Raw genomic sequence first — 54,978 nt, 5'->3', positions numbered from 1 at the left:
CGGAAAAGCCGGCGCAGGCCGTCCAGCGTCCAGTCCGTCCGTCCGAGCAACCCCGTCCGCCCGCTCCGCCGCGCCCGCCCTTCGTGCCGGCACCTCCGCAGGAGCCGGCAGCCTGGTCGTTTGCGGATGTCGATCCGGCACCACCCACCCGGCCGATCGCGACGCTCCCGAAGTCGCTTTTCGAGAACCAGCCCGATGTTCGCAATCGGAACGGTGACGGGCACCCCGCCCCACCACCGGGACCCTCGAACTCCGCCGACGAGCCTTATGCCCCGGTGAGCGAGTCGGTCAACCGGGAGTACGCCCAGGAGATCGCTCGGAAGCGCGACGACCAGGGCCCCCGCGCGACCCCCGACGGACCGGCCCCCGCGCCGGATGACGCTTCCTGAGTTCCGTCGATCGGCCGACTTGTATCCCCGCGCTCCCGCTATATAGTGATAGAGGTCACTCCGGGGGTGTGGGTGACCTGCGCGCCGAGCATGTCGGCATCTAGACGAAGGACCGCATTGACTACCAGCATTGCCGGTACAACGCATGAGAAAGACGCGACACCGGGTAGTACCGCATGGATCAAGGCCCACCTCGCACGCATGGACGACATCCGTCCGGGTGATTCGACCGTCGACATCGACCGCGAAAGCGCGGAACATCAGCCGGTGTAGAACGCGCCCTAGCGGGCACCCGATTCCGACAGCGCCTGCTGCTGCCGGAAGGGGATCTGCGCACGCCACCGAAAGGAGTGCTGCATGAGGGAAGCTTTCAAAGGCGAACTGAACGAGCTGCTCGAGCGGCTCGGGGAACTCGCAGCCTTGGCCGCGGAAGGGCTCGAATTTGCGACCGAAGCCCTGTTCGGGGGTGATCTGCTCGCTGCGCAGAGCGCACTGGACCTCGACGCGCGTCTCGACGAGCTGACCGTGGACTCCGACCACCGCGCGATGAAGATCCTGGCGTTGCAGGCACCGGTCGCCACCGATCTCCGGCTGGTGTTCTCCGCGGTGAGGATCAGCGGTGACCTGAGCAGGATGGTGCAGCTGACCCTGCACATCGCTCGCGTGGCCAGGCGCCGCTTCCCCGACCTGCTCGTCCGCGGTGCATTGCACAACGACCTCGTCGTCATGGCGGATCTCGCGTCGCAGATCGCGGATGTGCTGCGCGATGCGTTCACCCATCTCGACCTCGATGCCATCCGGGGGGTGCGCACGCTCCAGCGCGACCTCGACGCGGTGCACTCGCGGGTACTCGCCACGGTCGAAGGTAAGGACTGGGACGGCGATGTCCCGACGGCAGTGGACACGGTCCTCGTGGCCCGCTTCTACGGGCGGTTCGGAGATCAGGCCGCTGACGTGGCAGATCGCCTCATTTTCTTCGTCACCGGTGAGCGGCCCGCCGAAGTCGCCTGACTTTTCGCCGCGCGGTTCAGCGTGAACCGTGTCATTCTCAGCTCAACTCGAACTCGAGGATGAACGGCGGTAGCGATGAACACCGACGAGTACCTCTATTTCGTCGATCGCGCATTCGACGGGATGCTCGCTGCGTTGACGCAGCTGGGTGACGACTGTGCGAACGCGGTCCCACCGGTGCCCGGCGCCAACTCGGCGTGGGCGATCACCTACCACTGCAGCGCGGTCGTCGAGTTCTGGGTGGGACACGTCGCTCTCGGTCGCCACAGCGACCGCGACCGCGAATCCGAGTTCGGCGCGTCGGGAACGGTGGCGGAGTTGGCGCGCCTCGTCGGCGAGCAGCGCCGGCAACTGAGACAGGATCTCGTCGGGCTGGACCCGGCCGCACCACCGGCGCATGCTGTACCCGAGAAGTATCGGGACAGCGTCGTTTCGGTCGGCGGTGTGCTTCTCCACGTCCTCGAGGAACTCGCCCAGCACCACGGGCAGGTCGAGATCACGCGCGATCTGTTGCTCTCCACACCCGAGGAGGCCCGATGAGCGGAACCTTTTTCCCGGGGTTCGACGACCTCGACGTTGCCGAACTGTCCTCGCGAGCGGGAGCGAAGTGGGCACGCGCCGTCGACGAAGGACTGCTGCCGGCGTGGGTCGCCGACATGGACTTCCCTGTCGCACCCGTGATCCGAAGTGCGCTGCACGAACAGATCGAGAGCGATCTCGGCTATCCGGATTGGGTGCACGGCACGCCGCTGCGGGCCGAGTTCTCTGCCCGGATGCGGAACCGCTACGGATGGGAACCCGATCCGGAGTCGGTACGCGAGCAGACGGACCTCATCCAGGCCCTGCAGCTGATACTCCACCTGAGCACCCGGCGCGGCGACTCGGTGGTCGTGCAGACACCCAACTACCCCCCGTTCCTCGCGTCGATCCGCCGGATGGGATTGCAGCAACTCGACTTCCCGTTCGTCGATCGGGGTGACGGGTGGGTCCTCGACATGGAGGCGTTCGAGCAGCGGGTCGCGCGGCACCGGCCTCGCGTGCTGGTGCTCGTCAACCCGCACAATCCCACCGGGCGCGTTCACACCCGCGAGGAACTCGAGCAAATTGCGGACATCGCAGAACGTTTCGATCTGCTCGTCGTCAGCGACGAGATCCACGCCGAGATCGTCTACGAACCTCATGTGCACATTCCGTTCGCGTCGCTCGGTCCCGACGCGGCGGCACGCACCGTCACGATCACGTCCGCCGGAAAGTCGTTCAATCTGGCCGGGTTACGCTGCGCGGTCGTGCATTACGGGCCGGAGCGGTTGCTGAGGCGACGTGACGCCGAGCCGTTCGACCTGTACGGCGCGGTATCGGTGCCGGGCGTGGTCGCCACACTCACGGCGTGGCGGCACGGTGATGCCTGGCAGCGCGATCTCATGCAGGTCCTCGACCGGAATCGGCGACACGTCGACGCCGTGCTCCGCGATCGGATCCCCGCTGCGCGACACCATCTTCCGGAAGGCACCTATCTGACGTGGATCGATGCCGGTCCCCTCGGGATCGACGATCCGGTGGAGCAGGTCAGGGAGCGAGGCGGAATCCTCGTCGAGGGAGGGTTGCGGTTCGGTAGCGGATGCCGCAATCAGCTTCGTATCAACTTCGCGACCTCTGCCGGCCTCCTCGACATGATCCTCGACGGTGTCACCTCTGCGCTCGACTGCGGCGTCGTTCCGCCGCGGACGCCGGTGGCGGTACCCCGGTCTCGGTAGGGCGATCCGCCAGCCCTCGGTGCCGCGAGCGGTAACGCTGTGCTGTCCGCCTACGATCTTTCTCGGGTGGTGCAAAGGGCGTGCCGCTCCGCGAGCAGGGCACGCGGCTTGCCTCACGTCGAGAAGGAGTTGGGTACATGGGTGGCCGGGACGCGGAGCACGACCGGCTGTCCGAAACGGAGCGCGGGCGGCGTCCGGCGAGCGGCAGTTGCCGCAGCAGCCGGTGAGTTTCGCGGTCGTCGACGGGCGCACGGTCGACGCTCTCGTGCCGGAGTGGTCGGATCTGGTACGCCGCATGGGAGCACGGGTGGCGGCGCGGCCGTCGTACGCGCTGAACTGGTACCGAGCCCTGGGCAGGGGACGCCTCGCGGTGTGTACCGTCCGCCGCGACGGACGGCTGGTTGCGGTTGCTCCACTGCACCGACGCAATCGTATGGGGGTGCAGACGCTCCGGTTCCCGGGCCACGGACTCGGCACGATCGGAACGTTCGCGGCAACCGACCGGGATGCGCTCCGGGAGTTGGTGGACGGTATCGCGACATCCGGGATGTCGCTGCAGTTGACCCATGTCGATGTGGCGGATCCTCTGGTCGAAGCGCTGCACACGTCGCCGTTGTGGAATGTCGATCTGGAGGTCGACGAGCAAGGTCTGACCATCGATCTGGCGGCCGGTGCAGGTGCGGCGTCGCTGCGCGGTAGCCGCACCCTCAAGACGCTTCGTCGCCTCGAGCGGGGACTCGTCAACGCCGGTACGCCCGTCGAGGTCGAGGTGATCCGAGATCCCGAACACTTCGAGCGCCGTTGGCCCGACATCGTCGCGGTTGCTGCGGCCGCCGACGAGCACACAGACCGGGACAACTTCTGCGGACCGCCGTTCGCGTCGTTCACGAAACCGCTACTCGAGACGGAAGCCCGGGCGGGCAATCTCCTCGTGGTGGGCCTGGTCGTCGGAAACCGGTGGCGCGCACACGAAATCATGTTCCACACGGATGACGTTGCCGAGATGTGGATGGCCCGCTTCCATCCCGACGTTCGCCGTCATCAGCCCGGCCAACTACTCCACCGCTGGCTCACCGATCATCACGACGAACTCGGGATCGCCCGATTCGACTTCATGGTCGGCACTTCGGAATTCAAGTCTCACTGGGCCAACGGTGGATACCGGATCGGCACCGTCGTCGCGACGCCCACCCGGCGTCGGTGCGCCCGAGAAATGATCGAACTCGCCGAACGCGGCAGCGACTGGGTGCGGCCGGCGCGGCAACGGGTCCTCGACGCGCTCCGGCCGGCGGGCAGAACAGTCTGATTCGGTCAGAGGCATCCGGGAGTGGTTGCGGCGGTGCGCATCACCTGCCACGCCGGTTTCGGATCGAGAGTGTGGTCGATGATGCCGAAGTTCTGTTCGCGATCCGACTCGTCGGTGCCGCGATCGACCAGGCTGTAGACGAACAGTCTGTCGACGAAGTCGAAGCGGCGCTGCTCGGTGATGCCGTCACGCAGGATGTCCGCTTGCCGGTCGGCATCCACCGCGTCGATACCGGTCCCGGTGGGGGACCCGAATTCGGTAGCCCACACGGGCGTGCCGTCGTCACCGTGGCCGATCATGATGTCGCGCATGTCGCGCATCCGGTAGAAGGAGTTCCAATCCTTTGTCGAGACATCCGACGGCAGAGCGGGATAACTGTAGGGATGCATCCCCACCACGTCGAAACTCGCCGCTCCACCGAGTTCGTACAGTTCGGAGAGAAAGGTCGTCGGGGCGATATCCGTCCCGTTGTCGGTTGCGGGTGACAGTCCGCCGCTGACGATCACGGCACCGGGCACCACCTCGCGGATGCGATTCGACGCCGACTCCAGGAGCGCTGCGTACGCCACCGGGTCCGGTTGTGGCCCGAAGAAGACCGCGAGATTCGGTTCGTTCCAGATCTCCCAGTGGGAGATCCGGTCGCGATACCGCTGGGCGGCGTCACCGGTGAATCTCCCGAACTCGGCGGGGTCGGCGGGCCGGCCGTGCGAGTCGGAAGCATCGGCGGCGCGGGCCCACTCGGGGGTGTGGGTGAGCAGTCCGAGGATCTCGAGTCCGTGGGCGTGCGCCGCGTCGACGACACGGTCGGTGCCGGACCAGTCGAACTCCCCGCGGACAGGTTCGATGATCGACCAGTCGAAGTCGAATCGCACCCAGGTTGCGCCGCTCTCGGCCGTGGTAGCGAAATAGCGGTCGAGATCGGCGTCGGAGAGGGTGTCGAGCCCCGACCCTGTGGCCACGCCGAGGCTGTCGGCCGTCAGATCGGTGCGGCACATCGCAGGCTCGGTGCTCCCGCACGCGACGGTACCCATCACGACCAGCATCGCTGCCAGGCCCCTGAGTTCTCTGCGCACCACTGTTCTCCGTACTGCCGTTCTCCGCACCGGGCTCACCGCGATTTCACGAGACCGACGAGACCGAGTCCGCCGGTGATGGGAAGGAAATGGACCCCCGCGAACACGCACAGGGGAGCGACGACCGCGGTGATCGGCCACGGGACGTCGAATCGGTCGGCCAGCAACGACGCCCATACGGTCACCGCGAGACCCAGCATGGCGATGGCCGATGCCTGCGCGAAGGGGAAGAGTCGCGCGACCGCCACCGTGCGCGCCACCACCACCCAGATCGCGACCACCATGACCGCTTCGGTGAGGACGGTCGCGAGTGCGGCGCCCTCGAACGACATGCGTGGAATGAGCACCAGGTTCATGGCGACGTTCGCGGCAAGCGCCGCCAGGGCAACCCAGGGATAGACGCGGTGGCGCCCGGTCGCGATCAGCACCATCAGGCCCAGTTCGGTGAGCATCGACAGCGCGCTACCTGCGACCAGCATCCGGGATGCATCGGCACCCTCGGCGAACCGCTCGCCGTACAGCAGCGTCAGGACACCGTCCGCGGTCGGCCAGAAGGCGGCGGTTGCCGCCGCGCCGAGCACGGCGAGGAGCATCGCCGCTTCCCGAGTGCGCTGCCGGAACTGCTCGCTCTGCGCCGGCCACGTCGCGACGAGCAGCGTGGTGACCGGGCCGACGACGGTGGAGGCGACCATCGACAACAGGTCGGCGAATTTGTATCCCACGGTGTAGAGACCCACCGAATCGAAACTGTCCATCCGGCCGAGCATCAGAACGTCGACCTTCGACAGGACGGTGAGCAACGCGAACCCGATGGACAGTGGCACCGCCTCGATGAGCATCTCCCGCCAGCGCCACAACTGGGCACGCGCGGCCGGCAGCGGCCCGGCTTTCCCGGCGCGGACCCCACGCACCTTCAGTGCCGCCGCGACAACCTCGTTGATCACCGCGGGCGCGACGACCACGAGAAGCATCGGGTGCCAGAGGACCGCCCCGATCGTGCAGATCAACTGGGCGAGCTGGCCGAGTGTCTCGGCGGCGGCGACCGACGCCATCCGCAGGCGGCTCTGGTACATCACCGAGAGTGCGTTGCTGGGTGTCGCCACCACCACGACCAGCCCGGCCACGACCGTCGCCCACACCACGTCCGACGAATAACCCAGCAGCACCACGTATCCCACTGCGAGCGCGTAACCGAGCAAGCCCAGTAACCCGCGCAGCGCGATGAATGCCGTCGTGACGTACGAGACTTCCCACGGATTGCATTCGACGAGCTTGGCGAGCACGACTCGGCCCACGCCCAGATCCGTCACCACCGACAGCAGACCGAGCAACCCGAAGACGAACGAGAACTTGCCGAAGTCGTCCGGGGCGAGGACGCGCGCCAGGATCATCGATCCGGCCCAGCCCATCGATGCGATCGCCAGACGGCTCGCGAGCATCGCCACGGTGTTGCGACGCGCTGTGCGTCCGTCCAGTTCGGGTGTGCTCGGTTCGTGCAGGGTGCCGTCGCGGTCCTCGTGGACCTTCGCGACGATCCGTTCCATCAGGACGGTTTCCGCGACGAGGTCGATGTGCAACTGGCCGGTGTTGGTCATCGACGGGTGCGCGTACCCCGCCAGCGACGGCGAATCCCAGATCTTGGCGTGGCGGCCCGACGGTCCGATGTCGGAGGGGAAGTCGACGAACTCGCCGTCGTCGACCTCGTCCGGACGCGAATGCCTACCCACCGGGCGCCGTCCTCACAGTCGCAGGCCCGCTCTGCGGTAGACGCCGACCGTCAATTCCGCGGTACGCGCCCAGGTGAGGGTCGAAGCGACCTCGGGGCCGCGTCGCCGCAACGCCCGTTCGGTGTCCACGTCGAGGAGAGTGGCGCGCAATGCCGCCGTCCACGCCGGAACAGTGTGGGCAGTGACGAGCAGTGCCCCGTCGTCGGCGAAGTCCGGCAACGCGCCGACGGCACTAGAGACCACCGCGCCGCCACACGCCATCGCCTCGAGGGGAGGAAGACCGAACCCCTCGTACCGCGAGGCGTACGCGACGACGCTCGCCGCCGCGTAGAGCGCCGGGAGATCCGACGTCGCGACATAACCGAGTCCGAGGGCACTCGACGGCGCATCGCGTCCCGTCGAACCGGCACCGGCGAGGACGAACGGCACGTCGAGGTTCCGGCAGGCTTCGGCCACCAGGGCCACGGACTTGCGCGGTTCGACGGTTCCGACCTGCAGCACGAACCGGTCGGGGAGCGCGAAGCGGGCACGCACTTCGGCAATGTGTTCGGGCGTCGGGGGCGTGGCCCACGGTGCGGGAGCAAGTGGGGTGACCACGGATTCCCGGCCCGACAGCGCATGAATGCGTTCGGCGGTGAATTCGGAGACGGCAACGAGTACGTCGGCGCGGCGCAACGCGTCGCGGAGCAAGCGGCGCTCGCCTGTGGCCCGGAAGCGGCTGAACGCCCAGGGGGTGTCGAAGACCGACAGGTCGTGGAATGTCGACACGGTCGGGCCGCGTTGTCCGACAGGAAGATCGACGTCGAGGCTGTGGAACAGATCGACGGAGGGCAGCGGCACCGCATTCCACAGGACGCGGAGCACACCGTCGGATACGGGGCGTCGCGAGGCAGCCACCTGTGACGGCAACTCTCCCACCGCGTCGCGTTGTACCGTTGCCCGCAGTTCGGCACCGGGGAGAAACGCAGGCAGTGCCCTCAGCAGTTCACGGGCGTAGGTTTGGACTCCGCTGCCGGAGGGCCGGAGCGACATGGCTCCGAACCCGATTCGGTGCCTGGACTGAGAATCTTCGAACGATCCTGTGTGAGCGCACATCCCACGATTCCTAAGAGTAACCAGAAGTAGACGTCGAGCGGGAAGATCTCCAGGTAGGTCGAGACGGTGGACGCGACGGCCACCGCGATCACCGACGCACTCACCCCGAGTGCCAGCGCAGCATCCTGGCCGCGCATGATCCGCGCGGCGCGAAGGGTCGACACTGCCGCGCAGACCAGAACGAGGACGAACAACCACACGCCGACCGGCCCGAGTTCGACAGCGAGTTTGATGTAGTAGTTGTCGGGTTGGTAGGGCATGAACCCGAACGTCACCGCCGCCTGCAACGACATTTCCGACAGCATCGGGTTGCTTCCGGACGCGGCTTTGGCAGCGGCGGAACCGGTGGCACCCAGACCCTGCCCGAACGGATGCACCCACAACGACGAGAGGGTCTCTGCCCAGCCGTCGCCGCGTTCACCGAGACTCGACGACGAGAACAGCGGCGCGAGCAACGAACCCGGCACCACGAAGAGAGCGATGGGTGCGGCGAGCACGGCGGCGCCGAAACCGAGAAGGAGCGCGCGGTGGCGGTGGATCGCGAGCCACAACAGAGCAACCGCGAGGCCGATGTAACTCGCCCGAACGATCGTCACGCCCATGCCGAGCAGCATGATCGGTGTCGCGCAGAGAAACAACTTGTTGCGCAGTCTGCCCGGGTCGGCAAGGGCGATCGCGCCACCCACGACGAGACTGATCATCACGAACAACCCGAACGCGAACGGGGTCGTGAAAGTGCTGAAGCTGCGCAGGATCCCGCCGGTGGTGCGGAGATGGTCGTCCCACCGGTACCCGAGCGCGGCGAGACGCTCACCGCCGATCACCTGCTGGGCCAATCCGACGACCGACGTGAACACACCCATCCCCATCAGGATGGTGACGAAGTGGTCGCGGTCGCGGGCGTCGAACGGTGCGCGCCAGAGGATCACGGGAATGATCAGGTAGAAGAAGGTGATCTTGAGTGGGGTGACGGCTCCCGCTCCCGACGCGAGGACTGCGGACACGATCCCCAACGCCACCCATGCGGCGACCGCCGGCCACCACGGGAAGGACGGGGCGGGTGTGCGTTTGCGATAGGGGCTGACGAACGTCGCAGCGAGCGTCAGCAGCAGGACTCCCTCCTTCCAGGGAGACAACGCCGAACCACCGGGCACGATCACGAGCAGTCCGTGCAGAGGAGTCAGAGCCGCGATGAGAAGCAGTCCGTGTTGCGGCCTCCGATAGAGAACGACACAGAGGGCAGCGACGAACGGCAGAGCGAGGACGAGCATCGTCGTCATGACACGTCCGCATCGGCGACGGTTTCCCGTTCCGTGCCCGTCCGGCCGAACGACGAGAGCACGGCGGCAGTGATCTCGGTGCGGAGGAACTCGCGACCGTCGCGCTGGTAGGCGCCGTGATCCCCGGTCGCTCCGGTCCGGATCCGTCCGGTGAAGCCTCGCCGCCGTACTCGCCGCAACCCTTCCTCGCCCCGCTGGTAACGGAAGGATCGGTGGTCCTGCGCCGAGAGCACCACCGTGACATCGGCACCCGCACGACGCAAAGCTTCGAGGATCACCTCGGGCACCTGGGTGATGCCGAGCCGGCCCAGCAGCAGCCATGCGGGGTACGGCAGGTGTTTCTGCGCGAGCGGTTTGATGCGCGCACGAAGCGGTGGCGGGGCGGACGGCGTCGCGGACTCTCCGCCACCGGGCGCATCCGGGACCGGCGGCCGCAGTTGTTCACGCAGAGAACGACGTCGGTGGGTGGACCACAAGATCATGTTCACCAGCACCACCGCCCGGGCCTGCAACGCGAGAGCGACGTACGACGAGTACCACGCCCCCGAGCACAGCCCCGTCACGACGACGTCCTGCGGATCGACCCCCAGCGCCCGGGCGGCGTCGAGCGCATCGCGGTCGGACACCTCCGAGTAGAGCGACACCGGTTGCCCGTCGTCCACGGTGCCGGTGTCGCCGACTCCGGTGCGGTCGAAACGAACAGAGGAGATGCCGTGTGCGGCGAGGCTGCGGGCGAGTTCGACCCAGAGTCGGCTCGGGCCGATCCGGTGTTCGTAGGCGGTACCAAAGAACAGCACCGTGGGGTGACGGCCGTCGGTGCGGGCGGCATCCACCGCGTGGGTGCGCACCGCGAACAACGCATTCGGACCGAGCGCCTCCACCGATTCGTACACGGGAGAACCGTCGGCAGTGGTGGCCACCGCCGCACGATGCCGAAGCGACAGAACCACCTCGCGGGAATCCGCGGACGCTCCGTCCGAGATCCATTCGGCGATCCGCCGGACAGTGGAGAAGGGAATCTCGGCGTAGAGGGCGGAGGGGGTGACGAATGCTTCCTGCTCGGTGAGGATCGACTCGTCGCCACCCAGCGCGTCGGCGAGTGCAGACACCGCGGGAGTGTCGCGCGCTGCAGGGCGCACCGCGAGCAGAGTCCGTGTTCCCGCGAAGGCACTGGCCTCGATCTTCAGTGCGCCGAGATCCGCGGCCGCTTCCGGCGCCAGAACACCACCGATGATCGAGATCCGGAGATCGTCAGGATCGTCGGCGCCTTGCGTGACCCGGTACAGCGCGCGTTGTTCCCGCAGGGCACTGCGGCCGGAGAGAACGGGATCCCACAGGACCACCGCGTCGACGGGGCCGCACTCGGGAAGTGCGGTCGCCGCGAGGAGCGCTCCGGCGCGCAGACCCACCACGGTGATGTGCGCGCCGCCGGTCGCGCGCGCGAGGTCGATCGCCGCGACGACGCTGTGCCGCCATGCCCGGACCGCGTCGGGGGAATCCTGATCCCTCGACGAGTCGCCGACGCCGGCGTAGTCGAACCGCACCGACGTCAGGCCTCGATCGGCGAGGTGTTCGGCGAGTGCCTTCATGCCGCGGTAGGTGTCGAGGTGTTCCTTGCCCAGGGGTGGGCAAAGCACCACGGCGCCGCGGGAACGGCCGTCGTCGGGGATGTGGATGTGCGCGAGTATCAGCGCGTCGGCGGGGCCGAACCACGACGAGTGCTGCACGCCCACGTTCGAACCTCCAGATCCTGGGTGGGTGATCCAAGGAGGCAGTCGGCGCCAGGCGCCCCTCTTGAATCCGGTTGTTGCTACGACACATTCGAATCGGGCCGTCGACACCCGGCGTCACCGGTGCGCAACCTGTGCCATAAACTACCGTGCCTGCTTGCTCGGGCGTTCGGAGGGATGGTCATGCCGGGAGTGCTCGTGCACGAGTGGATTGCACGTGACGGCGGTTCGGAGAAGGTGCTCGACGAGTTCGTGCGGTGTTTTCCCGACGCCGACGTCCTGTGTCTGTGGAACGACGCGGAGCGGTACCCCACGCAGACCGTGCGGGAGAGTGGACTTGCGCGCACCCCCCTGCGTCGCCACAAGGCGCTCGCCCTCGCCGCGATGCCGTACGTCTGGCGCCGGCGTCCCGGCCGCTACGACTTCGCGTTGGTCAGTTCCCATTGCTTTGCCCACCACGTGTCGTTCCGCGGCGCGGACCGCGACTTCCGCAAGTTCGTCTACGTGCACACCCCCGCCCGCTACCTGTGGAATCCCGAACTCGACGATCGTGGCGCGTCGGCTGCGGTGAAGCTCGCATCGCCTCCGCTCCGTCGTCTGGATCGCCGGCGCGCGGCGGAAGGAGCCCAGTTCGCGGCGAACAGCGACTTCGTCCGGCGCCGGGTGGAGACGGCATGGGGTGTGGAAGCCCGCGTGATCTTTCCTCCCGTCGACACGACGCGAATTTCGTCGGTGCCGGATTGGAGCACCGAACTGTCCGGGCCGGAATCGGCGGTCCTCGAGAGCCTTCCGGATACCTTCGTCCTCGGAGCGTCGAGGTTCGTTCCGTACAAGCGGCTGGACTGGGTGATTCGTGCCGCCGACCGCGCCGGAATCCCCGCCGTCGTCGCAGGCTCGGGGCCCGAGGAAGGACGCTTGCGGAAGCTCGCCGACGAGGCCGGTGTGCCGGTGCGAGTGCTGTCGCGCCCGTCGGACGCCCTGCTCTACGCGCTGTATCAGCGTGCGCACGTCTACGTCTTCCCGGCGATCGAAGACTTCGGGATCATGCCGGTCGAAGCGCGCGCTGCCGGTGCCCGCGTAATCGTCAACGAAATCGGCGGAGCGGCGGAAACGGTGGTGGAAGGAGTGGACGGCCTGCACTTCCGTGACGACTCGGTGGAGTCGCTCGCCGAGTGCATCGCGGCAGTCGACGCGGTCCCGCGTCCGGGCTCGGGGTCGGTCACGAACCTGTCGTCGGAGCGGTTTCGCGAGGACATCCGGAACTGGGTCTGCGTGTGATCACCACCGTCCTTCGGCGGTGAGTTGTCCGGTCGGATCGGTCTTGTCTCGGTGTTCACCCTGCGGTAGGTTCCACGCGGGTCGGGAGCCCGGTGGAGCGGGGGACAAGTGAGGTTCGTGCGTGAACGGTGGTGCAACGGTTGACCTTCTTGTGGGCCCGCTCCGAGCGTTCTCGCCGCCAGGCATCTCCGCGCCGCTGACGCCGGTCGCTGGGGCGTAACCGGGTCGAGGGTTGTGCCGGTCGTTCTCCGCCCGCAGTGCGTGAAGACTTCAGCATCCCCGTCGAAATATGTTGTGCCCGTGCACTTCAGCGGCGCATCGTGCGGACGTTGTTCGGCCGGGTGCCGGAGACACCGCGCGGGAGCGATTTCCTCCGGTGTGACCTATTGCACTGAAACATTATTTGTTCGGTAAACGGTAAAGGTGCATAACAGGCAATCAGGACGGATCGGATCCGGCCCTGTCAACATCCAGTCGGGGGCGGGGGTAAGTCGAAGCATGGGGCGGAAATGAGCATCGAAGCCGGACGGACGCCGACGGTGAGCGCCCTCCCCGTCCCGAGCCTGGACACGAGGCGAGATTCCGCCGAACGTCGGGGGACCCGTCGACAGTGGCAGACGATCCACACCAGGTGGTTGTGCCTGACCGACGTTGCGGTCGTGTGCGCCGTTCTCGCGCTCGCACAATGGGTTCGGATCGCATTCGGCGAGGTACCGGAAGCGGGCATCCCGGGTTCGATACTGCTGGGGGCCGCCGTCGCCGGATCCTGGCTGTTCGCGCTGTCGATCGCCGGTACCCGCAAGCCCACGGTGATCGGCAGGGGCGAAGAGGAATACCGCCTCGTCACGAGGGCGACGCTCCAATGCTTCGGCTTCATCGCGATTCTGTCGTTCCTCCTCGAATCGTTCGTGATCGACCTCGACGCGGTACGCGTCTACCTCGGTGTCGCATTGCCGCTCGGGCTGGCGGGACTGCTTCTCGGACGCCATCGGTGGCGGCGGGCGATCGGCAGACGGCGTGAACGCGGTGAATTCCGCACCTCGGTGCTCGTGATCGGCGGCGACCAAGCGGTCGAAGCGATGGTCGAATCCTTCACCCGCGACGCGGATTCCGGCTACCGGGTCGTCGGGGTGTGTACTCCCGGCTACAGCGGTGACCAGGCCCGAGCCCTGACCGTCGGCGGTCTCGATATCCCGGTTCTCGGTGGGGAATCCGATGTGCTGCGCGCCGTCGAACTCACCGGCGCGGACACCGTCGCGGTGGCCGCGAACGCGCAATGGGGCAACTCGGATCTCGCAGACCTCGCATGGGATCTCGAACCGTATCGGGTGGATCTGGTGGTTGCTCCGGGCGTCACCGATATCGCCTCTCCGCGGTTGTCGATGTACCCGGTGGGTGGTCTTCCCCTCGTTCACGTCGAGGAGCCTCAATACCGGGGGTCGAATCGGATGGCCAAGACGGTCTTCGATCTCGTGAGCGCGACTGTCGCCCTGCTCGCTTTCGCACCCGTCATGCTGGTGGTGGCGGCCCTGATCAAGATTCAGGATCGTGGGCCGGTCTTCTATCGTCAGGAACGGGTCGGGCTCAACGGCGCGACTTTCCGAATGTGGAAGTTCCGCTCGATGGTCACCGACGCCGACAAGATGGTCGACGTGATGCGCGACGAAGCCGACAGCGAGCGTGCGGTTTTCTACAAGTCGACATCCGATCCGCGGATCACGCCGGTCGGCCGGTTCATCCGGCGAACCAGCATCGACGAACTGCCGCAGTTGTTCAACGTGCTGAGCCGGGACATGAGTCTCGTCGGTCCGCGTCCCCTCACCGTGGGGGAAGGACGGGAGATCCCTCGGTTCGTCGACCGCCGAATGCTGGTGCGCCCGGGGATGACCGGGCTGTGGCAGGTATCCGGGCGGTCGAATCTTTCCGAAGCCGACCGTGTCCGGCTCGACCTGTTCTACGTGGCGAACTGGTCGATGGTGCAGGATCTGCTGATCGTCGCGAAAACAGTTCGCGCTGTGCTCGCGAGCGACGGAGCCTACTGACCCGGTGCGGGCAGCGGGACCGAGGCGTTGCGTACCGCTTCCGCGAACGCCGTCATCAGTTCGGGGCTCTTGATACCGCGACCGGACTCGATACCGCTGGAGACGTCGACGCCCCACGCCCCCGAGGTGGCGACTGCTCGCGCTACGTTCTCCGGGGTCAGCCCGCCCGCGAGAATCCATCGTCCCGGGGGTACGGCGCTGCGGTCCTGCCAGTCCCAGGTCACCCCGGCACCCGCGACCGCGCCGTCGACCAGGAGCAGATCGGCCCCGAGGTCCTGCGACACCGACGCGCCGGCGCCGTTGTTCACAGCGCGGATGACGGCCAGTCCCGCGTCGTGGAGAACGCGCACGTCGTCTGCCGAACGCAGGTCGTGGACCTGCACATGATCGAGATCGGCGGCGCGGGCTGTGGCGACGATGTCGTCCAGCGACATCTTCACGTAGACACCCACCGCGAGGATTCCGGCCGGCACCCGTGAGCGCAGTTTCGCCGCTTGCTCTGCGGAAACCCGGCGCGGACTGTCGGCGAAGACGAAACCGACTGCGTCGACGCCGAGGTCTACCGCCAGATCCACCGTGGTCTCGTCGCGCAGCCCGCACATCTTGATGAACGTCATCGCCTGCCTTCCGTCCTCATTCCCTTAGAGGATATGGGTACGGAGGAGGCGGATCGGAGCGGCTATGCCGCGAGAGCGACCGCCGAGCCGAGCGAGATGGCGACGCTGGCGCAACCGGGGCACAGGGGAGCCGGTTCGACGATCCAGCCGTTGGAGCGGGCAGCCGACGCGGCGGCGGTGTAGGTGTGCGCGACAGTCCGGTAGGAGTGGTCACAGCGGTCGCAGCGAAACGCCCAGCGCTGGGCACCGAGGTGCTCGGCGCGGTGCATCGCGTTCCCCTGCGTCGGGGTGACCATCCGGAGTTCCGTCTGCTGGCGCACAGGTCGGCACCTTTCTTCCTCTGCGCGCCTCGCGCGGTGCGGGCGCAACTTCTCCACCGCTGGATACCCGTTTCGGCGTCGACGAAATGAGGTCTGCGTCACATTTCGGACGGGTCTTCTGCGGGAGAGGCCTTATGTCCTGTACGACGAGGCAGGTCGATCGCCGTGTCGGGGCGTTCGCCTGCGTCGTCTGTCGCGGGGTTCTGGCGCATCTGGGTGAGCGCTACCAGGAATCCGAACGCGATCGTCACGTACACGCTGCCGGTCACGTGTTGCAGCAGCGCCCAGTCGAGTTCGCGACCGTCACCCGCCGGCAGCAGGTGGTGCGGTCCGATCAGGAAGATCGCGCCGACGCCGACGGCCACGGCGATACGTCGCCTGGTGGGGGCCCGCAGCACCTCGAACGCCAGGACCAGCAATGCGGGAGCGACCCAGACCCAATGGTGGGACCACGACACCGGGGACGCCAGCAGCACGGCGGCCGCGTTCGCCAGCAGTGCGAGCGCCAGTGCCCCGCGTGCGAGGGCGAGCCGGATGGCGACGATCGCCACCACCAGCATGATCGCGACGGCGCCGAGCCACAGTGCCGTCTCGAGCGGGTCGGGTGGAGCGAACCGTGCGACGACAGCCTTGAACGATTGGTTCCCGGCGTAGTACGCCGATCCGATTCGTCCCGTGTCCGGGAGGGTGTGCAGCCAGTATTTGGTGGACGCCTCGGGCATGAGGAGGTAGGCCGCCGCGGAAAAACCTGCTGCCGAGACAACGATGCGGACGCTGGTCCGCCAGTCGCGTGCGAGCAGGAACAACAGCAGGAATCCTGCGGGCGTCAGCTTGATGGCGGCGGCGAGCCCGATGAGTAGCCCTCGCGGCCACTTCGGCTTCACCGCCAGCACGTCGACGGCCACCAGCGCCATCAGGACCATATTGATCTGGCCGAAGCTGATGGTCTCCCGAACGGGCTCGAGTTGCAGGGCCACGGCCACGGCGACTGCGGTCACCATCCAGGAGGTGCCGGTGGAGAGACCGGGACGCACCCGGGCGAGCACCAGGCGCAGGGTCACCACGAGCGCTGCGACGGACACGGCGCCGAACACGAATTTGGCGAGCGTGACGGGGAGCACTGCGAGCGGTACGAACAGGACCGCGGAGAGCGGCGGGTAGGTGAACGGCAATCCGAAGTCGTCGACCACCGGCGGGATCGCGCCGTAGATGTCTCCGCCGTCGAGGAGCACCCGCGCTCCCATGCGGTAGACGAGCAGGTCGATGTAGTCGTTACCGACGAGGAATGCGATGGTCGAAGCGATCGAGAGAGCGAAGATCACCACCAGCGCGGTGGTGTGTGCGCGAAGGTCGAAGGAGAGTTCGGTGGGCGGGCGGTCGTCGTCTCGCTTCAGCCGTAAATATCGCACTCGATGACTTTACTGACCTTTGGTCGATCTTCGGGGAGCCTCAGTCGTCGATTCGGATGCCGAGGTGGGCGGCGAACAGACTCGACAGCGACACGGCCTGGTGTCCGGTCATCGTCGACCCCCGCAAACCGTCGAGATTCCGGATGATTCCGATCTCCAGTCCACGGAAATCGACGTGAGCGAGTGTGGCGCGATTGACGTCGAGTTCGCCGACCCGGCAGTCCTCGAAGGCCACCCGCGTCAGGTTCGCTTCGGCCAGGTCGAGTTCGTCGATGATGCAGCCGCGGAACAGCACGTCGCGCAGGTTCCCCGCGCGCAGGTTGATCAGGCTGATCTTGGAGTCGGTCACCATCACCGAGCGCAGCCCGGAGTCGTACAGGTCCATCGCTCCGATGCGGCTGCTGTCGATCTGCACGTTGTGCAGCGTGCTCCGTGACGCGGAGAACCTCGGGGCGTGCACATGCTCGATGCGGGTGTCGACCATTCGTGCGCTGGTGAAGTCGGCGTCGTCGATGGACACTCCGCTGAGTTCGCATTCGGACAACGTCACGCCGGCGAGGTTGCGTCCGGACAGGTCGGCGTCCGAGTAGCGCATGCGCTCGAAGGTGGTGTGTGCCGCCAGCGTGTCGGCGTCGCCCTCTTCGAGTTCGACGGCTCTGCGGCGGTCGATCTTGGGAGGTGTCGTCGTGTTCCTGGAGGCGCGCGTGCTCATGTCACCAGTGTCGCCGGTGCGCGACGCGCACCTTCCCGTACCCACCCGGTGACCGCTCGGGGGCCGTCTGATCTTTTCCGGCCCGTGGTCGAACCGGCCGACCGTTCGAACATATGATCGAACGGTGAGGTTGTATCGAATCCCGGCGGGTTGGGCTGAGCCCGCGCCCGCGCGCTGTCCCAACGGGCATCGGCTCGGCCCGAACCGGACCTTGGTCGGGTCGCAGGTGTGCGACTGCGGGGTGATGCACCGGACGCACGCATGCAGGGTGTGCAATGCCGTGGTCTACACGCCGCCGCTCGGGGATCGCTGTCGCGCGCGTGCATTCGACGAGCGGTGATCAGTGAATCCTTACACAACCCTGGACAAACGGATTTATCGTGGTCGCGGGAGGAAAGATGACGGCACTCGTAAGGCGAGGGGTGATCGCAACCGCGGGAGCGGGTGCGGTTCTGTTGCTGTTCACGCCGGTCGCCGCTGCGGCGGAACCCGGAGGAACGGCCGGCTCGAGTGCTATCGGAGTGGTCGAGATCGTGAGCTGGGCGATCGCGTTCCTGGCGAGCGCTCTCGGCATCGTGTGAGCAGGGAAGCCCCGCCAGCGAGAGAGGGGAGGAGCCGGCGGGGCCCTGCGCTGTATCTCCATGTGTGTCGGGGAGGACTTCTGGAGACACGGCCACTTGAATGTGGCCGTCGCGGAGTTTATGTCAGTTCTGCATACCCGGTCCAGTATCGAGATGAAACCGATACCCAAATCGGTTGCGGGCACATCGGATCGCGCTTTCGGGGGTGTTTCCGGGGGCAGTCGGCTAGCGGTGATTCCGCAGCGCCCGTGTCGGCACACTCACGTCTTCCTGCTGTGAGGGCAGGATCTGCTGCGGCATGGCGCGTGTCTCGTCGGGGTGGAGGTTGCGAGGTGCCGGTCGTGCCCGGCTCGCGCGTCGGCGACGGGTGCGCACTGTCGTCCGGAAACCCCACATCGAGATGACCACTGCCACCGCGGACAGGAGGTCGGCCTCGGTGAGTCCGTGGTCGGGGGTGACCGAGTACAGCACCCGTCCTTCGAGCATTCCGTTCATGAAGAACCAGAGCACGGCGGCAACGGCGGCGGCAAGACTCGACAGCATGTGGGGCCGCGCGAGGCACCACGTCGATGCCGCGAACAACGAGCACATGGCAACGAGCGAATAAAACAGGGCGTGCTGCACGGGGCCTCCCCCTCTCGTTGCCGACGGCAGTCTCCCACTGTACTGGGCAGCGTCCTCTCGGACTTCGCGTGGAGGTCCCCGGAAGCGGCCCGCGGCCCGATCGGGGAAGTGCTGCCGCGCAATTCGGCAGGTCCAGGACATCCGAAGGGTGTGGTGCAAGTCGCAGTTGCAGTCCGGTTACGGAACGGCGGGTGTGTCGGCGCTGTGCCGGTTCTGTCGGCGGCGGTGGCTGATGTTCGTGTGCGGCGGTGGGTGCGACCGTCGGTACGAGTCACCGGACCGAAGGCTCGGCCGGACGCCCGGTGCCGGAGCGTCTCGGTGGTGGCGAATACCGCAGCGCCACAGGAGAACCCGATACGACGACCGCATTTCCGGCAATTGCGCGAGCACGAGAAAGTTGCGTCACACGAGCGCGGAAGAGTTGTGCGAGAAGAAAGTACGGTGCCTCGACGTGAGGGGAATCCCGGAACCCGGGTGATGCGTTGCCCGACAGTGTTTCCGCATTTGGAGCATCACCCGGGCGCGGTGTTATCCTGTCTCGGTGTCGCGGCCGGCGTGCCGACGGGCCGCCCCGACGACCTCCTTGGGGGCGATGAAAATCCCCTCGGCTTCGACGCATATCCCGTCGGGTCCCGAAATGTGTCCGGTGACGAACGCCTTCCGGCCTTCCACCCGGTCCAGTTTCGCTTCACCGTGCAGGTCGCCGAGCGGGGCGAGGTTGCGGTACCGGAGTGTGAGCGTGCCCGTCATGCCGGGTGCACCGCCCACTCGTGCCGCGTCACCGAGCAGTTGGTCCAGGATGAGCGCGGACACTCCACCGTGGGTGTGTCCGGCCGGACCCTCGTAGCCGGCGTGCAGGTGGAAATCGGCCCACACGCGGCCGTCGGGATCCTTGTTGGTGCGGGGCAGTGGTGCGATCGCGTTGCGCAATCCGATCACGGCGTTGCCCCACACCCGGACGTTTCCGGTGTCGTTGAAGCGGGTCCCGAAGGCGTGGTCCTCTTTGCTGCGTCCGAGCAGTTCCAGCGCCGCGGCCAGGTGGTCGCGGGCCTGCCGGACTTCCTCGTCGCCGGCCTTCGTCTGTATGGCGAGCGGAATCAGTGCGCGCAGATCGTCGGCGAGAGGGCCGTACAACGCGGCCTGGCGTTCGATCTCGTCGTCGGAGAGTCCGTCGTTGACGTAGAGCCGGGCGGCAGCGTCGAATGCATCGGTCATCGTGGATCTCCGGGTTCGTGAGAGTCGGTCGCGGGTAGTCGACCGTGTTCCTGTCACGGGGTCAACCGGCGGTGCCGGTGTACGGGAACTTCGCGCATCCCGAGAGTGCCCGGAGAGGGAGGAACCCCGTCGGCGAACTCGAGGGGAGGGTGCCGACGGGGTCCGGCCGCCGCGCCAGAGGGGAGGAGGCGCGTGCAGCGTGTTGCGGGAAGGCAACTGCTCAACACGCTATACGCCGCCCGGTCCCGCTGCCAGGAAATGCAGGATGAGCGGCGGGGTGAATTCCGGGCTCCGGGAGGCGAAACCGGGTCTGCGTCGAAAGGAACTTGCGGGACCCGTAGACCCCACGGGGAGACAGGCGTGCCGTCGAGGGTGCACGATATAGCGATACCATCCGCCGTCCTCACGGGAGCAGGAATGCCGGCGAAGTCGTCCACCGATTCCCGCGACCGTAACGGTCTCGGAAGCATCGCGCTGGTGGCAGGCATCGTCGCTGCGCTCACCGCGTTCGTTCCGATCGTCGGCGACTTCGTTTCCATTCCCGCGGGCCTGCTCGCGGTGGTGTGCGGCTGGATCGGCCTCCTGCGGATCGAGAAGGGCCTGGCGACGAACTACGTCGAGACCGTGGTGGGCACAGTGCTCGGTACAGGTGCGTTGTTCGTGGTGTTCATCATCTACGCGGCCACCCACAGTTCGGGATGACCGCTCGGCGGTAAGTGCTCTTATCTGCGCGCGAAGTGGAGATGTGCTCCCGAAACAGCGCGCGCAGATCCCGATTCAGCGCGCAGATCCCGAGACCGGTCGACGTTGCAGGGTCACCGTCGTCAGCGCCAGCAGCTGGTCGTCGGCGCCGGCGTCGACGAGGCGCACGCTGATCACCGAGTGGTCTGCGCTGTCGCGGATCACCGTTCCGTACGACCGGGCGGGGCCCTGCCGCACCTGCGACAGGAAATGCATCTGGATGTCCGTCGCCACCAGATCGGGTCGCATCGCTTGGGCGGCGGATTCTGCGAGGAGCGCTTGGGCACCTCCCTGGATCGTGCCGATCATGTTGGCCACGAACGGGGTTCGGTCGAGTTCCAGGACACCTTCGGCCGCGTCGAGTGTGCGCATACCGAGGCGTTCGTAGATCGTGCCGTCGACGGGCTCGGCCGGGTACTCGCGGTCGATCCCCACCCATTCGCCGGGCGTGTAGTAGTCGGCGTCGGGCGCGGCCGTGCGCGGAAGCCGGGCGAAAGTGACCAATGCGCGGGCTGCGAGCACGGGGCCGTCCGGTCCGCCTTCGTCGAGCGCGGCGACGAGTGCGTCGAGGTCGGTCGTGCCCCGTGCGTCGTACACGTCCGCCGACACGTGGATCATCTTCTTGCCGATGCGGACGAGCTGGGCGTCGATGACGATCGGACCTTCGGTCAACCATCCGGTGGCGTGCAGGGTGAGGTCCTGGGTTGCGACCCAGTCCTGCCCGCAGGCCGCGAGCGCCGGACTCGACGTGACGATGTCGACGAGGGTGGTGAGTAGTCCCAGCGAGGCCGAGCCCGCTCCGGAGCAGAGTTTGTCGTCGAGCACGGAGCGCATGACCGCGCGTTCCTTCGTGACGAGGCGGGAGAGCAGACCGAAGTCGGACGAGAAGGTGAGCCGACTCATCACCAACAGGGACGAACCATCGCTAGAAACCTCATTCTCGTTCATGAGAATCATATTGCCATCAAAGGCGGGTCCGGCGCTATTGCGTCATCCTGCCACGGGCGTACTCTGCAATTCTGCATCGGCGCATGCACACATGACGGGAGCCGGAGTGGCCGAAAGCCTGCGCGCTCGGCCGGGTCGTTCGGGACAACCACACGAGCGACGGGCCTACACCTTGGTAGGTACCGTGCGCGTCCCCCACGTCTTCATCAGCCCGACCCGCCAGATCGTTCGACGGCTCGGGTACGCGACCATCGTGCTCGCCGTGGCGGTCGTGGTGGTGTATCTCGGGCGGAGCGGGTTCCGCGACGTCCAGGGCAACCCGATGTCCTTCTTGGACTGCGTCTACTACGCGAGTGTGTCGCTCTCGACCACGGGCTACGGTGACATCACGCCCTTCACTCCCGGTGCCCGGGCACTCAACGCGTTGGTCATCACCCCGCTGCGCATCCTCTTCCTGATCATTCTGGTCGGCACCACGTTGGCCGCCCTGACGGAGAATTCGCGGCAGGCCTATCGCATTCAGCGGTGGCGCCGACGCGTGCGCAACCACTACGTCGTGGTCGGTTACGGCACCAAGGGACGGACAGCCGTCGACGCGATGATCAGCGACGGGATCGCGCAGTCGGAGATCGTCGTGGTGGACACCGATCGGTCGGTCCTCGAGGTTGCCGGCCGCCAGGGCCTGGTGACCGTCCAGGGCACCGCGAGCCGCTCGGACGTGCTGCGTCTGGCCGGAGTACCACGCGCCACGGCGATCATCATCGCGGCCGACCGCGACGACACCGCCGTCCTGATCACCCTCACCGCCCGCGAGTTGTCCGACACCGCCCGCATCGTCGTCTCCGCGCGCGAGGTGGAGAACACGCATCTGTTGCGACAGTCCGGCGCCGACACCGTGGTCGTCTCGGCCGAAACCGCGGGACGGTTGCTCGGCGTCGCCAGAACCACCCCCAACGTCGTGGAAATGATCGACGACCTACTCACCCCCGAAGCAGGATTCGCAATGGCCGAACGGAGTATCGAACCCGAGGAGGCAGGATTGTCGCCTCGGCGTCTGCACGACCTCGTGGTGGGCATCGAGCGCGACGGGCGGCTTCTGCGCGTCGGTACGGCCGATGTCGACGTCCTGCGCGGCGGCGACCGCCTGTTGTATCTGCGTCATGTCACCGGCTGACAACGCCCGCAGCGTGACGAACCTCCACAACGCACCGTCCGGCGCCGCGAAGCGGGTCCTGCTGGGCCGGCCGCTGCGCAGCGACACGCTCGGCCACACGTTGTTGCCCAAACGAATTGCGTTGCCGGTCTTCGCCTCCGACGCGCTGTCTTCGGTCGCGTATGCGCCGGAGGAGATCTTCCTCGTCCTGTCCATCGCCGGCCTGTCGGCGTACGCGTTCTCGTCGTGGATCGGCATCGCCGTCGCGCTGGTGATGGTCGTGGTGGTCATGAGTTACCGGCAGAACGTGCACGCCTACCCGTCCGGGGGCGGTGATTACGAGGTTGCGACGAAGAACCTCGGGGTCGCGGCCGGGCTGACGGTGGGGAGCGCGCTGATCGTCGACTACGTGCTGACGGTCGCGGTGTCGATTTCCTCTGCCGCGCAGAACATCGGTTCGGCCATTCCGTTCATCGACCACCACAAGGTGCTCTTCGCGATGGCCGCGATCGTGATCCTGACCGCGATCAACCTGCGGGGTCTGCGCGAAGCCGGGGTGGCGTTCGCGATTCCCGCGTACGCCTTCATCTTCTGCCTCGGCGGGATGGTGGTGTGGGGGCTGATCCGGATCTTCGTCCTCCGCGACGACCTGCGCGCGCCGTCGGCGGGTTTCGAACTGCGAGCGGAACAGTCGCATCTCGCGGGGCTGGCTTTCGTATTCCTGATCGCGCGGGCGTTCTCGTCCGGGTGTGCCGCGCTGACCGGTGTGGAAGCGATCAGCAACGGCGTCCCGGCGTTCCGGAAACCGAAATCGCGCAACGCCGCGACCACACTGCTCATGCTGGGCGCCATCGCGATCACCCTGTTCATGGGCATCATCGTCCTCGCCGAGCGGCTGGGCGTGGTGATCGCGGAGAACCCCGCGACGCAACTCGTCGGCGCACCCGAGGGCTACCGGCAGAAGACGATGGTCGCGCAGATCGCCGAGACGGTGTTCGCGGGGTTCCCGGTGGGCTTCTATCTCGTCACCGGGGTGACCGCATTGATCCTGGTGCTCGCCGCCAATACCGCCTTCAACGGGTTTCCGGTGCTGGCGTCGGTACTCGCACAGGACCGGCATCTCCCGAGCCAACTGCGCACCCGCGGCGACCGGCTGGCGTTCAGCAACGGAATCGTCCTGCTCGCCGGCGCGGCCATCGCCCTCGTGTGGGCATTCGACGCAGAGGTCACCCGCCTCGTCCAGCTCTACATCGTCGGGGTGTTCGTCTCGTTCACGCTCAGCCAGACAGGGATGATCAAACACTGGACGCGGAATCTGGCGACGGAAACCGATCCCCAGGAGCGACGACGGATGCAGCGCTCCCGGATCGTGAACTCGGTCGGCCTCGCGATGACCGCGACGGTCCTCGTGATCGTGTTGATCACCAAGTTCGCTGCGGGAGCCTGGATTGCGATCGTCGCGATGGTGGTCGTCTTCGTGGTGATGCGGGCGATCCACCGCCACTACGCGCAGGTTGCGGTGGAACTCGAGCGCGGCCAGTGGGACGGGGTACTGCCGAGCCGTACACATTCGATCGTGCTGGTGTCGAAGCTGCACCGGCCGACACTGCGCGCTCTCGCCTACGCCCGCGCGACCCATCCCGACACCCTCGAGGCAGTCACCGTCAACGTCGACGACGAGGAGACGCGGCAACTCGTCCGGGAATGGGAAGCGAGCGACGTCGATGTGCCGCTCAAGGTCATCGAGTCGCCGTACCGGGAGATCACCCGGCCCGTACTCGACTACGTCAAGCGGCGGCGAGGCGCGTCACCCCGGGAAGTGGTCACCGTGTTCGTACCCGAGTACGTCACCGGATACTGGTGGGAAGAGTTGCTGCACAACCAGAGTGCGCTGCGCATCAAGAGCCGGCTGTTGTTCCAGCCCGGTGTCATGGTCACGAGTGTGCCGTGGCAGTTGCGGTCGTCGAGGCGGGTACCCCACGACCGCAACTGACCGACGCCCTCACACGCGCGCAGGTTGCAGTGTCTCTCTCAGTACGGCGGCGAATCCCTCGGGTTCGCCGGGCATTCCGTACTCGTCACCGAGGAAGCCGCCGTGGCCTCCGGGGAACCACGTCACGTCCTTTCCGAGCCGTGCCGCGAGCGCTGCGCCGCCCCGCGCTGCCATCTCTTCCGCGGAGCCGCGACCGGCTGCCGGGACGATCCGGGTGGACGCGGCGGCCAGAGCACTGAAATCCGGTTCGTACCCGGTGCACGACAATATGTTCTGGCCCACCACCGGGTCTTCGCGCGCGCCGTCGTCTTCGGTGGGCAGGCCGAAGGCCGCGGGATCGGGCGCGGGTGCGTCGAAGTACGCGTCGGACAGTTCGCCCTTCCATCCGACGAGGGTGATGAACTTCGCCATTGCCGGGCCCTGCCCGCTCCGCAAGTAGGTGTCGTGGATGTCGGTGCATGCCGCCAGCATCATGTCGCGGTCCGGGAGGATCTTCGCGATGGGCGGTTCGTGGGCGACGAGGGTGCGTACGCGCTCGGGATTGCCCGACACAAGTTCCAGGGCGTTCACGGCGCCGCCGCTGGTCGCGAACAGGTCGACCGGACCGGTGCCGAGCGTGCCGATCAGCGTCACCAGGTCGTCGGCGTGCAGGCGCGGCGTCGATTCGATCGTGGTGTCGGTGCGCACGCCACGGCCGGTGCCGCGCGGATCGTAGGTCACCACCGTCCGGTCGGTGAAGTACGACGCCAGAGTGCCGAATGCGTCGGCGGTCATCGGGGAGGCCGCGAGTATCAGCGTCGGGTACTGCCGGTCGCCGGAGGGCTCGCGCACGTCGTAGACGAGCGATGCTCCGGGGACCTCGAGCGTGCGGGTGTCGGGCTGGGACATGGTGGCTCCTTCGATCCGGATGTACCCGTATCGACTCGGGCCCGCCCGGAAACTCATCGAGGTGTTCGGTTCCTCTATGCCGTGCGTTCGCCTGCCGGGGAAGCCGCTGCCGTGGCGAGGATATGCGCAAGATCGCCGGGGCGGCTCCACATGGGCCAATGCCCGGTCGGGAGGTCGACGAGGTCGACACGTTCGAGTTTCGACACCTCGGCGAACATGGGATTGCCCGCCCGAGCCAACTCCATGACCTGCGCGCTCGGGATCGAAGAGCACACCAGAGTGGTCGGGACCGCCAGACGCGCATCGTTGGTGAGCGTCACCTGCCCGCGCAACACGAGACCTGGCTCCGGAACGGCCCTGGCTCGAAAGCGTTCGAGAGCCTCGGTGCTCAGACCCTCGAGGCTGGCCTGCTGCCCGAGCGCCTCGAAGGGCGGCAGGGGAAACTCGTTCAGATCCTCGGGCGCATCCGGGGCGAAGACACTGCCGGACGCGACGGGCCCACTGTCGACCCACACCACTCGGCGGACGAGCTCAGGATGCCGATCGAGCACCAGGCTTACCGGCGCGTTGGCTCCGCTGTGCGCCACGATCACTACCGGCTGGACCTCGGAAGCCCCAGCCCGGATCATGGTCTGTTCGATCGCGGCCGCCTGGTCGTCGAGCGTCCTGGACGCCCGCTCGGCGTCCCGCTCATCGAGGCCGGGAAGCGTCATCGGGATGGTTCGCCGGCCGTCGGCGCTCAGGTGTTCCAGCACCTCGTCCCAGGCCCATGCCCCCAGCCAATGGCCTGCGATCAAGATGATGGTCGGGCTACTCGCATTGTTCGTCACACCACGATGCTCTCGCGCCTCCACGACAACGGTATGTCACCATTTTTGACATGAATTTCGGCAGGGTCGGAAGATGAAGAGAGCGGAGCGGCTCCACGCCCTGTCCGAGATGCTGCGACGCAGCGGACCGCGTGGATGCACTGCCGACCGACTGGCACAGGAGTTCGGCGTGTCCGTGCGGACGGTGAAGCGAGATCTCACGGCGCTCGAAAACAGTGGCGCGCCGATCTGGTCTCGCCCGGGTCCCGGTGGTGGCTACGGGCTGGTCGCCCGAGGCACACTGCCGCCGGTCAGCTTGACGCCGGTGCAGGCGGTGGCGCTGCTCGCGGCAGTCTCTGCTGCACCCGATGCCCCCTACGCCGACCTCGCCTTGGCGGGCGTTCGGAAGATTATGGACGTACTCGATCCGCAGACCCGGATGAAGGCCGACGAGTTGTCCGGTCGCGTCTGGGTCGACGCACCGCATCCTCCTCCTCGCGCGATCAAGTCGGCGCTCGAGGAGGGGATGGCCGAGCAACGGGTGGTGCGTATCCGCTACACCTCGGGTGACGGCACCACGACCACCCGGGACGTCGAACCGGCGATGTTCGCATCCAGGAACGGTCAGTGGTACCTGATCGGGTGGTGCAGGCTGCGCAGCAGTATGCGGTGGTTCCTCGTGTCCCGCATCGAGCGCGCCAGTGCAACCAAGATTGCCTGCACCGGACACGGCATCGACGAGATCGGAATACCCCCTGCGACAGCAAGTCCCGTGAACGGCCGAGGTGAGTGAGGCGGGAGCGGCGCCCGTTCGGTACAGCTAGGACCGGGGAGCGTTCTGCGCGCGTCCCCGTCCGATGACACCGTCACGGCGCTCGGCGACACGTTCCGGCGTGAAGGTCTCCCTCCACTGCCGCGACGTCTCGTTCTCCGCCTGAAGCGCGGGCACCACCACATGCTCCTCAGCGCTGCGATAGGACGCGAGCAAGGTGCGGACACCGGACCGGTCGTTGCCGGCGACAGTCGTCGCGAGGGCGAGTGCGGCGTCGAGCAGCGTGTCGTGTTCCACGACTTCGGTCACCAACCCGACGCGCAGTGCGGTTTCGGCGTCGACGAAATTGCCGGACAGACTCATTCGGCGTGCGAACGCTCCGCCGACCGCCGCGGGCAGTCGCGCCGTCAGGCCCCAACCCGGCAGGACGCCGACGCGCGCGTGGGTGTCCGCGAAGCGTGCCCGTTCGGAGGCGATGAGGAAGTCGCAGGCAAGGGCCATCTCGAGGCCGCCCGTGATAGCGGCTCCGTTGATCGCGCCGATGACCGGTTTCGTGAGTGGACGCCACGGATGCCCGAGGGGAATCCCCTCGCCGCTGAGTCGTCCGAGGTTGCCGCCGGACGCCCCGAGTTCCTGTAGGTCCAGTCCCGCACAGAATGCCGGGTCCGTGCCGGTGAGGATCACGACGTCGGTCTCTTCGTCGGCGTCCGCCGCGGCGAGTTCGGCACGCAGCATGTCGATCAGGGCCGAACTCAGGGCATTGCGCTGCTGTGGACGGTTGAAGGTGAGTACCCGGACGGGTCCGTGTTGCTCGGTGAGCAGGATGGGCTCGGTCATGGCGTTCCTCTGTCGGGACGGGTTCTGCAGACCCTGCGGAGTGTAATGACAGCCGACCGTGCATTCGGTCGCTCCGGCCGGCCGTTCCACTGGGCTGAATCGTTGTGGCCGCCGCCACAGTGCGGTTCCTATTGTCGGGGCCATCCGAGGAAGGGAAACGTCCCCATGCAGTCGCTCGCCTGTCGCACCTGCGACGCCCGCGTGCACGTCGCCAAGTACAGCCCCGCTCACACGAGCATCGAGTGGACCGACTCCGCCCGCGAGGCATGCCGTGAGCTCGCCGCTGCGCGCGCACTCGACCCTGCGGCGTATGTGATGCGTTGTGCCGCACTCGATCGCACGATCGACGAGGCGGTGTCGGAAGGCAGGATTGCGGCGACGACCAGGGTTGAGCCGACCGTCCGGCCCCTCGCTTCCGAGGACACCGTCACCGCAGGCCGGTGACCGTGCGCGTCAGGTCCCGTTCGCTTCGCCCGTAGAACTCTGGGAGACAAGTATGACCGTCCAGCAGGATCACATCGAGATCCGCAACATCGACACCGGCACAAATCCCACCCGCTTCGCCCGTGGGTGGCACTGCATCGGCCTCGCGAAGTCGTTCCGCGACGGAAAGCCGCACCAGGTCAAGGTGTTCGGCACCGACCTGGTCGTGTTCGCCGACACCTCCGGAACCCTGCACGTGCTCGACTCGTACTGCCGGCACATGGGTGGCAATCTCGCTCGTGGCGAGATCAAGGGCGACACCATCTCGTGCCCGTTCCACGACTGGCGCTGGAACGGTCAGGGCCGGTGTGTGGAAGTGCCCTACGCTCGCCGTACCCCGAAGGTCGCCCGCACCAAGAAGTGGACGACGATGGAGCGTAACGGCGTCCTGTTCGTGTGGAACTGCCCGCAGGGCACGGAACCGACCCCGGAACTCGCGATCCCCGAGATCGAGGGGTACGAGGACGGTCAGTGGTCCGAGTGGACGTGGACGACCATCCACGTGGAAGGTTCGCACTGCCGTGAGATCGTCGACAACGTGGTCGACATGGCCCACTTTTTCTACGTGCACTTCCAGATGCCCGAATACTTCAAGAACGTCTTCGACGGCCATATCGCCGGCCAGCACATGCGTTCGTACGGGCGCGACGACATCAAGACCGGCGTCCAGATGGATCTTCCCGAGGCGCAGACGATCTCGGACGCGTTCTACTACGGTCCGTCCTTCATGCTCGACACGATCTACACCGTGTCCGAAGGCAAGACCATCGAGTCCAAGCTCATCAACTGCCACTACCCTGTGACGTCGAACTCGTTCGTGCTCCAGTTCGGCACGATCGTCAAGAAGATCGACGGCATGACCGACGAGCAGATGTCCGAGATGGCGACGCTCTTCACCGACGGTCTCGAGGAGCAGTTCCAGCAGGACATCGAGATCTGGAAGCACAAGACGCGCATCGAGAACCCGCTCCTCACCGAGGAAGACGGCCCGGTCTACCAGCTTCGCCGCTGGTACAGCCAGTTCTACGTCGACGTCGAAGATGTCACTCCGGACATGACCCAGCGCTTCGAGTTCGAGGTGGACACCAGTCGTGCGCTCGAGTCGTGGCACAAGGAGGTCGAGGAAAACCTCGCTTCGACCGGCGAGTGAATCGACGAGCCGTCCCACCTCACGAGGGTGGGGCGGCTCAGTCGTCCCGGCGGCGTAGTCCGTCGACGAACACCGATATCACGGTGCGGGCGAGATCTGCCGTCGTCTGCTCGGGTCCGGGCCGGAACCAGCGGGACGCGTGCCAGACGGCGTCGTAGAGCAGTTCCCGGAACGTCTCGGGATCGATATCGGTACGAAAGATGCCGTCGGCGATGCCCTCCGCGATCGTGTCCCGCCATGCCACCTGCATGGAATCCGCCGTCTCGACCATGTCGGCTTCGACCACTCGTTCGCGCATGTATTCACCTTCACGCCGCCAGATCGACGTGGCGCCGTGATAGTCCTCGCTGGTCGACAAGGCTATCTCGGCGAGTGCCTCGAGCCGTTCGACGGGCGCCAGCGACCGTGCCATCACCTCGGTGCACCGCGCGGTGAGGTCGTCGAGGTATTCGCGGATCAACTCGGTGACGATCGCTTCCTTGGACGGGAAGTAGTGGTAGAGCGCTCCCGAGTACACGCCGACGGCTTCGGCGATGTCGCGAATTGTGGTCGCGGTGACGCCTTTTCGCGCGAAGATTTCGGCAGATCGGTCGAGGATCTGCCGTTTACGTTCCTGTGGATCCACTGCGAGCCTCCTGGCGTCCGGCACCGGTGTACCTCGGGAGGCATTGTTCCACAGCCATTGATCGTTCGATCAATGGACTCGCTCTCATCCCCACGCACCAGGAGTATGTATGAACACCTCGCTCATGGGCGTGCCGGTCCCGAACTCCACGCTGGAAGGCGGCACCGCAATTGTCACGGGCGCCGGCCAGGGGATCGGCCGAGGTATCGCTCTCGCCCTCGCGGCGGCCGGTGCGCATGTTGCCGTGGTGGGCCGTTCGGCCGGCCCGATCCAGGCGGTCGCCGACGAGATCACCCGGCGCGGTGGCGTCGCGCGTCCCTACGTATGCGATGTGACGGATCCTGTTGCGGTGGAGCGTCTCGTTCCCGCCGTCGCCGAACAGTTCGGCGCAATCACCGTGCTCGTCAACAATGCGCAGACGGCCGCGCCCGGATCGCTGCTCGAACTCGACGAAGCGACCTACCGTGAAGCTTTGGAGTCGGGGCCGACCGCGACGTGGCGACTCATGCGCGTGTGCCATCCGTATCTGCGTGGCCACGGGGCCATCGTCAATCTGGGGTCCGCCGCGGGCATCCGGTGGAACCCGTCTGGCACTGGTGGCTATGCCGCCGCCAAGGAGGCGATCCGCGTCCTGACCCGTACCGCAGCGTGTGAATGGGCAGGGGACGGAATCCGCGTCAACGCTATTCTGCCCCTCGCTGATTCGAAGCCGATGCAGGAGTGGGCCCGCGCCGATCCAGACGCCGCCGCCGGGTATCTGGACACCGTGCCCCTCGGCAGGCTCGGCGGCCCGGAAACCGATATCGGCCCCGCGGTGGTGTTCCTGTGCAGCGACGCCGCGCGGTACATCACCGGTCACACGATGCCGGTCGACGGAGGCCAAGCGCTGGTTCGATGACGGCGCGCACCATTCGGCGGCGGTGTCATCCCACCCGTCGCTGCGGAGAATTACGGGAGACGCTGCGCCAGATGGTGCGCGCCGCCACGCGGACCGGAGTCGCGAGGTGGACGGCATCGACCTTGTCGGCCGCGCCGGTGACGGACAATGCGCCGACGTAGGTGCGGCCGTCGCCGATCGGTGCTGCGACACAGGCGATGCCGGGAATCGACTCTCCGCGTTCGTGTGCCACGTGCCGCTCCCGGATGCAGGCGATCTCGTTGCGCAGTCGGGCGGCATCGACTCCCGTCGGAGCATCGCCGAGTCCAGGTGTCGGGGTTCCGGCGGGGTCGAACCGTGTGTGGGCGATGAGGGCTTTGCCCAGCGCGGTGCGCAGAGCAGGTTGGCGTCCGCCGATGCGGGAGGGGATGGGAACCGGTTCGCGACCGACCTTGTCGAGGTATCGCACCTCGTTGCCGTCCAGAACGGCCAGGTGGACGACGAGGCCGGTGACGGAATGCAGTTCCTGGAGAACAGGATGGGCGGCCCGATGCAATCCGTCGTGGTGCTGGGCCAGGGCGCCCCACTCGAAGATGGTGCGGCCCAGCGTATACGAGTGACCTTCCCTTCGGATCCAGCCGAATGCCATCAGCTGCGTGAGCAGCCGATGCGTGGAGGACCTGGGAAGCCCTGTCCGTGAGGACAACTCGGAAAGGGTGAGCTTGTCGCTGTGTCGGAACGCGTCGAGTAGACCGGCGACACGGTCGACGACAGCCGCGGGAGAGTCGTCACGGTTCCTCACGAGGCCTCCATCTTGGATCGACCGGGGATTGCTCACCGAGGAGCCTTGTTGATCGGTCGATCAATCAATGTTTACGTGACTGTAGCAGTGCGGGGCCTTCACGGGAAGAAGAGTGTTCCGGTTGTTCGCTGTGCCCGCCGCTGGTCACGCGAGCCGGGCCGACACCGCGTCTGCGGCATGGCGGACGAGACGGCCGACTCCTTCGGGAAGCCGGCCCTGGGGTCCTGTCAGCGCGATCGCCCCGATGTCCCCGTTCCCCGCCTCGAATGCCGCCGCCACGGACCTGACGGGATTGCCGCCCCGGACCACACCCCCGGACACGAGAAAGGCGTCCGCCTCCGTCGCGGGCGCGTAGGAGCCGTCGCGGCGGTGCAGCATCGCGATCCCGGCTGCCGTCGTGTGGGCGGGGCGGCGCTCGCCCACGTGGGAAGGTGTTTCCGACGTCCAGCGACCGCCGATCTTCTCGAGGTAGAGCAGATCCTCGCCGTCCAGAACGGCGAGGTGAACGACGAGCCCCGTCTCGGTCTGCAAGTCGTACAACGTCGGCAGGGCGGCCCTGTGGATCCGGTCGTGAATCCGGGCCAGGGCCCCGAGTTCGATCATCTTGGGGCCGAGCCGGTAGGTGGTGCCGGAACGGCTGATCCACCCCACCTTGACGAGCTGGAGCAGCATCCGGTGGGTCGACGAGCGCGGGAACCCGGTGCGCTGGGCCAACTCGGTGAGCGTGAGCCCTTCCGCGGTGCGAAACGGCTCGAGCAGAAGGGTGACTCGTCCCAGCACGGACTGGGGGCTTTCGGATACGCCGGACACGGCGTCCTCCTCGAAGTAGTTTTCGAGCATTGATCGTTCGATCAATCAATCGTTCGAACTCTAACGCGAGAACGCCAGAATGCAAGAAGCGGGGGGGGGGGGGGGGGGGGGGGGGGGGGGGGGGGTGTGGGGGGGGGGGGGGGGGGGGGGGGGGGGGGGGTGGGGGGGGGGGGGGGGGGGGGGGGGGGGGGGGGGGGGGGGGGGGGGGGCGCCCCCCCCCCCCCCCCCCCCCCCCGCCCCCCCCCCCCCCCCCCCCCCCCCCCCCGCCGGGGGGGGGCGCCCCCCCCCCCCCCCCCCCCCCCCCCCGGCCCCTATTCGTATGCGCGATGGTGCCGAATCGATCTCGCCGCCCCCGGGTCGGACACGGTATTGCGGAGAACGATGTCCGGCGCCGATTCCGTTGTTCACCTCGCCTGGGGGTTCCAGCCCTCGCACAAACGGGAGTATCTGCGGCGCACCGCGATCGGCGGAACCCGTGCCGTGTACACAGCGGCCGCGGACGCCGGCGTGCCGCATGTCGTGCACATGTCCTCCGGAGCCGCGTACGCACCGGGATCGTATGGCACACCGGTCGACGAAACATGGCCCCGGACCGGCATTTCCGGCAGTACATACAGTTAGGACAAGGTAGCCGCCGAACTGTTGCTCGACGAGTTGTCCCGCGCCCCGGGCGCACCTGCGCTGCTGCGAGTGCGACCCGGATTCATCGGCCAATACGCAGACGGCTCGGGGCTTGCGCGTTATGTACTTCCCGACGCAGTGCCCACGGCGATCACCCGGCACATTCCGCTGTTCCCGATCGACCGGAGGCTCACGGTTCCTGCCGTACACGCCGACGATGTGGCTGCGGCAATCGAATCGGCGCTCGAACTGCGTGCCGAGGGCGCGGTCAATCTTGCCTCGCCGGTCCCCATCTGTGCCGATGACTTCGCTGCGCCGTTCGGCTGCGCGACAGTGCACGTTCCCGCGCGTCTGCTCTCTACTATGGCCGACGCCGCGTGGCGCGCTCGGCTTCAGCCGGTGCAGGGCGGATGGATCGATCTTGCATATGCCACTCCCATGCTGCGATGCGACCGGGCCGCCGAGCTTCTGGGCTGGACGCCGAGGCACACCGGGCCGGCGGTGTGGGCCGACACGATTGCCGGAATGCGTGAAGGTGCCGGGACCGACAGCCCGGTGCTGCGGGCTCGCACAGCCCGCCAACTCCTCTCGGTCCTGATCTCCAGGGGTGCGATCGGAGCCCGAATCCCTCCATGATCCGGATCACGCTGCAGTGGAGGGCGATTCCGATCGCCCGGGTTTTGTCGGTCCGTCCGAAAGGGTACAAACCACTATGACCAACACATCGAGGCACGAGCGACCGACCACGGGCTCCCGGGTAGCAGGTTGGATCGGCTACGCGTGCGTTCTTGCAAGCATTGCTGTCGTTGCTATGGCGCTCTTCGCTGCCGGAGACGGGTTCGCCGGCTGGACGGTGGTTGCGGTCGTGATCGCCGCAGCGCTCCTGTCGACCGGAGTTGCCCTGATCACGATCAACTTCCGCCACCGCCGGCTGACCGGCTCGGGGGGAACCCCGACCCACGAGCCGGGCGTCCTCGACTGACCCGGCTCGCCGGTCGCGCTCGTCCCGTCGCTCCGGTGGACATCAGCCCACAGGCTGGTCCACCGGAGCGTTCTCGTCGAGGGATGCGAGCAGCGAGGTGGTACCTGCGGACCAGTTGTTCAGCAGGTGCTGTGCCAGACGTCCCTCGAGGAACTCCGCAGCCTCCGCACCGAACACGATGTCGGAAGCGCACTTCGGGTCCGCGGCGATCATGTCGCCCACGACGTCGTGCCGCAGCACCAGTTCGTGGACGGCGTCCGCCTCGATGTGCTCCGTGTAGAACAGGATGCATGCGGGGTCGGCGCCGAGACGCTCGAGTGCCGTGGCCATTCTCCGAGCGCTCGGAGCGGTGGTGATCTCCGCGGCCGTGAACATCCCCACCAGCATCGGCAGGTGCGCGCGGTGCAGTCCGCACAGGGACATGAAGTTGACGGTCGCAAGCGTGACGGCCGGAACGACGTCGAGGTAGCCGAGGTACGCGTCGTCGAGATCGGCCGCCTTCAGCAGGTCGGCGTACAGGCGGGAATGCATCTTGTCCGCGCGACCGCCGCCGTACTCGTCGAACTCCACCGCGACCAGTGCCGCCTTCGCGCGTCCGCGCAGGCGGGGGATGGCGAAGGCGTGCGGGTCGGCCTCCTTGAGGTGGTAGATGGACCGATGCACGAAGAACTCACGGATCTGTGCCCACGTTCCACGCTCGGCCAACTCGTGCGATACACCCCATGCGTCCTCGGGCTCGCGGCAGAGCGCGTCGAACGTCGCGTCGGTGTCGTCGGTGACCGGGACGTCGGCGCGCAGCCGGGCGAGGAAGACGCGCTCGAGTTCGGCGCGCACTCCCAAGGGGCCGGCCATCCACTCCCAGGACGCGTCGACGCCGTCGAAGCCGCGGTAGTGCAATTCGTACAACACCGTCAAAGCGAGCTGAACATCGTCGCCGTACGGATCGGCGTCCCCGACCGAGATCTGCCAGGGAGCCGGGTCGGCGGGCCCGGAAAGCCGTTCGACGACGGCAGCGGAAATCGGCCCCCGCGGAGTCGGGAGTGCGGAGGCGGACAAGTCGCAGGGCCGAATAGCGTCAGACATGACCCACGGTTACCCCCGGAGGACCCGCGAGAAACGGGGGAATGTGGTGCCCGCCCACGGGGTAATCGCCCGACTATGAGCGATGACAAGGAACGGAAACCCCACACCATCGAGTATCCGGGCGATACGGCAGACATGGCCGAGCGTCCCCGCGACGAGATGCGCGACTACCGCGGCAGAGAGTTGCTCGCCGGCCGCAAGGCCTTGATCACCGGCGGTGACTCGGGCATCGGCAGGGCGGTTGCGGTGGCATTCGCCAAGGAGGGTGCGGACGTGGCGATCGCGTACCTCGACGAGCAACAGGACGCCGAGCACACCGCTTCCCTCGTGGAGGCCGAGGGGCGCGCGTGCCACCTGTACCCCGGTGATCTCGCGGAACCCGAACACTGCCGGACGGTGGTCGCCGAGGCGGCAGCCGCGATGGGTGGCCTGGATATCGTGGTCAACAACGTCGGGACCCAGCAACCGGTCGACGACTTCGCGGATCTCGACGACGAGCAGTGGCGACGGACCTTCGCCGTGAATATCGACAGCTTCTTCCACGTCACCAAGGCGGCGCTTCCCCACCTGCCCCGAGGTGCCGCTGTCATCAACACGGCGTCGATCAACGGGTTGCGTGGCAACAAGACGCTCATCGACTACTCGGCCACCAAGGGCGCCGTCATCGCCCTGACGTATTCCCTGGCGCAGGCGCTCAGGGACAGGGAGATCCGCGTCAATTGTGTGGCTCCGGGACCGGTGTGGACACCGCTCATCCCCGCAACGATGGACGCGGAAAAGGTGTCCGAGTTCGGTCAGCAGGCTCCGTACGGCCGGGCGGCGCAGCCGGACGAGATCGCGCCCTCCTACGTGTTCTTCGCGTCGGAGACGATGTCCTCGTACTACAGCGGAGAAGTGCTCGCCCCGATCGGTGGAGAAACGCTGCCCGGCTGAGTTGAAACCGGGCCGGGCTGAAACAGGGCAAGAACGGTCGAGCGGTACCGCGGGGTGGACGTCATCATTGGTCCATGTCCACACCCCGGCGCGATCGGTTGCGGGAACTCCTCGATGCGGTGCTCGACGAGAACAACGCCGACCTCGAACAGATGGCGCAGGGCGCGTACGCGTCGCCCTGGCACTTCACCCGCCAGTTCGGCCTCGGCACAGGTGAACCCCCGGTCGCGTTGCGTCGGAGAGTGATGCTCGAACGTGCTGCATGGCAACTGAGCAACGGTACGAGAGTCACGGATGCGGCCTTCGACGCCGGCTACAACAGCGTCGAAGGCTTCGGCCGCGCGTTCTCGCGGGCCTACGGATATCCGCCCGGTGCAACCGCGCGCACCGAACAGGAATGGAACCGCCGGACACACTGGCTGCCGGCGCCCAACGGAGTGCACTTCCATCCGCCCATGAACCTCTGGGTCGAAGACGGGAAAGCCACCGCTCCCGGAGGACAGTCCGCGTCGGAGGTCGTCGCCCGCCTCGTGCATCACGACCTCGACGACACGCGCGCTCTACTCCACCTCGTCCAGGACCTCGACGAGGTGGAGTACGAGTGCATCAGGTTTCCCGGACTCGTGGTGCTCGAATGGGACGGCCCGGAGGAATCGATCGCCCAGGTTCTCGCGAATCTGGTGTGGACCAAGGAGATCTGGCTGTCGTCGATGGCGGGAGCGGATCAGCCGACTCGAGGTGGGCACGACCGGGAGGCACTGATGACCCGGTTCGACGAGGTCGCTCCGCGATGGGCCGACGCCGTCCGCGACATCGATCGGCGCGGCGCCTGGGGAGACCGGGTGATCGACGCGCTGTGCGATCCCCCGGAGAGCTTCGTACTCGGCGGCGTGATCTCCCATGTCCTCACATTTTCGGCGCATCGACGGCAACTCGTACGGCACATGCTCCGGGCTGCCGGCCGCACCGTCGACCACGGGGATCCTCTCGAATGGCCGATCCCTCTTCGCCCGTAACCACACCCGAAAGGACTGCCCGATGACCCGCATGACCTATTTCACCGCCAGCACACTCGACGGTTTCCTCGCGACACCCGACGAGTCGCTCGACTGGCTTCTCACCCGGGAGATCGACAACGACGGCCCGGCCGGATACGGGGAGTTCATCCGCGGCATCGGGGCGATGGCGATGGGAGCGTCCACATACCGCTGGGTGCTGGACCATGAGGGAATCGACAAGTGGGAGTACGACATTCCGTGCTGGGTCTTCACCCATCGCGACGACCTTCCGGCGGCGAGCGGGCCGAACGGGCCGGGCGACATCCGTTTCACACAGAACGACGTGCGCGAGGTGTTCGCCGAGATGGCCGAGGCGGCGGAGGGGCGGGACCTGTGGATGGTCGGTGGTGGCGGACTCGCCGGCGAGTTCGCCGAACACGGTCTTCTGCACGAGGTGATCGTGTCTTTCGCGCCGGTGACGATCGGGGCGGGAAAACCGTTGCTGCCCCGGCACGTCGAGATGCGTTTGCGGGATGTCGATCGCAACGGAGAGTTCGCCGTCCTGCGCTACGACGTGTTGCCCGGCGAGCATTGACGGTCAGGAACTGTCGAGGGGGCTGTGAGCCCGGGAGTGGATCCGGAACCACCACGGGTACAGCCCCCACGCGAGGGCGAACAGCAGTGTGGTCGACGCTCCGACGACGAGTGCGACGGTGTCACCGAGCATGATCCCGACCACCAGGACCACCGCGCCGATGAGGGCGATGCCCAGGAAGACGATGCCGGCGAGTGTGAATCGGTGTCCGGTCGCGACGAGGCGTGGGAGTTGTCCACGCCGGAAGAGGAGGCGATGCATGACGACGGGCGCAACGAGAAAGATGGTCGCGCAAACCGAGCTGAGCAACGTCACCAGGTACACGCCGTGCTGGTAGGTGGACAACTCCTCGAATCGTTCCTGGAACGGGAGTGTGAGGAGGAAACCGGTCAGGACCTGAACGCCTGTCTGCACGACCCGGAGTTCCCGGAGCAGGCTCGACCAGTTCCGGTCCAGTCCTTCGAGCGGTGTCTCGTGGCGACCACCCCAGCCGCCCGACGTGGCGGCCTCGGGATTCTCACCGGAGCCTGAAGAGCCACGACCGGGGTCGCCCGGGGTGCTCACGGCATGACCCGGAGCAAGGCCGGACGCAGGCAATACATACATCCGTATGGTGCCACCTTGTGACCCGGCTCACCCACGGGTACCGTCGGCGGCAACGGAAGACGTCCCTCGCTGGGAAGGAGAACGGCCGTGAAGCTCAACCTTTTTGTCGCGTGGGTCGGATACGGATTGGTGCTGATCGCGGTTCTGATGATCGCCCTGGCGCTGTTCGCGGCCGGGAGCGGCCATGAAGCCGGAGCCCTCGCCAGCGCCGTCGCCGTGGTCGTGGCACTGGCTCTGGCTGTAGGAATGGTCGCCGGAACCATACGCCGGGACCATCGGAAGCATCTCGACACACCGCACATCTTCTGACGGGTCGGCAACTCGCGGGAGCCGCTCAGGCTTCCGCGAGTCGTCGTTTCTCCACCTCGATGTCGAAGGTCGGGTCGGGCCAGTCCAGGTCGAGTTTTTCGAAGGCGTCGATGAGCAACTCGGTGACCGCGATGCGGCTGTACCACTTGCGGTCGCAGGGAATGACGTACCACGGCGCATCCTCGGTGTTCGTCTTGTCGAGCATGTCCTGGTAGGCGTCCTGGTACTGCGGCCACAGCGCACGCTCGGAGACGTCCGACGGGTCGTACTTCCAGTACTTGTCGCGGCGCTCGAGCCGTTCCGAGAGCCGCTTCTTCTGCTCGTCGAGCGAGACGAACAACGCGACCTTCACGACGGTGGTTCCCGCCGCGGTGATTTCGCTTTCGAACTGGTTGATCTCGTCGTACCGCCTGCGCCAGACGTTCTCGGGGACGAGCGAGCGGACGCGCGCGACGAGCACGTCTTCGTAATGGGACCGGTCGAAGACGCCGAGCTGACCGGCGCGGGGGAGGGCCTTGATGACGCGCCACAGGAAGTGGTGGCGTTTCTCTTCGGCGGTGGGGACTCCGAACGCCTTGTGGTCGACTCCCTGGGGATCGACGTGACCGATCACGTGGCGCACCATGCCGCCCTTGCCGGCGGTGTCCATGCCTTGCAGGATCAGCAACACCGATCGGGTGTCCCCGCTCCTGCCGTTGGCGAACAGTTTTCCCTGCAGGTCGGACAGGACGGCGCCGCGTTCCTCGAGCTGACGTTCCCCGACGGCCTTGTCGCCGTCGAAGCCGAGTGTCCCGTTGGTGTCGAGGTCCGCGACCCGGGTGCCCGGGCCTGCCCGCAGTGCCTCGACAACCGGAGTGTGCCAGGGCGCTTCGTTTTTCGTTCCCATGGCACGAGCGTGCCACAGCGACGACGATCAGGCGGGATGCTCTCCGTAGGGAGGCCGGGAGATCCCGTCGACCATATAGCTTCCCCACAGGTCCGTTTCGCTGATGCGAGCTAGGGCCGGTTCTTCCGCGCCGGGCACGGTGATGGTCACCTCGGTGCCGGGGCGGAGGTCCACGCCGGTTAGCGAATCTGCGAGGTTGCGCAATCGCCCGCGCCACACATGGCGGCCGCGCAGCGGATCGAACCGCCCGGACAGCTGGACATCGACCGTTGCGTGCTCGTCGTTCACGGTGATGTCGGCGGGGCCGCGATAGCCCGCGTCGTGGGCGGGGTGGTCGGCTTCGGGCTCGGGCATACCCGGACTATACGTGCAACCCAGCGTAACAGTAAAGATCCGGGAGCGTCGCCGGATCGTCCCGCGGTTACTCGGGCAGCAGTGGATGCGGCTGGGATTTGAATCGTTTGGGAGACCCGGCGACCGCCGCGATCCCCGTGATTCCGCCCCACACCATCATCGTGAGGTAGTCGATGAGGTCCTCGGCAGTCATGGACTTGTTCGAGATCCACCAGTGGGTCGCGAGCTGGATCGAACCGACGATGCCGTACGCCCAGGGCACCGACCCGCCCGAATCCATCTCCAGCAGCCGGAGCCGTTCGCCCAGAACGGTTGCCACAAGCTCCGCGATCATCCGTTCGGAATCGGCGACCACGTCCCGGCTCGCCGACGAGCTGTTGGACATCACGTACAGATACACTTCCGGGTCCGTACCGACCGTCTCGACATAGGCCGAGATGGCGACGCGGGTGAGTGCGTACTCGTCGAGGTCCTCCGCGACCGCGGCGTAGATCCGCGGGGCGAGAATCGTCTCGACGTAGCGCATCATCGTTGCGCTGGTGAGGTCGTTCTTGTCGGTGAAGTACCGGTACAGCACGGTTTTGGAGACGCCGATCTCGGTCGCGATCTCGTCCATGCCGATGTCGTGCCCGCGCGCACGGATCGCGTTGATCGTGCCGTCCACGAGTTCCTCGCGCCGGGCGATCTTGTGTTCGTGCCAGCGGCGTTTCCGGCCGTCCTGCTTCGTCGGCAGGTCCTCGGGGGTGCGTGAGGGCGAAGGCGTCTGGGGCAGCTTGCTTGACACTGGGCGGCACATCCGTTCGGTCGATCGTCGGCTCAGTCTACGGTGGCAGCTTCGTGCGTACCGGGCATGCGCCGCGCTTCCGCGCCCGCAACCGGGAACTTGGGCACAATCGAGGGGTGCAGTTCATGAATATCGAGGATGACGTCAAACGCCGCGACCTCCGCCGGATGAAGGCGGTCGCAACCGGCTTCCTGATCGTGGCCGCCGTCATCTACCTGTTCTGTAGGTGGCAGGAGACGCGCGGAGCGGGTCCCTGGGTGGGTTACGTACGCGCGGCCTCGGAAGCCGGCATGGTCGGCGCCCTCGCGGACTGGTTCGCCGTGACCGCTCTGTTCCGGCATCCCCTGGGCATTCCGGTGCCGCACACCGCGATCATCAAGAAGAAGAAGGATCAGCTCGGTTCGAGTCTGAGTTCGTTCGTCGGAACCAATTTCCTGGCGCCCGAAGTCGTCTCGACGAAGGTCGAATCCGCCGAGATCCCGCTGCGCGTCGGGACGTGGATGGCCGAACCGGCACATGCGGAACGCGTCGCCAAGGAGACGTCGACGGTGTTGCGCGGAGTCGTCGGTGTCCTCCGTGAGGACGACATCCAGCAGATCATCGACAACACGATCGTCAAGCGGATCGCGGAACCCGAATGGGGGCCGCCGCTCGGTCGTGTGCTCTCCGAACTGATCGACGAGAACCGCCACCTGCCGTTGGTCGACATGCTGGCCGAACGGGCCCACCAGTGGGCCTTGGGTAGTCAGGAGACGATCGACAGGGTCATCACCCGGGACTCGCCGTCGTGGTCGCCGAAGTTCGTCGATCTCCTGCTGGGAGAGAGGATCCACCGCGAACTCGTCGAGTTCACCTGGAAGATCCGGTCCAACCCGGACCACGAGGTGCGGCTCGCGGTCAACAAGTTCCTCGCCGACTATGCGCGCGATCTGCAGAGCGATCCGGTGACGATCGCGAAGGCCGAAAAGGTCAAGGCCGAGATCATGGGCCGCGACGAGGTGACGCAACTCGCGGGTGCAACGTGGCGCACGGCCAAGCGGATGATTCTCGATTCCGTCGACGATCCGAACAGCACGTTGCGCACGAAGGTGGCCGAGAACGTCATGGCCCTCGGCGTGCGGTTGCGCGAGGACAACGAACTGCGAGCGAAGGTCGACGGCTGGTTGCTCGACGCGGTGCGCTTCATCGCCTCGAACTATGCCGACGAGATCACGTCGGTGATCCGGGAGACCGTCGAACGGTGGGACGCGGAGGAAGCGAGCCGCAAGATCGAACTCGCGGTGGGCCGGGACCTGCAGTTCATCCGGATCAACGGCACCGTAGTCGGGTCCCTCGCGGGCCTGGCCATCTACACCATTTCGGAGCTCCTGTTCGCGTGACGCCGATCACATGCTAGCAGAGTGCTTGCTATAGCTAGCACCCGTGCGTAGCGTGAGGGTCGTGCCCATCGATCAAGGTCGAGACGATCCCGCGTCGGGTCCCGGAAGCACCGAGGACCCGAACGACCTGCCCGGCACCGACAACGATGCCGGTGGCAACGGCGGACCGGGAGAGATCGCGGCTCGCGTGGTGAATTCTGCTGCGCAGGACATCGGAAGCTTCATTCGGGCGCAGCGAGAAGGGGCGCAGGTCTCGCTTCGGCAGTTGTCGAAGCTCGCCGGCGTCAGCAACCCGTACCTGAGTCAGATCGAGCGTGGCTTGCGCAAACCTTCTGCCGAAGTGCTTGCGCAAATTGCTAAAGGACTCCGGTTGTCGGCGGAAGTGCTCTATGTACAGGCGGGGATTCTCGAAGACCGGCCGCAGAGCGCCTTTCGGGATGCGCTGCTCGGAGATCCCGTACTGACCGAGCGGCAGAGACAGGTTCTGTTCGACATCTACGACTCGTTCTGCCGTGAGAACCAGGCGGCTCTCACCGAGTCGGCATCAGACGCCGGGAGCGACATCCGGCACCAGACAGACTTCGACGAGGAGAACTGATATGACCGATCCGAATGCAGCAATCCGTACGTCACTCTTCGCAGCCGTCGGCGCAGGCGATGCCGTCGTGCACGCGGTGGCCGACGTGGTCGCGCAGGTTCGCGAGCGCGCCGAGAACGCGCAGGTCGATGTGAACGACCATGTCGAGACCGCCCGCGGGAAGCTCACCACCCTCCCCACCGACCTGACCGAGACCGTCGAGTCTCTCCGGGAGCGCCTCGCGGGTCTGCCGTCCGAGCTCCCCGAGGACATCGCAGAGTTGCGGGAGCGTTTCACCGCCGACGAGTTGCGCAGTGTGGCCGAGGCGTACCTGAAGGTCGCATCCGACCTGTACACCGCGCTCGCGGAGCGTGGCGAGCAGACCATCGAGCGTCTTCGCAAGCAGCCCGCCGTCGAAGAAGGACTCGGTAGGGCCGAAGCGGCATTCGGTGAGGCCGTCGAGCTCACCGAAGAAACGCTGGGAACCGTGGCCCGGCAGACGCGCGCCGTCGGCGAGCAGGCCGCAAAACTCGCGGGCCGCGCCGCAGGCCGGATCTCCGAGACCGGTGAGGGCGTGGGCGAGGCGATCTCCGACGCGGGTGACGAAGCCGCTCTGCGGGTGCTCGAGCTCGGCGACCAGGCTCGCGAGGCCGGTTCCGAGGCCGCGAACCGCGTGGACGCCGCCAAGACGGATGTGGGCAAGTCGGCCGATGAGGTCACCGAGTCGGTAGAGGCAGCGGTGAAGCCCCAGCCTGCACCGGTCACCAAGACGCCGGCGAAGAAGACTCCGGCCAAGCCGGCCGCGAAGACCCCGGCCCAGGCTGCTGCCAAGGCTCCGGCTCGTCCGGCCGCGAAGGCACCCGCCAAGAAGGCCGCACCCCGCAAGTCCAGCGGCTCGTGAGTCATCGCCCGGCACTCCCGGGCACAGGCATCATCGACCGGCTCCCGCGCCACTTGGCGCGGGAGCCGGTTCTCGTAGACTGGGGGAGTGACGAATGTCGATTCTCTCGCCGGTTTGATCATCCTCGTGCTGCAGGTCATCGCGATCGCGGGAGCCGGGTTTGCGCTTTTCCATGCCGTTCGCCAGCCCTCCGAGGCGTTTCCCGCAGTCGACAAGCTCACCAAGCCCGTGTGGCTCGGCATCCTGATCGCTGCGCTGCTGGTGCTGATCCTGTTCGGCGCTGTCGGACTACTCGGCATCATCGCGGTGGTGGCGGTGTGCGTGTACCTCGTGGACGTGCGGCCGCGCGTCGAAGAGGTTCAGCGACGCCGCTGGTAGCCCGCGGCGCTGCCTCGTCCCGATCGCCGCGGGAACGCTCGTGCCTTGACAAGTGTGATTTAGATAATGACACTTCGAGTAACGGGTAAATCTTCGAGACGAGGCGGTCGGCCATGACTCTCACCCGCACGACCCGAGCACACGACGTTCACGCCGGTGCCGCGACGAGCGATCGTGACCAGGACGTCGAACGACAGGAGACCGCGCAGCGGCTTCTCGAGTCGTCCGCGCGCCTGTCCTACGATCCGGCGTTCGAGATCGACTGGGACGCTCCCATGGTCGAGGGCAGATACGGCATGACCCCCGAATGGTGCAGCCTCTACGGCACCGACCTGTGGGAACGCATGACCGAGGAACAGCGCATCACCCTCACCAACCACGAAGCAGCGAGTATCGCGGGTACGGGCATCTGGTTCGAGATGATCCTCATGCAGATGCTCGTGCGCGACCTCTACCGCCGCGATCCGTCCACGCCGTACGTCCAGTTCGGGCTCACCGAGATCGCCGACGAATGCCGGCACTCCGTGATGTTCGCGCGGTCGGCGCAACGATTCGGTGTGCCCTCGTACCGGCCCAAGCGCTGGATCCGGGAAACCGGCCGCATCTTCAAAGCAGTGGCAAACGGTGCCCTCGCGTACGGCGGCACCCTGTTCGCCGAAGAAATCCTCGACATGATGCAACGCGACTTCATGCGGGACGAACGGGTCCAGCCGCTCACCCGCACCGTCAGCCACATCCATGTCGTCGAAGAGTCACGGCACATCCGTTATGCCCGCGAGGAGACGCGGCGCAGAGCCGGTAATGCAAGCCGAATGCAGCGCGCGTGGGTCCGTCTCCACCTGGGGTTGAGCGCGTACTTCATCGTCACCAGCCTCGTCAACGACCGGGTTTACGCCGCTGCCGGGCTCGATGTCGCCGAGGCGAAAGCCGCTGCACGAGCGAACGTGCACTACCACGACAGGCTGCGGCTCGGGTCGCGGCGCACGATCGAATTCCTCGAAGAGGTGGGTCTGATCGGCGGGCCGTCGGCGCTGCTGCTCCGCAAAGCCCACGTCCTCTGACCCCTCTCACCGAGTCGCACCACAACACCACAGGAGAACCGTGAAGAAGCCGTCCCGTACGACGTGGCCGATTGCTGCCGGAGCGGCGCTCGCCGTCGGAGCCACGGCAGGACTGGCCGTCGCCCGCCGCCGGCGGAGCGCGATCGTCCGCACCGAGGACGTCGCGCCACATGCACTGCTCGCACCGCCCGCCGTCGAACCCGAGACGATCGAGGTGCGGACCGAAGACGGTGCGCGTCTGAATGTGTTGTCGTACGGCGACCCCGAAGCTCAGCCGTTGGTCTTCTGCCACGGCTGGACGTGCAACGCGGCGTACTGGACCCCGCAGATCAACGCCTTCGCGGAGAACTACCGCGTCGTGGTCTACGACCAGCGTGGGCACGGCAACAGCGAGACGGGTTCTCGCCCGCTGGGGGCGGACGTACTCGCCGACGACCTGCACGCCGTGCTCGAAGCCACGGTGCCGGCCGGGCGGAAAGCGATCCTCGCCGGCCACAGCATGGGCGGCATGAGCATCATCGCGTGGGCGGAAAAGCATCCGGAGCAGGTCGACACGCGGGTCGCCGGTGTGCTGCTGGCCAGCACGGGTACCGACAACCTCGTCGCGGATGCGGCGATCGTGCCGCTACCCGCACGATTCCCGAAAGTGCCCGTACCCGTCGCGCGCCGGGTGATGGGTGCGACCCTGCCGCTGGTCGAATCGTCCGCCACCACCCGCGCACTGCGCTACATTGCGCTCTCCCCGAACGCGACCGGCCCGGAAGTCGCGTTCTGCGCGCAGATCGTGCTCGGATGCCCGCCCCGCACCCGCGGCGGCTGGGGACACGCGCTCAGTGCCCTCGACATCCGCGAGGGCCTGCAGAACCTCACCGTCCCGACCACGGTGCTCGTCGGTACCGCCGATCGGCTCACTCCGCCCGTGCATGCCCGGCGGCTCGCCCGTCAACTCGACGACGCGGGCAACCTCGAGCGACTCGTCGTCCTCGACGGTGTCGGCCACATGAGTTCGGTCGAGGCGATCGACCGCGTCAACGACGAGTTGCTGCATCTCGTCGAGAAAGCGAACGCTCTCGTCGGCTGATCGAGCGGAACCCGGCGGTGAACGCCGGAATCAGCTGAAGACCACGGTCTTGCTGTCGTGTACCAGGACGCGGTCTTCGAGATGCCAGCGCAATCCCCGTGCGAGCACGAGCTTTTCCACGTCGCGGCCCTGGCGCACCATGTCGTTCACACTGTCGCTGTGGCTGACCCGGATCACGTCCTGCTCGATGATCGGGCCGGCGTCGAGTTCGGCCGTGACGTAGTGGCAGGTCGCGCCGATCAGCTTCACACCCCGTTTGAACGCCTGGTGGTACGGGCGGGCGCCGATGAACGACGGCAGGAAGCTGTGGTGGATGTTGATCGCGCGACCCGCCCAGTGTTCACACAGCGACTCCGGCAGGACCTGCATGAAGCGCGCGAGGACGACCGCGTGCGGATCGTGGGCGTCGACGAGCTTGCGGACCTGTTCGAACGCGGGTCCGCGCTCGGCGGGGTCCTTCGGGAACGACACGTAGTGGAAATCGATCCCGTGACGACGCGCGACCGACTCGAGCTGGGGATGGTTTCCGATGACCGCGCACACGTCGGCTTCGAGTTCACCGGCCGCGACCCTGCCGAGGATGTCGTGCAGGCAGTGCGCTTCCTTGCTGACCAGCAGCACGACGCGCTTGCGTTTGCCGGTGTCCGAGAGGGTCCATTCGGTCTCCGGGCCGATCTCCTCGGCCACGGCGGCGAACTTGGTGCGGAGTTCCTCGATCGAGAACGGGATCGACGAGGCGCGCACCGCCTGCCGGGTGAAGAACCAGCCGCTGTCCTGGTCGGCGTGATACGCGGCTTCCACGATCGATCCGCCCACATCCGCAAGGAACTTCGAGATACGGGCGACGATCCCGGTCGAGTCCGGGCACCCCAAGGTCAGGACGTAACGGCGGTTGTCGGGCGAGGAAGCAAGCGTCATGGATTCGATTGTCTCAGGCGCCGTGGAGCAACTCGCGCGGACCGGGACGATCTCCGGACCTCACCCCGTCGGTGGGTGGCGTCGCACCGTCGCGGTGCCGACGAGAGTGGTGGCGTCGATCGTGTGGATGCCGCGCGCGGTGATCGTTTCGGCGAGTTCCCGTCTCATCGACTCGACTTGCGACTCGTCGAGCCCCGACAGTGCGAGCCGCCATCCGGTGCCCGAGACGAGTGCCCAGCAGAGGTCCTCGGTCGCCGGAATCAGGTTGGACAGCGTCCGCACCTCGACGGAATGCGTACCCGCGGCACCGAGCCAGGTCTCGAGCGCGCCCGGAGTGTCGATCCGGCGCAGCGGTGACCGGTCGTAATCCGGGACGCGCCGGGCGAAGTCCGGGGAGTGCCGGGACGCGACTTCGAACACCGCCTCCCTGAACTCGGCCATCGCGTCGGCGCGCCACACGGTGACGCCCACCCGCCCACCTGGACGGACCTGATCGACGAGCCTGGAGAACGCCAGGTCCATGTCGGGCAGGAAGAAGACGCCGTAGGAGATCGCCAGCACGTCGTAGCCTTCGTCCGGCACGTCGGACGGCGGTTCCCAGCTCGTCACGTCGGAGCGCACGAAGTCGACGTTGGTCAGAGCGCGTGCTCCGGCGAGGAGGCGACCGCGTTCGAGGAGGTCGTCGGCGATGTCGACGCCGTGAACCCGCCCGGTCGGGCCGGCCGCCATCGCGGCGGGAACGGCGGACGCCCCGGCACCGCAGCACGCGTCGAGGACGGTGTCGCCGGGACCGACCCCTAGCTGGAAGACGAGCGACTGGCCGGCCGGCCCCCACAGAACGGGGGTGAGTGTGTCGAAGGCTGTGCTCGCGGCATCGAACGTCCGGGCGGTCTCGGCCGCGCCGGTGCCCGTTGCGTGGTCCTCGCCCGGACGGTCCTCGTCGGTACTCACGACCGCGCCCCACCGAATTCGTAGAACGGAACCGGATAGCGGAACTCGCCGGTCATCTCCGGCCGGTAGGCGGTGAGCGTGCGCGCTTGCATGTGCGGCGCCCACTCCGGCACGTCGGGAGTGACTCCGAGATCTGCCGCGGGCACGAACCCGAACCGTGGGTAGTAGTCGAGGTGGCCGACCAACACGACGATCGACTCGTCGAGCGCGTCGGCAGCACCGAGCACGGCGTGCATCAGAGCAGAGCCGATCCCGCAACGCGCCATGTCGGGGAGCACCCCGATCGGCCCCAGCGCGAGGGCCGGGTACCCGTCGACATCCCCGCGGGTCGCGCACACGTGACCGACGATGCCGTCCGTCGCGTGCTCGCACACCAGTGAGAGCGGGGGCAGCCAGGCGGGTCCGCTGCGGAGGGCTTCGACGAGGCCGGGTTCTACCGGGACGAGGCCGGGCGGGGTGAGCGCAGCGAATGCCCCGTGATGGACAAAGGACACGGCACCGTTGTCCGACGGCAGTTCCCGGCGAATGATCACGTGGCAAGTCTGATCGCACAGCACGTGACCGGCAACCGTTTCGGTGGTGTGGAAAGCTGGCGTCATGTCCGCCACCACACTGACCCGCTCGCAGGTCGCCGCCATGATCGACCACACCCTGCTGGCTCCGGAAGCGTCGTTGCAGGCGGTGCGTGCTCTCGTCGACGAGGCCCGCGAACTGGGCGTCTACGCGGTATGTGTGTCACCGTCGATGCTGCCGTTGCGCGCCGACGGTCTCGTGATCGCGACCGTGGTGGGGTTCCCGTCGGGCAAGCACCATTCCTTGATCAAGGGCGCGGAAGCACGTCTCGCGGTCGAGGAGGGCGCACGCGAGGTCGACATGGTCATCGACATCGGTGCCGCGGTGGCCGGAGACTACAACGCCGTACTCGCGGACATCCTCACCGTGCGGGAGGCGATCGGTTTCGATCCCGTGCTCAAGGTGATCATCGAATCCGCGGCGTTGTCGGACGAGGCGATCGTCGAGGTGTGCCGCGCGGCCGCGAACGCCGGTGCGGATTTCGTGAAGACCTCGACAGGGTTCCACCCCGCAGGGGGCGCGTCCGAGCACGCCGTCCGGCTGATGGCCGAGACGGTCGGCGGGCGCCTCGGCGTCAAGGCGAGCGGCGGGATCCGCACCGCGGACGCCGCCGCCCGCATGATCGACGCGGGTGCGACGCGCCTCGGGCTCTCCGGTAGCCGGGCCGTTCTCGACGGTTTCCCCGACTGACCGTCACACGAGCCGGCTGTTACACGAGTGCTCCGCACGGCCCCTGATTCTGCTGCTGCTGCGCGCCTTCCGGATTCTCCGGCAGGACGTACCGGCCGCCGTCCAGGTCGAGCCGGATGCCGGAATCGGTGACCGACACCGACGTCGCGGTCATTCCCAGCGGGTACTGCTGCAGCCCCGCCGTCAGGGACTCCACGATCCCGTCGACGAGAGAATTCGGGAGCCCGAAGCCGAGCACCGAGGCGTCGACCGTCTGGACAGCGACCTTCCCGTCGGCCACGGTGGGTCGCACGGTGAGTTCGGCCAGGCCGTCTCCGCCCACGACGAAGGTCAACGTGCCGGCGTCGGGGTTCGCGGTGACGTTGCTGATCAGGGCACCCACCGATTGGGACTGCACGGTGGCGAGGATCCCGCTGGTAGGCCAGTTGACTTCCGCGCTGGAACTGCCGACGGTACCGGCGCCCTCGGCGGTGTCGCGCAGGTCGACATTCCGGACGACCGCGTGAACCTGCATTTCCTTCGCGGGTCCGAACGCGGTGTCGTCGCTGTCGAGCGTGACGGACGGGACCTGCCGGTCGGCGAGTTGCCACAGAACGGGTTTCCAGCTCAGGTCCACGTCCACGCCCGTGCCGAGTTCGCTCTCGAACGACTGAGCCAGACACGTGGTGGCGCGATTGCGGACATAGACCTCGGCACCGACGAGTACCGCCACGAGTGCGGCGACGAGCACGACGGCGATGGTGACGAGTCGGGTGCGCTTCCTTTGCGTCATGGACGAGATTGTTCCGGACAAGTCTGAGGAAGCTATGAGCGCGCGCACACTCGATTGCCCGAATGTGTGAGCTGTACCACAAGGGTTCGGTAGTCTGGCGCCATGACAGGGTGGGCGGATTCAGAGAACGACGCTTCCGGGCAGGCCGACGCCGACGGCCTCTTGCGTCGGCTTGCCGTGACTCAGGCCGGGTATTTCACCGCGCGTCAGGCAACCGGACACGGCATCGCCACCGACGGGTTCCGTGCCCGGATCGACGCCGGGCTGTGGCTCCGGATCGACTCCGAACTGTTTCGTATGAGCGACAGTCCGCAGACCAAGTTCGACGAATTCGCACGCTGGTGTGCCTGGTACGAAGGCGCCGCGGTGGTGTCGCACCAAAGTGCCGCCGAACTCCACGGCATGGGCCACCTGCAGCCGCGCTTCCTGCACCTGTCCACGGTCGATCAGCGCACCGTGCCGAGCAACCGGCTGGCGCTCCACCACCGGACCCTGACGGACCGGGACTTCGAAACCGTCGGGTGCTTCCGCGTCACCACACCTGCGCGTACCGCCGTCGACCTCGCTGCCGGCGGGGTCTCGCAGGAAGTGCTCGACGAACTCGTCGGGGACGCGCTCACCCTCGGGCGCGTCGACTCCGACGAACTGCACGCCGCGGTCGCGGGGGAGCCCGCCACGGTGGCCGACCGCATCGCGCTCGCGCTGCTGTCCGCCGGCTGACCGGGAGCCGCGACTACACGGGGCAACCGCGACTACACAGTCGCCATGGCGGGAGCGACGACACTCCACGGCACCGACAACACGCAGTCGCGCATGCGGCGCCGCTGCGCAGGCACCGGCCACCCCTGCTCCCGGAGAAGATCGACCGTCGCGCGCCAACGGACCCGGGGGCCGAAGGACGCGTAGGGCGCGGCGGTCGCCCAGGCTCGGTCCGCGGCCTGCAACAACTCGTGAATGCCCTCGCCCGCAACGTTCCGGTGGATCAGGGCTTTCGGTAGACGCTCGGCGACGTCCGACGGGGTGGAGACGTGGAACGGGCTCCACGCCAAGGTGAGCGAGCGGGGGCCCTCGGCGTCGAGCAGCACCCACGCGCAGCGCCGGCCGAGTTCGTCGCACGTTCCGTCGATGAGGAGGCCACCGGGCGCGAGGCCGGCCCGCAGTTGGGCCCAGGCCGAATCCACGGCCTCTTCGGGGTATTGCCGCAACACGTTGAAGGCCCGGATCAGGACCGGGTGCAGTCCTGCGAGTTCGAACCCGCCCCGCGCGAACTCCACCCCGTCCCGGCCCGGAACCACCCGGTCCGGGTCGATCTCGAGGCCCACCATGCGTACGTCCGGGCGCACCGTCCGGAGACGGGCCGCCAGTTCCAGAGTCGTGACCGGCATCGCACCGTAGCCGAGGTCGACGACCAGGGGATCGGATGCTTCCTCGAGCGCACGCGCTACCTCCGGGTCGTGCATCGCCCAGCGGTCGCTACGCCGCAATCGATTGATCCCGGTGGTGCCGCGAGTGACGACACCGACCGGGCGCGTTCCGCGCACCCCGGGGGCTACCGACGACCGAGCCAGTCGGAGGTGATCGCCGCTTCGACGGCGAACACCTCGACCAGATTGGTCAATATCAAGTCTTCGAGTTTCCCGCCGACCAGCGGCAGGTGCACCTTCGCTTCGGAGGAGGTGCGCAGGGTGGTGCCGTCCTCGTGGCGGAACAGGTCCATCGTGCCGGTCAGGCGCCCCGGACCCGCAGGGACCGTCGCCTCGTAGCGCCCCGTGGACCGCTCGTCGAACGGGCCGTAGGTTTCCGTCCGGGTGATCACCATGTCCTTCTTCATGACGGTCCGGGCCAGGTCGGGGAGCTTCGACCGGGGGATCACGTGGTGCAGGACGACATGGATTCCGGCGTCGGATACGGCGAATTCTTCGACGTGGTTCTCGGAGTATTTGCGCATCTCACGGGTGCGCGCCTCCCAGTGGTCACGGTCGGCGAGCGCCCGATAGACCCGATCCGGGGGATACGGGAAGCGGGCAGAGTAGTCGGTACGCCGTGACACGGCAGGTCAGGGTACCGCCCGCCGGGGGCTACGAGGAAATCGCGGTCGGCAGGTCAGGCCGACCGGTCGCCTCCGAGCCACGACTCGGTGAACGTCTGTTCCGCCGCGAACAGGCCCACGAGTTCGTCGACGATGAGGCCCTCGATCTTGGAACCGAGGAAGGGAATCTTCACCTCGACCTGTCCTTCGATCACGACCATCGAATCGTTGCCGTCTCCCTGGAGGGTGAGAGTGCCCTCGACGTGTCCGGGCATGCCGTCCACCCGCGCCGAGAACTTGCCCTGCGCCCGGTCGCCGGTGAGCGGACCCCACGATTCCTGACGGCGGATCACCAGATCGCCCGGTCGGATACTCGTGACGACGTTCGGCAGCTGCTCGGCCGGGATGGCCTGCTGGAGGGTCAGGTCGATGGTGCCGTCGCCGGTGTCGACGGACTCCACCGCTGCGCCGGGCCCGCCGACCTTCGCCAGCCGGTTGTGCCAGTACTGCGGATCGACGAATGCCGCGTGCACCGCCGCGGGGGAGAACGAGTAGGTCACGGAGTGGTCGATAGGGCTGCCCATGCGGGGCACGCTACCGTTTGCAGGTGCTCGATCCACGAATCAGGGCACGGCTCGCCGCCGCGGGAGCCGTGACCTCCGAACAGGTACCGCTGTCCAGTCTGACGACGCTGCGTCTCGGCGGACCCGCCGAGTACCTCGCCGAATGCACGACCACAGATGCGTTGGTGCAGGTCGTGCGCCTGCTCGACGAGGAGAAGGTCCCCGTTCTCCTGCTCGCGGGCGGCTCCAACCTGGTGATCGGCGACAAGGGCTTCGACGGTGTCGTCGTGCGAATCGCGACCCGCGAGATCTCGATCTCCGATTCCGTGGTGCGCGCCGATGCCGGAGCCGTGTGGGACGACGTGGTCGCGGCCGCAGTCGCCGCCGGCGTCGGCGGGCTCGAATGCCTCTCGGGAATTCCGGGGTCCGCGGGTGCGACACCGGTTCAGAACGTCGGTGCCTACGGCGTCGAGGTGGGGTCGCTGCTGCGTCGTGTGCGACTTCTCGACCGCCGCTCGGGCGAGACCCGGTGGGTGGAGCCGGACGCGCTCGGTCTCGGCTATCGCACGAGCGTGCTCAAGCACTCCGAAGACGCCGTGGTCCTCGAGGTCGAATTCGACGTACGCGCCGACGGCATGAGCGCACCGCTCGGCTACCGCGAACTGGCCGACGCTCTCGGAGCCGAGCAGGGTGAACGCAGACCCACCGCCGAGGTCCGCGAGCACGTCCTGGGCTTGCGGCGTGGCAAAGGAATGGTTCTCGATCCGGACGACCCGGACACGTGGAGCGCCGGGTCGTTCTTCACCAATCCGGTCGTGCCCGACGAAGATCTTCCCCGTGTGCTCGCCGCGATCACCGCGCACGTGGGACCGGACGTGCGTATCCCCCGGTACCCCGCGGACCGGGGAACGAAGCTCTCGGCGGCATGGCTGATCGAACGCGCGGGATTCGCGAAGGGTTTCCCCGGACCGGCGGCTCCGGCGAGCCTGTCGACGAAACACACTCTCGCACTGACCAATCGCGGTTCAGCCACGACCGCGGATCTCGTTGCCTTGGCCCAGGAGATCCGCGATCGCGTCGAGGACGTGTTCGGAGTGCGCCTGCATCCCGAACCCGTCACCGTCGGCTGTGAAATCTGAAACGACGCGATCCGGCAGGCTAAGGCGTGGTGCGGTGGAAACGCCCCGCGCTCGCCTGATCGCGCGGCTTGACGACGATCTGATCGAGATTGACGTGCGACGGCCGTGACGCCACGAAACCGATGATCTCGGCGATGTCCTGGGCGACGAGTGGGGTGATTCCCTCGTACACCTTGTCGGCACGCTCCTGATCGCCCTCGAAGCGCACCAGCGAGAACTCCGTCTCGACGGCACCCGGCGCGATCTCGGTCAAGCGCACGGGCAGGCCCAGCAGTTCACCGCGCAACGTCCGGTGCAGTACGGCCTGAGCGTGCTTCGCGGTCGTGTACCCCGAACCGTTGTCGTACGCCTCGAGGGCGGCGACCGACGTGATCGTGACGATGAGGCCGTCACCGGAAGCGATGAGCTTGGGGATGAGAGCCTTCGTGATGCGGAGCGTGCCGAGCACGTTCGTCTCCCACATCCACCGCCAGTCGTCCTCGTCGGCCTCGGCGACCGTCGCGAGTCCCTTCGCGCCGCCGGCGTTGTTGATCAGCACGTCGACGCGGGGGATGACGGTGGTGAACGCGTCGACGGAGTCCTCGTCGGTCACGTCCAATTCGAGGGCGGTGCCACCGATTTCGTCGGCGAGGCGCTCGAGCCGGTCGAGTCGCCGCGCTCCGACCACCACGTGGAATCCTTGGGCGGCGAGTGTGCGTGCGGTGGCCTCGCCGATGCCGGACGATGCTCCGGTGACGACGGCGATGCGGGAGTCGGGAGAGATG

At 67.1% G+C, this 54,978-nt stretch carries 62 protein-coding genes (2 of these 62 only partly in view); 31 read left to right on the top strand and 31 right to left on the bottom strand.

Going from position 1 to position 54,978, the window contains the following annotated elements; genetic code table 11:
- The 5 genes from AC0B44_RS08830 to AC0B44_RS08810 all read left to right on the top strand — a co-directional run.
- On the top strand, window positions 1-389 hold the 3' end of the coding sequence (locus AC0B44_RS08830; RefSeq protein WP_471902511.1) for a hypothetical protein. It extends 1,261 nt beyond the left edge of the window; 389 of the gene's 1,650 nt are visible here — the last part of the coding sequence; its start codon lies beyond the left edge, outside the window; its stop codon occupies window positions 387-389.
- 357 nt (window positions 390-746) lie between these two features.
- A complete protein-coding gene (locus AC0B44_RS08825) occupies window positions 747-1,400 on the top strand; it encodes a phosphate signaling complex PhoU family protein (protein ID WP_471902510.1) in 654 nt (217 codons plus the stop codon).
- A gap of 75 nt (window positions 1,401-1,475) precedes the next feature.
- Window positions 1,476-1,940 carry a DinB family protein gene (locus AC0B44_RS08820; protein ID WP_471902509.1) on the top strand — a complete coding sequence of 155 codons (465 nt, stop codon included), beginning with the start codon at window positions 1,476-1,478 and terminating at the stop codon, window positions 1,938-1,940.
- Window positions 1,937-3,154 carry a MalY/PatB family protein gene (locus AC0B44_RS08815; RefSeq protein WP_471902508.1) on the top strand — a complete coding sequence of 406 codons (1,218 nt, stop codon included), beginning with the start codon at window positions 1,937-1,939 and terminating at the stop codon, window positions 3,152-3,154. Before AC0B44_RS08820 ends, AC0B44_RS08815 begins: the two co-directional genes overlap by 4 nt.
- Window positions 3,155-3,377: 223 nt before the next feature.
- Complete coding sequence (locus tag AC0B44_RS08810; protein WP_471902507.1) at window positions 3,378-4,460, top strand: GNAT family N-acetyltransferase; 1,083 nt, start codon at window positions 3,378-3,380, stop codon at window positions 4,458-4,460.
- 5 nt (window positions 4,461-4,465) lie between these two features.
- Here the strand turns inward: AC0B44_RS08810 and AC0B44_RS08805 are convergent, their stop codons facing one another.
- Genes AC0B44_RS08805 through AC0B44_RS08785 form a run of 5 tightly spaced genes read right to left on the bottom strand, consistent with a single transcriptional unit; the run spans window position 4,466 to window position 11,368 of the window.
- Window positions 4,466-5,533, bottom strand: coding sequence for a cellulase family glycosylhydrolase (locus tag AC0B44_RS08805; RefSeq protein ID WP_471902506.1), 1,068 nt, complete (start codon window positions 5,531-5,533; stop codon window positions 4,466-4,468).
- A 35-nt stretch (window positions 5,534-5,568) separates the two neighbouring features.
- Window positions 5,569-7,260, bottom strand: coding sequence for an oligosaccharide flippase family protein (locus tag AC0B44_RS08800; protein WP_471902505.1), 1,692 nt, complete (start codon window positions 7,258-7,260; stop codon window positions 5,569-5,571).
- Window positions 7,261-7,272: 12 nt separating this feature from the next.
- Window positions 7,273-8,292, bottom strand: a complete 1,020-nt coding sequence (locus tag AC0B44_RS08795) for a glycosyltransferase family 4 protein (protein ID WP_471902504.1) — start codon at window positions 8,290-8,292, stop codon at window positions 7,273-7,275.
- Window positions 8,238-9,635 carry an O-antigen ligase family protein gene (locus AC0B44_RS08790; protein ID WP_471902503.1) on the bottom strand — a complete coding sequence of 466 codons (1,398 nt, stop codon included), beginning with the start codon at window positions 9,633-9,635 and terminating at the stop codon, window positions 8,238-8,240. Before AC0B44_RS08790 ends, AC0B44_RS08795 begins: the two co-directional genes overlap by 55 nt.
- Entirely contained in the window at window positions 9,632-11,368 is a 1,737-nt protein-coding gene (locus AC0B44_RS08785; RefSeq protein WP_471902502.1) for an alpha/beta hydrolase, read from the bottom strand. The genes AC0B44_RS08790 and AC0B44_RS08785 overlap by 4 nt, the downstream gene beginning before the upstream one ends.
- A gap of 195 nt (window positions 11,369-11,563) precedes the next feature.
- Here AC0B44_RS08785 and AC0B44_RS08780 point away from each other — a divergent pair, with 195 nt between their 5' ends.
- Window positions 11,564-12,643 (top strand): glycosyltransferase, encoded by a 1,080-nt coding sequence (locus tag AC0B44_RS08780; RefSeq protein ID WP_471902501.1) that lies wholly within the window; start codon window positions 11,564-11,566, stop codon window positions 12,641-12,643.
- A gap of 509 nt (window positions 12,644-13,152) precedes the next feature.
- On the top strand, window positions 13,153-14,685 hold the full coding sequence (locus AC0B44_RS08775) for a sugar transferase (RefSeq protein WP_471902500.1): 1,533 nt from the start codon (window positions 13,153-13,155) through the stop codon (window positions 14,683-14,685).
- Here AC0B44_RS08775 and AC0B44_RS08770 read toward each other — a convergent pair.
- The 4 genes from AC0B44_RS08770 to AC0B44_RS08755 all read right to left on the bottom strand — a co-directional run bounded on the left by AC0B44_RS08770 (window position 14,679) and on the right by AC0B44_RS08755 (window position 17,743).
- On the bottom strand, window positions 14,679-15,302 hold the full coding sequence (locus AC0B44_RS08770) for a phosphoribosylanthranilate isomerase (RefSeq protein ID WP_471902499.1): 624 nt from the start codon (window positions 15,300-15,302) through the stop codon (window positions 14,679-14,681). The two genes, AC0B44_RS08775 and AC0B44_RS08770, sit on opposite strands and share 7 nt — an antisense overlap.
- A gap of 62 nt (window positions 15,303-15,364) precedes the next feature.
- A complete protein-coding gene (locus tag AC0B44_RS08765; protein WP_471902498.1) occupies window positions 15,365-15,622 on the bottom strand; it encodes a hypothetical protein in 258 nt (85 codons plus the stop codon).
- A 98-nt stretch (window positions 15,623-15,720) separates the two neighbouring features.
- Window positions 15,721-17,031 (bottom strand): glycosyltransferase 87 family protein, encoded by a 1,311-nt coding sequence (locus tag AC0B44_RS08760; RefSeq protein ID WP_471902497.1) that lies wholly within the window; start codon window positions 17,029-17,031, stop codon window positions 15,721-15,723.
- A gap of 40 nt (window positions 17,032-17,071) precedes the next feature.
- Complete coding sequence (locus tag AC0B44_RS08755) at window positions 17,072-17,743, bottom strand: pentapeptide repeat-containing protein (RefSeq protein WP_471902496.1); 672 nt, start codon at window positions 17,741-17,743, stop codon at window positions 17,072-17,074.
- A gap of 398 nt (window positions 17,744-18,141) precedes the next feature.
- Between AC0B44_RS08755 and AC0B44_RS08750 the strand changes: the two genes are divergently transcribed.
- Window positions 18,142-18,324, top strand: a complete 183-nt coding sequence (locus AC0B44_RS08750) for a hypothetical protein (protein WP_471902495.1) — start codon at window positions 18,142-18,144, stop codon at window positions 18,322-18,324.
- A gap of 225 nt (window positions 18,325-18,549) precedes the next feature.
- Here the strand turns inward: AC0B44_RS08750 and AC0B44_RS08745 are convergent, their stop codons facing one another.
- Window positions 18,550-18,948 (bottom strand): hypothetical protein, encoded by a 399-nt coding sequence (locus AC0B44_RS08745; RefSeq protein ID WP_471902494.1) that lies wholly within the window; start codon window positions 18,946-18,948, stop codon window positions 18,550-18,552.
- Between the two features lie 528 nt (window positions 18,949-19,476).
- Window positions 19,477-20,163, bottom strand: coding sequence for a PaaI family thioesterase (locus AC0B44_RS08740; protein WP_471902493.1), 687 nt, complete (start codon window positions 20,161-20,163; stop codon window positions 19,477-19,479).
- 417 nt (window positions 20,164-20,580) lie between these two features.
- On the opposite strand from AC0B44_RS08740, the gene AC0B44_RS08735 reads away from it, so the two are divergent.
- Window positions 20,581-20,865 carry a hypothetical protein gene (locus AC0B44_RS08735; protein ID WP_471902492.1) on the top strand — a complete coding sequence of 95 codons (285 nt, stop codon included), beginning with the start codon at window positions 20,581-20,583 and terminating at the stop codon, window positions 20,863-20,865.
- 75 nt (window positions 20,866-20,940) lie between these two features.
- Here AC0B44_RS08735 and AC0B44_RS08730 read toward each other — a convergent pair whose 3' ends face one another.
- Entirely contained in the window at window positions 20,941-21,807 is an 867-nt protein-coding gene (locus tag AC0B44_RS08730) for a PaaI family thioesterase (protein WP_471902491.1), read from the bottom strand.
- Between the two features lie 151 nt (window positions 21,808-21,958).
- On the opposite strand from AC0B44_RS08730, the gene AC0B44_RS08725 reads away from it, so the two are divergent.
- Together AC0B44_RS08725 and AC0B44_RS08720 are read left to right on the top strand one after the other, a co-directional pair.
- Window positions 21,959-23,026, top strand: coding sequence for a potassium channel family protein (locus AC0B44_RS08725; protein ID WP_471902537.1), 1,068 nt, complete (start codon window positions 21,959-21,961; stop codon window positions 23,024-23,026).
- Window positions 23,013-24,998, top strand: a complete 1,986-nt coding sequence (locus tag AC0B44_RS08720; protein WP_471902490.1) for an APC family permease — start codon at window positions 23,013-23,015, stop codon at window positions 24,996-24,998. Before AC0B44_RS08725 ends, AC0B44_RS08720 begins: the two co-directional genes overlap by 14 nt.
- 9 nt (window positions 24,999-25,007) lie before the next feature.
- Here the strand turns inward: AC0B44_RS08720 and AC0B44_RS08715 are convergent, their stop codons facing one another.
- The gene (locus AC0B44_RS08715) at window positions 25,008-25,886 is read right to left on the bottom strand and encodes an alpha/beta fold hydrolase (protein ID WP_471902489.1); all 879 of its coding nucleotides are present in this window, start codon (window positions 25,884-25,886) and stop codon (window positions 25,008-25,010) included.
- Between the two features lie 74 nt (window positions 25,887-25,960).
- Window positions 25,961-26,716, bottom strand: coding sequence for an alpha/beta fold hydrolase (locus AC0B44_RS08710; protein WP_471902488.1), 756 nt, complete (start codon window positions 26,714-26,716; stop codon window positions 25,961-25,963).
- Between the two features lie 73 nt (window positions 26,717-26,789).
- On the opposite strand from AC0B44_RS08710, the gene AC0B44_RS08705 reads away from it, so the two are divergent.
- Complete coding sequence (locus tag AC0B44_RS08705; protein WP_471902487.1) at window positions 26,790-27,488, top strand: helix-turn-helix transcriptional regulator; 699 nt, start codon at window positions 26,790-26,792, stop codon at window positions 27,486-27,488.
- Window positions 27,489-27,515: 27 nt separating this feature from the next.
- Here AC0B44_RS08705 and AC0B44_RS08700 read toward each other — a convergent pair whose 3' ends face one another.
- A complete protein-coding gene (locus tag AC0B44_RS08700; RefSeq protein ID WP_471902486.1) occupies window positions 27,516-28,304 on the bottom strand; it encodes an enoyl-CoA hydratase in 789 nt (262 codons plus the stop codon).
- Window positions 28,305-28,469: 165 nt separating this feature from the next.
- Here AC0B44_RS08700 and AC0B44_RS08695 point away from each other — a divergent pair, with 165 nt between their 5' ends.
- Together AC0B44_RS08695 and AC0B44_RS08690 are read left to right on the top strand one after the other, a co-directional pair.
- Complete coding sequence (locus tag AC0B44_RS08695; protein ID WP_471902485.1) at window positions 28,470-28,748, top strand: hypothetical protein; 279 nt, start codon at window positions 28,470-28,472, stop codon at window positions 28,746-28,748.
- Between the two features lie 52 nt (window positions 28,749-28,800).
- Entirely contained in the window at window positions 28,801-29,937 is a 1,137-nt protein-coding gene (locus AC0B44_RS08690; RefSeq protein ID WP_471902484.1) for a Rieske 2Fe-2S domain-containing protein, read from the top strand.
- Window positions 29,938-29,974: 37 nt separating this feature from the next.
- Here the strand turns inward: AC0B44_RS08690 and AC0B44_RS08685 are convergent, their stop codons facing one another.
- Window positions 29,975-30,562 carry a TetR/AcrR family transcriptional regulator gene (locus AC0B44_RS08685; RefSeq protein WP_471902483.1) on the bottom strand — a complete coding sequence of 196 codons (588 nt, stop codon included), beginning with the start codon at window positions 30,560-30,562 and terminating at the stop codon, window positions 29,975-29,977.
- Window positions 30,563-30,671: 109 nt separating this feature from the next.
- Here AC0B44_RS08685 and AC0B44_RS08680 point away from each other — a divergent pair, with 109 nt between their 5' ends.
- On the top strand, window positions 30,672-31,460 hold the full coding sequence (locus tag AC0B44_RS08680; protein ID WP_471902482.1) for an SDR family NAD(P)-dependent oxidoreductase: 789 nt from the start codon (window positions 30,672-30,674) through the stop codon (window positions 31,458-31,460).
- A 25-nt stretch (window positions 31,461-31,485) separates the two neighbouring features.
- Here the strand turns inward: AC0B44_RS08680 and AC0B44_RS08675 are convergent, their stop codons facing one another.
- Entirely contained in the window at window positions 31,486-32,241 is a 756-nt protein-coding gene (locus AC0B44_RS08675; protein WP_471902481.1) for an IclR family transcriptional regulator, read from the bottom strand.
- A 144-nt stretch (window positions 32,242-32,385) separates the two neighbouring features.
- Window positions 32,386-33,051, bottom strand: a complete 666-nt coding sequence (locus AC0B44_RS08670) for an IclR family transcriptional regulator (RefSeq protein ID WP_471902480.1) — start codon at window positions 33,049-33,051, stop codon at window positions 32,386-32,388.
- A gap of 126 nt (window positions 33,052-33,177) precedes the next feature.
- Here AC0B44_RS08670 and AC0B44_RS08665 point away from each other — a divergent pair, with 126 nt between their 5' ends.
- From AC0B44_RS08665 to AC0B44_RS08655, 3 genes are all read left to right on the top strand, one after another.
- On the top strand, window positions 33,178-33,672 hold the full coding sequence (locus AC0B44_RS08665) for an NAD-dependent epimerase/dehydratase family protein (protein ID WP_471902536.1): 495 nt from the start codon (window positions 33,178-33,180) through the stop codon (window positions 33,670-33,672).
- 21 nt (window positions 33,673-33,693) lie between these two features.
- Window positions 33,694-34,308 (top strand): hypothetical protein, encoded by a 615-nt coding sequence (locus tag AC0B44_RS08660; RefSeq protein WP_471902479.1) that lies wholly within the window; start codon window positions 33,694-33,696, stop codon window positions 34,306-34,308.
- Window positions 34,309-34,483: 175 nt separating this feature from the next.
- On the top strand, window positions 34,484-34,654 hold the full coding sequence (locus tag AC0B44_RS08655; RefSeq protein ID WP_471902478.1) for a hypothetical protein: 171 nt from the start codon (window positions 34,484-34,486) through the stop codon (window positions 34,652-34,654).
- Between the two features lie 42 nt (window positions 34,655-34,696).
- Here the strand turns inward: AC0B44_RS08655 and AC0B44_RS08650 are convergent, their stop codons facing one another.
- Window positions 34,697-35,737 carry an iron-containing redox enzyme family protein gene (locus AC0B44_RS08650; protein ID WP_471902477.1) on the bottom strand — a complete coding sequence of 347 codons (1,041 nt, stop codon included), beginning with the start codon at window positions 35,735-35,737 and terminating at the stop codon, window positions 34,697-34,699.
- A 75-nt stretch (window positions 35,738-35,812) separates the two neighbouring features.
- Between AC0B44_RS08650 and AC0B44_RS08645 the strand changes: the two genes are divergently transcribed.
- The 3 genes from AC0B44_RS08645 (at window position 35,813) to AC0B44_RS08635 (ending at window position 38,263) form a co-directional block, all read left to right on the top strand.
- On the top strand, window positions 35,813-36,670 hold the full coding sequence (locus AC0B44_RS08645) for an SDR family oxidoreductase (protein ID WP_471902476.1): 858 nt from the start codon (window positions 35,813-35,815) through the stop codon (window positions 36,668-36,670).
- Between the two features lie 74 nt (window positions 36,671-36,744).
- Complete coding sequence (locus tag AC0B44_RS08640; RefSeq protein ID WP_471902475.1) at window positions 36,745-37,686, top strand: helix-turn-helix domain-containing protein; 942 nt, start codon at window positions 36,745-36,747, stop codon at window positions 37,684-37,686.
- Between the two features lie 22 nt (window positions 37,687-37,708).
- The gene (locus AC0B44_RS08635) at window positions 37,709-38,263 is read left to right on the top strand and encodes a dihydrofolate reductase family protein (RefSeq protein ID WP_471902474.1); all 555 of its coding nucleotides are present in this window, start codon (window positions 37,709-37,711) and stop codon (window positions 38,261-38,263) included.
- Window positions 38,264-38,266: 3 nt separating this feature from the next.
- On the opposite strand, the gene AC0B44_RS08630 is transcribed toward AC0B44_RS08635, so the two are convergent.
- Window positions 38,267-38,827, bottom strand: coding sequence for a DUF6328 family protein (locus tag AC0B44_RS08630; protein WP_471902473.1), 561 nt, complete (start codon window positions 38,825-38,827; stop codon window positions 38,267-38,269).
- A 129-nt stretch (window positions 38,828-38,956) separates the two neighbouring features.
- Between AC0B44_RS08630 and AC0B44_RS08625 the strand changes: the two genes are divergently transcribed.
- On the top strand, window positions 38,957-39,178 hold the full coding sequence (locus AC0B44_RS08625; protein ID WP_471902472.1) for a hypothetical protein: 222 nt from the start codon (window positions 38,957-38,959) through the stop codon (window positions 39,176-39,178).
- 25 nt (window positions 39,179-39,203) lie between these two features.
- Here the strand turns inward: AC0B44_RS08625 and AC0B44_RS08620 are convergent, their stop codons facing one another.
- From AC0B44_RS08620 to AC0B44_RS08610, 3 genes are all read right to left on the bottom strand, one after another.
- The gene (locus tag AC0B44_RS08620; protein ID WP_471902471.1) at window positions 39,204-40,064 is read right to left on the bottom strand and encodes a polyphosphate kinase 2 family protein; all 861 of its coding nucleotides are present in this window, start codon (window positions 40,062-40,064) and stop codon (window positions 39,204-39,206) included.
- Window positions 40,065-40,091: 27 nt separating this feature from the next.
- On the bottom strand, window positions 40,092-40,418 hold the full coding sequence (locus AC0B44_RS08615) for a DUF4873 domain-containing protein (protein ID WP_471902470.1): 327 nt from the start codon (window positions 40,416-40,418) through the stop codon (window positions 40,092-40,094).
- Between the two features lie 67 nt (window positions 40,419-40,485).
- Window positions 40,486-41,214, bottom strand: a complete 729-nt coding sequence (locus AC0B44_RS08610; protein WP_471902469.1) for a TetR/AcrR family transcriptional regulator — start codon at window positions 41,212-41,214, stop codon at window positions 40,486-40,488.
- A gap of 113 nt (window positions 41,215-41,327) precedes the next feature.
- Between AC0B44_RS08610 and AC0B44_RS08605 the strand changes: the two genes are divergently transcribed.
- The 6 genes from AC0B44_RS08605 (at window position 41,328) to AC0B44_RS08580 (ending at window position 46,579) form a co-directional block, all read left to right on the top strand.
- The gene (locus AC0B44_RS08605) at window positions 41,328-42,581 is read left to right on the top strand and encodes a DUF445 domain-containing protein (protein WP_471902468.1); all 1,254 of its coding nucleotides are present in this window, start codon (window positions 41,328-41,330) and stop codon (window positions 42,579-42,581) included.
- A 127-nt stretch (window positions 42,582-42,708) separates the two neighbouring features.
- A complete protein-coding gene (locus AC0B44_RS08600; protein WP_471902535.1) occupies window positions 42,709-43,179 on the top strand; it encodes a helix-turn-helix domain-containing protein in 471 nt (156 codons plus the stop codon).
- A 1-nt stretch (window position 43,180) separates the two neighbouring features.
- Window positions 43,181-44,059, top strand: coding sequence for a heparin-binding hemagglutinin (locus AC0B44_RS08595; RefSeq protein ID WP_471902467.1), 879 nt, complete (start codon window positions 43,181-43,183; stop codon window positions 44,057-44,059).
- Between the two features lie 87 nt (window positions 44,060-44,146).
- A complete protein-coding gene (locus tag AC0B44_RS08590; RefSeq protein WP_471902466.1) occupies window positions 44,147-44,437 on the top strand; it encodes a DUF2516 family protein in 291 nt (96 codons plus the stop codon).
- 113 nt (window positions 44,438-44,550) lie between these two features.
- Entirely contained in the window at window positions 44,551-45,498 is a 948-nt protein-coding gene (locus tag AC0B44_RS08585; protein ID WP_471902465.1) for an AurF N-oxygenase family protein, read from the top strand.
- 40 nt (window positions 45,499-45,538) lie between these two features.
- Window positions 45,539-46,579, top strand: a complete 1,041-nt coding sequence (locus AC0B44_RS08580; protein ID WP_471902464.1) for an alpha/beta fold hydrolase — start codon at window positions 45,539-45,541, stop codon at window positions 46,577-46,579.
- A 30-nt stretch (window positions 46,580-46,609) separates the two neighbouring features.
- Here AC0B44_RS08580 and purU read toward each other — a convergent pair whose 3' ends face one another.
- Genes purU through AC0B44_RS08565 form a run of 3 tightly spaced genes read right to left on the bottom strand, consistent with a single transcriptional unit; the run spans window position 46,610 to window position 48,981 of the window.
- Window positions 46,610-47,497, bottom strand: coding sequence for a formyltetrahydrofolate deformylase (gene purU / locus AC0B44_RS08575; protein ID WP_471902463.1), 888 nt, complete (start codon window positions 47,495-47,497; stop codon window positions 46,610-46,612).
- Window positions 47,498-47,557: 60 nt separating this feature from the next.
- Window positions 47,558-48,448: a class I SAM-dependent methyltransferase gene (locus AC0B44_RS08570; RefSeq protein WP_471902462.1), complete on the bottom strand. Its 891-nt coding sequence runs from the start codon at window positions 48,446-48,448 to the stop codon at window positions 47,558-47,560.
- The gene (locus tag AC0B44_RS08565; RefSeq protein WP_471902534.1) at window positions 48,445-48,981 is read right to left on the bottom strand and encodes a GNAT family N-acetyltransferase; all 537 of its coding nucleotides are present in this window, start codon (window positions 48,979-48,981) and stop codon (window positions 48,445-48,447) included. The genes AC0B44_RS08570 and AC0B44_RS08565 overlap by 4 nt, the downstream gene beginning before the upstream one ends.
- Window positions 48,982-49,045: 64 nt before the next feature.
- On the opposite strand from AC0B44_RS08565, the gene deoC reads away from it, so the two are divergent.
- On the top strand, window positions 49,046-49,711 hold the full coding sequence (deoC, locus tag AC0B44_RS08560) for a deoxyribose-phosphate aldolase (RefSeq protein WP_471902461.1): 666 nt from the start codon (window positions 49,046-49,048) through the stop codon (window positions 49,709-49,711).
- 19 nt (window positions 49,712-49,730) lie between these two features.
- Here deoC and AC0B44_RS08555 read toward each other — a convergent pair whose 3' ends face one another.
- Window positions 49,731-50,483: an LmeA family phospholipid-binding protein gene (locus AC0B44_RS08555; RefSeq protein ID WP_471902460.1), complete on the bottom strand. Its 753-nt coding sequence runs from the start codon at window positions 50,481-50,483 to the stop codon at window positions 49,731-49,733.
- Window positions 50,484-50,585: 102 nt separating this feature from the next.
- On the opposite strand from AC0B44_RS08555, the gene AC0B44_RS08550 reads away from it, so the two are divergent.
- On the top strand, window positions 50,586-51,203 hold the full coding sequence (locus AC0B44_RS08550) for a type IV toxin-antitoxin system AbiEi family antitoxin domain-containing protein (RefSeq protein WP_471902459.1): 618 nt from the start codon (window positions 50,586-50,588) through the stop codon (window positions 51,201-51,203).
- Window positions 51,204-51,235: 32 nt separating this feature from the next.
- On the opposite strand, the gene AC0B44_RS08545 is transcribed toward AC0B44_RS08550, so the two are convergent.
- From AC0B44_RS08545 to AC0B44_RS08535, 3 genes are read right to left on the bottom strand one after another with little or no spacing between them, the layout of a single operon-like run.
- Window positions 51,236-52,024, bottom strand: coding sequence for a class I SAM-dependent methyltransferase (locus AC0B44_RS08545; protein WP_471902458.1), 789 nt, complete (start codon window positions 52,022-52,024; stop codon window positions 51,236-51,238).
- 8 nt (window positions 52,025-52,032) lie between these two features.
- Complete coding sequence (locus AC0B44_RS08540) at window positions 52,033-52,533, bottom strand: DUF2505 domain-containing protein (protein WP_471902457.1); 501 nt, start codon at window positions 52,531-52,533, stop codon at window positions 52,033-52,035.
- A 53-nt stretch (window positions 52,534-52,586) separates the two neighbouring features.
- Window positions 52,587-53,096 (bottom strand): DUF2505 domain-containing protein, encoded by a 510-nt coding sequence (locus AC0B44_RS08535; protein ID WP_471902456.1) that lies wholly within the window; start codon window positions 53,094-53,096, stop codon window positions 52,587-52,589.
- Window positions 53,097-53,119: 23 nt separating this feature from the next.
- On the opposite strand from AC0B44_RS08535, the gene AC0B44_RS08530 reads away from it, so the two are divergent.
- Window positions 53,120-54,214, top strand: coding sequence for a UDP-N-acetylmuramate dehydrogenase (locus tag AC0B44_RS08530; protein ID WP_471902455.1), 1,095 nt, complete (start codon window positions 53,120-53,122; stop codon window positions 54,212-54,214).
- A gap of 19 nt (window positions 54,215-54,233) precedes the next feature.
- On the opposite strand, the gene AC0B44_RS08525 is transcribed toward AC0B44_RS08530, so the two are convergent.
- Window positions 54,234-54,978 carry the 3' portion of an SDR family NAD(P)-dependent oxidoreductase gene (locus tag AC0B44_RS08525; protein ID WP_471902454.1) on the bottom strand. The gene runs 5 nt beyond the window's last position, so only the last 745 of its 750 coding nucleotides appear in the window; its start codon lies off the right edge, out of view — the gene reads right to left on this strand; the stop codon is at window positions 54,234-54,236.

Source organism: Rhodococcus sp. NPDC019050, assembly GCF_055664235.1.
This window is presented reverse-complemented; position numbering and strand designations above follow the sequence as displayed.

Bases quoted from the DNA above. Each gene is read 5' to 3' on its own strand.
- AC0B44_RS08825 (WP_471902510.1), top strand. From the start codon at position 747: ATGAGGGAAGCTTTCAAAGGCGAACTGAACGAGCTGCTCGAGCGGCTC.
- AC0B44_RS08820 (WP_471902509.1), top strand. From the start codon at position 1,476: ATGAACACCGACGAGTACCTCTATTTCGTCGATCGCGCATTCGACGGG.
- AC0B44_RS08815 (WP_471902508.1), top strand. From the start codon at position 1,937: ATGAGCGGAACCTTTTTCCCGGGGTTCGACGACCTCGACGTTGCCGAA.
- AC0B44_RS08795 (WP_471902504.1), bottom strand. From the start codon at position 8,292: ATGTCGCTCCGGCCCTCCGGCAGCGGAGTCCAAACCTACGCCCGTGAA.
- AC0B44_RS08790 (WP_471902503.1), bottom strand. From the start codon at position 9,635: ATGACGACGATGCTCGTCCTCGCTCTGCCGTTCGTCGCTGCCCTCTGT.
- AC0B44_RS08775 (WP_471902500.1), top strand. From the start codon at position 13,153: ATGAGCATCGAAGCCGGACGGACGCCGACGGTGAGCGCCCTCCCCGTC.
- AC0B44_RS08770 (WP_471902499.1), bottom strand. From the start codon at position 15,302: ATGACGTTCATCAAGATGTGCGGGCTGCGCGACGAGACCACGGTGGAT.
- AC0B44_RS08755 (WP_471902496.1), bottom strand. From the start codon at position 17,743: ATGAGCACGCGCGCCTCCAGGAACACGACGACACCTCCCAAGATCGAC.
- AC0B44_RS08750 (WP_471902495.1), top strand. From the start codon at position 18,142: ATGACGGCACTCGTAAGGCGAGGGGTGATCGCAACCGCGGGAGCGGGT.
- AC0B44_RS08740 (WP_471902493.1), bottom strand. From the start codon at position 20,163: ATGACCGATGCATTCGACGCTGCCGCCCGGCTCTACGTCAACGACGGA.
- AC0B44_RS08735 (WP_471902492.1), top strand. From the start codon at position 20,581: ATGCCGGCGAAGTCGTCCACCGATTCCCGCGACCGTAACGGTCTCGGA.
- AC0B44_RS08730 (WP_471902491.1), bottom strand. From the start codon at position 21,807: ATGAGTCGGCTCACCTTCTCGTCCGACTTCGGTCTGCTCTCCCGCCTC.
- AC0B44_RS08720 (WP_471902490.1), top strand. From the start codon at position 23,013: ATGTCACCGGCTGACAACGCCCGCAGCGTGACGAACCTCCACAACGCA.
- AC0B44_RS08715 (WP_471902489.1), bottom strand. From the start codon at position 25,886: ATGTCCCAGCCCGACACCCGCACGCTCGAGGTCCCCGGAGCATCGCTC.
- AC0B44_RS08705 (WP_471902487.1), top strand. From the start codon at position 26,790: ATGAAGAGAGCGGAGCGGCTCCACGCCCTGTCCGAGATGCTGCGACGC.
- AC0B44_RS08700 (WP_471902486.1), bottom strand. From the start codon at position 28,304: ATGACCGAGCCCATCCTGCTCACCGAGCAACACGGACCCGTCCGGGTA.
- AC0B44_RS08695 (WP_471902485.1), top strand. From the start codon at position 28,470: ATGCAGTCGCTCGCCTGTCGCACCTGCGACGCCCGCGTGCACGTCGCC.
- AC0B44_RS08690 (WP_471902484.1), top strand. From the start codon at position 28,801: ATGACCGTCCAGCAGGATCACATCGAGATCCGCAACATCGACACCGGC.
- AC0B44_RS08680 (WP_471902482.1), top strand. From the start codon at position 30,672: ATGAACACCTCGCTCATGGGCGTGCCGGTCCCGAACTCCACGCTGGAA.
- AC0B44_RS08655 (WP_471902478.1), top strand. From the start codon at position 34,484: ATGGCGCTCTTCGCTGCCGGAGACGGGTTCGCCGGCTGGACGGTGGTT.
- AC0B44_RS08650 (WP_471902477.1), bottom strand. From the start codon at position 35,737: ATGTCTGACGCTATTCGGCCCTGCGACTTGTCCGCCTCCGCACTCCCG.
- AC0B44_RS08645 (WP_471902476.1), top strand. From the start codon at position 35,813: ATGAGCGATGACAAGGAACGGAAACCCCACACCATCGAGTATCCGGGC.
- AC0B44_RS08640 (WP_471902475.1), top strand. From the start codon at position 36,745: ATGTCCACACCCCGGCGCGATCGGTTGCGGGAACTCCTCGATGCGGTG.
- AC0B44_RS08635 (WP_471902474.1), top strand. From the start codon at position 37,709: ATGACCCGCATGACCTATTTCACCGCCAGCACACTCGACGGTTTCCTC.
- AC0B44_RS08620 (WP_471902471.1), bottom strand. From the start codon at position 40,064: ATGGGAACGAAAAACGAAGCGCCCTGGCACACTCCGGTTGTCGAGGCA.
- AC0B44_RS08615 (WP_471902470.1), bottom strand. From the start codon at position 40,418: ATGCCCGAGCCCGAAGCCGACCACCCCGCCCACGACGCGGGCTATCGC.
- AC0B44_RS08610 (WP_471902469.1), bottom strand. From the start codon at position 41,214: ATGTGCCGCCCAGTGTCAAGCAAGCTGCCCCAGACGCCTTCGCCCTCA.
- AC0B44_RS08605 (WP_471902468.1), top strand. From the start codon at position 41,328: ATGAATATCGAGGATGACGTCAAACGCCGCGACCTCCGCCGGATGAAG.
- AC0B44_RS08595 (WP_471902467.1), top strand. From the start codon at position 43,181: ATGACCGATCCGAATGCAGCAATCCGTACGTCACTCTTCGCAGCCGTC.
- AC0B44_RS08585 (WP_471902465.1), top strand. From the start codon at position 44,551: ATGACTCTCACCCGCACGACCCGAGCACACGACGTTCACGCCGGTGCC.
- purU (WP_471902463.1), bottom strand. From the start codon at position 47,497: ATGACGCTTGCTTCCTCGCCCGACAACCGCCGTTACGTCCTGACCTTG.
- deoC (WP_471902461.1), top strand. From the start codon at position 49,046: ATGTCCGCCACCACACTGACCCGCTCGCAGGTCGCCGCCATGATCGAC.
- AC0B44_RS08555 (WP_471902460.1), bottom strand. From the start codon at position 50,483: ATGACGCAAAGGAAGCGCACCCGACTCGTCACCATCGCCGTCGTGCTC.
- AC0B44_RS08550 (WP_471902459.1), top strand. From the start codon at position 50,586: ATGACAGGGTGGGCGGATTCAGAGAACGACGCTTCCGGGCAGGCCGAC.
- AC0B44_RS08535 (WP_471902456.1), bottom strand. From the start codon at position 53,096: ATGGGCAGCCCTATCGACCACTCCGTGACCTACTCGTTCTCCCCCGCG.